Genomic DNA, 57,671 nt, shown 5'->3' on the forward strand with positions numbered 1-57,671 from the left:
TCTTCCCTAGTATCTTTGTAATGCCCTGTCGCAAGCAATAATAATAGCTGATCAGCAAGCGTATAGTTTTTTTGATCTGTAGCCGTTTCAGGAGGCTGACATAGTGGCTCATTTTTCAAGGGGTGGTTTAAATTTTTTAACAGTATGTCAAACAAATCGACACCTGATAATTTTTTAGCATTATTGTCCGAGTAAATATCTTGCTCAGTGGCATAAACTGATCTAAACGTATTTTTAAAATATTCTCTCAACAATACTGAAAGGACATAGTTCGGAAATATTTTTACCGTGTGATTCGGAAAGTTCAGTGGGTATTCTAGACATAATAAATCCTTTTATGCTTTGTAGGTTATGATCATGATTTTTACAGCCATTAAGACTGACCAGATCAACATTAATATTGTTCAGATTATTTTTATAGTCGATAAGATATGCATTATTGATAACCATCAACGATGATTTTAAATTACTGAGTTATTGTAAAACTGGGTAGACAGTGTTTCAAAATTGAGATATCAATCTTTAAGATCGACTAAATAACATAACAGAATTGATGTATTCTACTCTTGCTTTATTAAAGATTTCTTTACAGTGACTCACAGTCGTCAGGTACGCTATTGAGCTATGTTCAATTTCAAATGCTTCTCTAACGCAACTTGCATCACGAAAAGCTTCCCATAAAGACTGCTCTATGTCAAAGAGCTCTATTAGCTCCATCCCTAATTCGTGGTCAGGCTGGTACGATAGAAGGGTTTCATTTTTCCACACTTCAATTACTTCAGCAAGAAGCTCATTAGACTCCTTTAAATTATTTTGAGTACATTTATCTACCTGAGCGCTTGTGATAATGCTCTTACAATGTAAATAACCATTACCAGTATGGCTCTTGACTTCAGCGATGCTGAATGAAAAAACATCACTTAAAAAAAACATCAACAGCAACAAAAATAATACTTTTTCCTTGAATTTTAAAAATAAAATACTCATACCTCCACCCTACTGCCTTTTTCGCTGTCTCAAATAATTAGCACGTCTGCGTCCAGCTTCATACCGCCTGATAGCAGGCGTATTTTCAATATAATAGATTAGCTCGTCAAAACTATTATTCATACCTGCTCGCATTGGGTTTGGACCTCGAGTGAATCCTTGGTAAACAAAGTCAACTAACACATCTCTAATAGCTGGATGTAAACCGCACCAATCAACTCTATTTTGTTGTAGGGAAGTCCATTTTCTGTAATTTCTTTTTGCACGAACTTCATAAGTTGGATATATGTTATCAAACAACTTAACTTGTTGTTGGTGCGTTATTGCTCCGATACTATCTTTATTGTTTTCAACAAAAATTCTAGCAGCCTCACCTATGAGCCCTGCCCCCTCTGCAATGGCCTGTGATTTATGAGCGCTAATCCCAGCATCCACCATATCATTCAAAACGTCTAAACGGAAGCGTTGCCCTAAATCATATCCTCGCCCAATAGTGATACCAGAAGCTGCATTGCCAGGCCAATGTATGACACGACTAAAATATGCAGAGTTTTCAATATCATTACCTTCTGCATCAAAAGTTAACTGTCCTTTCTTTACGATCATACCCATCTAATCAAAACCTAGACTTTTCATATAATATTAATTCATTAAGAATACTGAAATTCACATATACTTTTATGATCGCTACACTTCATGATTTCAGGCTTTAATCCAACATAAATTATGTCCGGATTAATATGCAAAAGCTCCTATCGCTTCCGGCTTAGAGCTGTTCTATTATGAAGATTTTCGACAATATCAGTCATATATAAATAACTACATCTTTAATAAAAGGCTTTGAAACCTAAGTTCCAAAACCTTTTTTTTATTCTATTGTGCATCTATCTATGTCACGTCAATAGACGCACGCTAGAGTCAATTGATTAAAGCTTGATGCCCAACGCGATATCGTAACCCGCTGGTACGCTGCCTTCTGGACGATGTGCTTCATTCCATGGAGTGTACTTCATCTCAATCTTAGTGAAGTTAAGCGTAATAGACTCCTGAGGACGATTATCTTCATCCGCTGAAACACTGTACCCACTTACAAGTGTATTTGTGAGTGTGTATTCCATGTAGGTTTCTACACCATTTGGACTTGTTTGCACCAAATGGATCAGCGCTGTTTTCCCTTGACCGACACAGGCTTCAGAGAAGAAAACAGGAGATGTTTTATCCATTTTGGTGGTCAGAGTAATTTCACTGATGTGAGGAGAGGTAGACTCACGATCTTTACCTTGACCTGTTTTTGTGGACAGGGTACGACTCACATTCCAGTTCATTGAATCACACTCAACCCAGTTTTTATGAGTTGATTCAGTCACATCACCTTCTAAGCCATCAATCTTTAAATATATAGCCATGTAAACATCCTTATAGTTTCACATTTTAAATGGTGTTACGTGTACTCATGTATGAGTCAGTAACGTCATTGATAATAGATACACGACTACTCACAACATGTATCCCTCCTAAAACCCACCCTGTAGTGCGACTTGCATTACAACGCAGAGTTATTTTTCACCTATAGATCCATCTCTTGCTAAGGGTTTCCCTAGCAATGGGATTAAATATGTTGAATCTTTACGATTGATCGGATTTAAACTTGATGGCCTCTTGGAAGTATCCTTCGTGCCCACAATCCATCTGGTGATGACAAAAATCCGAGTTAAAAGAGAACTTTGCAAACCAGTTCCGATCCACTTCTGGAATCTGATTAATCTTACGCGTACTGTAACCAAACTGACTTAATCCAAATACACCCAGTTCGGATATAAATAAACGCCCCTGTTCAACTCGGTAATCTTCGCCTCTTTCGCCATTAACACAAACCTGACGCCAGTCAAATGCGACACCCTGCTTAACTTGAACTTGAGCCGTGAGGTGTATGGAGTTTGAAGCACATCCAGACTCGATGTTCTGTAAAACGGATTGTGCATAAGCACGTAATCCTTGAACACTCGAGTCATAACCTTGGCTTGCCGCTGAATCTGTCAGGACAAGCAAACGCAGTTGTCTGAATTGGTTCAATTGCAAACTGGACTCTACAGGAGCCCATACCAACACATTACCGTGATAACGAGGATGCGATTGCATGTCCTTCGGTTGATAGTTCTCAGGTAACGCAAACCTGAAATTATGTTTAATATCCTTTGCCGAAATCAACGTCGTGTCTGCAACTGCAATGCCGGATAACGCTATCGATGTCCATACTAGACTGAGTAAACGCGTTTTCATTCGCCCCCTCCATTCACGGCAACACCCAACTGCCCCTGATCATCAACCGTGATCTCCAACGAAATTAACTCAACACCACTGCTAAGATGATTCAGTAGGGTCAGTGAGAGTCGGGGCAGCAGTTGTTTCTTAATAATGTGGATAGCATTTCGTGCCCCTGTATCCACTTCTTGGCAACGGGAGACAATCGCTTTTACCACCTCCACACCGTAAAGTAATTCAATACCGTGTTCCATGCGCATGCGTTGGACGACTCGATCTAACTGCAATGCCACAATTCCTTGCAGTGCCTCATCCTGCAAGGGTAAATACGGGATAATGCTCAGACGCCCTAAGAATGCAGGCTTGAAGTAATGCAACAATTCGGGTTTGATCAGGCCATCAATTTTGTCAAAATCTTGGTCCGCCTCAGAGTCATGATGCCATGCCGTAAGCGTCTCGGTACCCGCATTAGAGGTCATGATAATCAGTGTATTGCGAAAATCGATATCACGCCCCTCCCCATCTTTTAACATTCCTTTATCAAAGACTTGATAAAATATATCTTGGATCCCAGGGTGGGCCTTTTCAATTTCATCCAACAAAATTACGCTGTAGGGTTTGCGTCTAACAGCTTCGGTTAACACGCCACCTTCCCCATAACCGACATATCCCGGCGGAGCACCCATCAACAAGGATACTTTATGCTCCTCTTTATATTCTGAGAGGTTAATGACCGTTAGGTTTTGCTCGCCGCCATACATCAAATCCGCCAACGCCAGCGCCGTTTCAGTTTTACCCACACCACTTGTTCCACAAAACATAAACACCGCTAGAGGCTGATTCGGGTCTGCCAACCCAGCTCTGGAAACACGAATACTCTCGCTAACACGATCCAGTGCATGGTCTTGTCCAACAATCCGCTTTCCTAACTCCTGGCGCAAAGACATCACTCGCATGAGCTCATCCGATAGCATTTTACCTGCAGGAATACCCGTCCAAGCTGAAACGACCTCTGAAATAACGTGCTTATCAACATGAGGGCGAATCAGTGGAGCTTCACCCTGAATCTCGTTCAACTCGTTTTGCAGGAGGCTTAACTCCTCCAAAAGAGAAGCTTTTTCGAGTTCTTCACCCAACAACGCGTTACGAATCGAAATCATACGATCAACACGCGTTCGCTCATCATGCCAACGCTGAAGGATTTCGGTTTCACGTATTTCGAAGCTCGCGAGCCTTTCATTTAAACCAGCGAGCGTTTGCTGCTCAGTACCATACAAAGCTTGTTCGCGCTCAAGACGCTGCACCTGAACTCGCAAGGCCTCCATTTCGCCCTGTAAGTCTTCAAGTATGGAGGGATGGCGTTGATACTGCATACTGACTCGCGAACACGCCGTATCCAACAATGAAATACCGACATCAGGAAGCTGGCGACCGCTAATATAGCGTTTGCTAAGGGTAACCGCTGCCTCTATCGCCTCGGCTAACACAATCACCCCATGGTGTGTTTCAAATCGACTGGCAACGGCTCGCAACATTGCACAAGCAACCTCAATCGATGGCTCTTCAACTTTAACCACCTGAAAGCGTCGAGTGAGTGCCGCATCTTTTTCAAAAAAGCGCTTATACTCTGCCCAAGTAGTTGCGGCCAGGGTTCGTAACTCACCTCGTGCTAATGCGGGCTTTAAAATATTGGCCGCATCCCCCTGCCCGTTCGATCCACCCGCTCCCACCAACGTATGTGCTTCATCAATGAATAAGATCACGGGTACCGATGATTGTTTAACCTCGTCCACCACAGACTTCAAACGCTGCTCAAACTCTCCTCGAACACCCGCTCCCGCTTGCAATAGGGTTAAATCGAGTACTCTGATCGCCACTTGTTTTAAAGAATCAGGCACTTGTCCAGCTACAATACGCAATGCCAAGCCTTCCACTATGGCCGTTTTACCCACACCAGCCTCACCCGCCAGTAATGGATTGTTTTGTCGGCGACGGCATAAAATATCAATAACCTGTCGCACTTCAGATTCTCGCCCTATGACAGGATCTATGTCACCAGCACGTGCACGCTCAGTTAGATCGAGTGTATATCGCTCGAGCGCGGACACTTTTTTCGGCATTTCTGGCATTTGACTTGAGTGATTATCAACGGAAAGCTCTGCTTGATCGACTGAAGAGCCTTGTTCAAACTCTTGTCGTGCAAGCCAATGCCCTTCTCTCACAATACGATCTAAATCAACCCTGTCTAAAAAACGACAGCGGGAAATGATTAATAAACGTAAAGACTCTTCTCGAAATAAGACCACAAGGCAAGCCGCAGATGAAATAGCAGGCAGACCATATTCCAGACTGGACAGCATCCAAGCTTTTTTAAAAATATCAATAACTTGTGAAGAGAATGATGGCGCATGGTGATTGCCTTGATCAAAGTGAGCAATGGAGTGTTCCATCGCTTCAATCATTAACGTGGCATTCAATTGATAAGGGGCTAACAAGACAGCTAAGGAATTGGTTTCGGTCCGCAGCAAACCAATGACTAAATGCTCAAGCTCAACAGAGTAATGTCGATGTCCGACCGCAACAGATGCCGCCATTTCAACACCTTGACGAGCGGTATCCGAGAGTTTGCCAATCAATGCCCTTGCATCCATATTTAATTCCCTTTATCGAGGTTGATAATCACAGTTTTATCTACGTCTATGTCGGACTCTGCTTCAGCAGAAACCGTTTGAAAATCTTCATTCACCGTTGACGAGCGATCTGATATTTCAAAGTTCAGACTATTCTCAAAGAAGTTTTCTAACTGCTCGGCAAGATCATTAAACTGCATATTCAACACGCCCACTTCATCCGTCGAATCAACAGGTAAGCGCGTGTAAAAATTGCCTGCATAGAGATTTTGTAGGGCGGAACTCACAGACTGAACTTTATTGAAAAAGTTTTTATAGACCAAATACAACACTGAGGTTACCAACAAGCAAATTAATACAACAAAACCAATCAGGTAGGATAAGGTTTTATTCGCTATGTGCTTGATTTGACTGGGCTGCATACCGACCTGAAGACGTCCTAACACCCTTTGTGCGTAGCTAATTTGAGTTGAAAACAAATATAAATCAGCCTTGGACTCACCTAATGAGTAATGATAAACATCATTTTTTGAGGGCGAAGCAGCCTAACCACTCCTTCAGGAAAAGATCTTGGATTGCCGACAAGATTTGAATCCGTGGATGCTATAACAATCCCTTCGTTATCAAGTAAATGTAAGTAAACTATCTCGTCTGCACTTGAAAAACGACTGATAATCGCATTCATAGAGTCTCGGTCATCTAACAATACAGGTTCGGAAAGGTGATCATGCATCTGTGAAATGTACATATCACCATACGAAATCAGAGTGCTTTGCAAACTATTCGTTAATTGACTCAAGGTAAAATAGAGCAACACTGCGCATAAAAGCCCGATAGAGCTGGTAATTAGACAGGTATGACGCCAGGTTGTGCTCATTTTTATATTAAATAAAGAGTGGGCTTGCGTTCGGGTCTCAGCTCGAAGCGCCTCCACCTGTTTTAATAATTCTGTCGCAGATCGATACCGAAAAGCCGGATTCTTATGAAGCAGTTTTCGAATTATTTTTTTAAGTGTGGGTGGTATTCGTTTAGAACTAAGGTCAACATCTGATTCTTGAATCAGTGTATCTAAATCCTTTAGTGTACTGGCCTGGAAGGGCAATTTTCCAAAAACCAAATAGTATATTAAAACACCTGTTGAATATAAGTCACTCTGAACGGTAGGGGTATCGCCCTTAAGCTGTTCGGGTGCCATATATAAGGGTGTGCCTATGACAAAGGCATCTTCTATTGCATTTGATTCATTAAAATATGCCACACCAAAATCGGTTAACTGGACATACCCCTCTTCATTGATCAATATATTACTTGGCTTTATATCTCGATGATAAATACCCTTTGAGTGGGCATGCTCAATCGCTTTAAGAAGTTGTGACACGATATCAAGTATTTTTTCCATCGGTGGATCCGGATTATCCACCAACCAAGACTCTAGATTCTGAGAAGCAAAGTATTGCATTAAAATAAAATGCAGCTGATCAATTTGCCCCAGATCAAAGATGGAAACAATATTGGGATGATGAAGTCGACCCGACAACTGTATCTCGTTAAGAAACAAGTCAACTCTATGATTTTCTTTAGAAAACTCAGGCTTTAAGAGTTTAATGGCCAACTCTCGTTGGAGCTTAGGGTCATACGCCAGATACACCTGGGACATGGCACCTTCACCTAACATCCTTATAAGCTGGTATCGTCCCAATGACTCCATTTCTAAACTCGTTCCCTAAAGTTAATTTGCTAACATAAAGACTATGTTCGCAGCATCCGATGCATTCGCTGTGTTTTTGAGCCACGAATTATAACCTAACCTGATTGGATTGGTAACCCCTTTATTTGTTAAATTTAAAGGGGGTATTTCCTTCGCCTTGAGAACGGGTTGTAATGAGACATCATAACCGATACCTAAATACTGCAGGCATACATTAAGCACACGCTTATATAAAGTAGCATCGGGCTGCAAGGACTTAAACTCTTCATAATCAAGTGGGTCAGTCGTAATCAATAGGCTTCGATTACCATCTACAATTTCTGTACCTAAAACACAATCCTCTCCTAATCGGACAGAATTCTGACCTAACCTATTACGCTCAGATTTAGACAAAGAATAATGTTGGGCATAGAACTGTGTTATCTTTACGTTAACCCCAATAACTTTAGTTAATATCGCGTTTAAGCCAACAAGTGTTTTTCGTTGGTGCGAAAAGTAACCACAAAAATAGTTTGATATTTGATGTAGAACGGGCTCAGTTTCAAACAGATGAGCATGAGATCCGGCAAAGCCTGCAATAATATCCTGTCCACGAAAAGATGAACTTTGAGCAAGTCGCTGCCGTCTCTCATGAATAAAAGGGTATCGATTGCGATTCCACGCTGCTAGAAGAAAGCTTAGTGTACGACTGTTCACGGCATCTAGAAACGACTTTAAAGCAGAGTCCCCTTGCCGCAGTCGCTGCTGAATGAGTTCGGTATAAAATGGGGGTAACACTCCATTCGCGCCATAAAATCCAAAAGCACTCACCAATAGATGAAGTTGCTTTGGCTGCTCTGGCTCTACTTTGACATCGAGTACACTCTGCGTTCGAAAGCACAATTCTGGGGCCTGAGAAAAACGAATGAATTCATGATCCAATGGCTGATCGGAGGGTGAAAAGCCAGGGTTAGGGCCAGTCGTCTCAGCATACACACATTCAGCAAGCCGAATAAATTGATAAAAATCATACTCTACCGGGCGATAGCGCAAATAAAAGTTTAAATCAAACATTGATCACCCGTTCTTGGTGGCCAAGAGTAAACGCACTCCTCATGCTGATTGAAACTGACATCTAATTGAGTAAAAGAATTAATTTGGGTATACAACGCCAAAAACCGTTCAAGCACCGAGCAAAAGAGAAATGCGCTCGCGCCCGGAAAGTCATGGGCATTGAGCTTGATATGAAAACGGTGTCCACGACTGAAAAAAAAGACTCCTGATGCTGACACAACCCGTTTCATTTCCATATCGACAGATGCGACCGAAAGGCTATCGATCATTTTTCGCGTTTCCGGACTGTTCTTAAAATCATAAAGCGATAAAATTTCTTTTAGCACCCGCCCTGCAGTTCCCTCTTTGCCCAAACTCAAATAATTCAAGTTAAGATGAGATATTAACTTCCAATGCTGCCCTTTTTGATGGTCAAAGCTCGCAGGTTTAAAGGCCAAAAGTGTTCTTGCCTTTTCGATTCCAGGTTTTGTTTCCGCTAAGGTTAATGATTTAAGCTTTCCAGACTTCCAAAGCTGATGAGGGCAGTTCCCATTGGTCACTAGGCAATCTAGAAACAATAGAGCCGTATCATCTGAAAGAATATCGAGAGGAAGGTTATGCAGTGAAATCGACAACTCACCACCTTGCAATTCACTTGTTGACGTTTCTTGGTGCAAATGCCAAAAAGGGCGGCTTAAGTCATCAACATCAGCACTACCATCAAAGTCAAAAAAGCGCTTTAATTTAAGAGGTAGGTTTTGTTTATTGGAAAGAGTGACCGTTTTCACAGTATAGACCTGAGTCGCCTCTGGATCTCTCGAATCAGCGACCACTGGATAGGATGTGCGCGTATGGGTAAGACGAACACTCTCTGCTAGCTGGGAATACAGGTTTATAATTGGCGTCGCATACAGTTGAAAATGCGAGGCCTTTACGTGCGGCGCGATTTCGTCGTAGGCATTTTTCAGATAAAAGAATAGACTAAAGCGTGTCGTTTTAAGCTGCATACGCCGCAGTGCAGAGAGATCAAGCTCGAAAAACAGAAATTTTTCAGGAAAAACGAAAAACTCCGACAATAAGCGATAGCCGGGTGAAGACTGCTCCGAATATGCCCATGCCGCTTCCTCATCCTTGAAACCCACCGCCTGTATGCCTGATAAATCAAGCCTCATCGGATGAACGTCAACTTCTGATTCGGCCATCACCCATGAATGAACCTGGTTAAACAACAACTCATAGAGTGGGTATGCAATGTGCTTAGGAGCATTCAAATAGATCCGCACGCGTTCAAGTGGCATGGAGTCTATTGATTGCGTATCCAGTCCCGCTATATCAAACTCAAGATGCAGCAAGCCAGAGATCTGTTGAAGCTGAGCTATTTGAGGGGCAGCAAAAGGCGCTGACTGCAAAGACGCTTGACAGAGTCTAAGTGGTAAAACATCAACATCATAGAGTGTTGTAAAACGACAGGTCTTCGTTTCTGAAACTCTGCCATCTAACGCACTTCCCCTTGGAATATTCACAGGTGCTGACATATCAGACTCAGACTCAAAGCAAATAACCGAATGACTGGGGATAGGCTTCAGATAATGCGGATAAATCAAATCAAAGACTGACTGCGTTAACTCAGGATAGTCATCTTCTAACTTGGCACGTATACGCGCATTCAGTAATGCGGTTGCTTGAATCAAGCGTTCAACATGCGGATCACGCCCTCCTTGATCCGTCATCTGCAACCTGTGCGATATTTTGGGGTATTTTTGAGAGAAAGCCTGCCCAACTCGCTCAAGGTAATGCAATTCTTTTTGATAATAATCAATAAGTTCTTTTTTCATCATGATCGACTCAACCTAAACCGCTTCACGACAGGGACAAATGCTGCATTGAACATGATCAGTTCCGCACCATCACTGAGCAGCAGCATCGCATCAATTTGAAAGGCTATTTGTGCCTGACTAAAGGCCGACTCTTTAATGGTCACTTTTACACCCGTTAAGCGAGGCTCGTTTGTCGCCAGTGTTTTGATCAGTACTTGACGCAAATGCTCTAAGCTTTCTTTTGAAGCAATATTGATGGTTGAGAAATCAACAACACCAAAGCTAAGCAATTGATCAAACGCAACGGATTCGTAGAACTCAACGTTCATTTTTGAGTTCAGCAGTCTATCCACATCGGACAACACAGAATCGATATACGTTTGAGTTTGCTGCCTCGGAGAAAGAGGCTGCTCGACAAGCTGTTCAGGCTCATCATCAAAAAAACTGGTTAGAAACGTCTGCGACATGAACATCCTCTGTTGTTGAATTCGATAAGACATTAAATAGGTTTCGAAATATCGGTTGAGAAAAATACCTCTGTCTCAACACACTCCAGTTGATAATGCGGTGATAGTTTTACAGCACATTTAAACACCCCGGCTTGCCCCGCAAGCTCAAACACCTGAACATCGACCTCTCGCAGCGGATATTTAGCCAGTAAATGCTCAGAGGCATCACTTGTTGACATGGTGTAATTAAGCAACCATCCCTTAAGGTACGACTGACACTCGTCTGCTGACGTAAAACTACCTACTTTGTTTCGCATCAAAATCTTCAAGTAGTGTGAAAAACGTGACACGCACAAAACATACTGAAGCTGAGCGGCGTACTTGGCACTTTCATTTGGAGCTTTAGCCTCTAAACTGGGGGGGCTATGGAGACTTGGCGCGGAATAAACAATCGATTGATCACTGTTTGTTGTCGAGGTTAAGCTAATAAAGCCTATATCTGCCAACATTAATGACAACTCATCGTGAACCAGTGTTTCTGTTTGTAAATAAGGATAATCATCAACCAAACTACTTAATCCACTGACATGCGGATGCAAAGCAGCCTTGTGAAACCGCATTCCGCAGATCTCGGCCAACCATCCTGTTGACTCAAAGCATTTGGCGAGGACCTTCCCTATCGGATACACCGCACTCATCCAAGTGATATTCTCAACCTGACGAGAGCTCAGCGTTTCATTCAGCATAAACCCATTTTTTGACTGCCAATGAATGGGGGTATCAATGACCATCCTTGGCAAAGCCATTGCGATAAATCGTGCATCGGGATGCGCTCTAAACTCATTCCATTTAACAAATTTATGCTGCTGATAGGTACTATGTGCGTTAATTCTCCCTGAAAGATTTTTGAAAGAATCAAGATCTAACAGCTCAGGGTTGGCGCCAAGGATAAAGGGGCAAAAGGCAGCCGCAGCTATTTGTGATAAGGAATACAAATACCCAATGTATGTGTTTAGAGCTGATTGGGTCGGGAGGTCAATTGGATGGTCACAAAGCATAACACCAAAGGGCATTCCGCCTGCACTACCAAACTCTTGACTGTAAACCTTGTCAAAGATCTGACTTTGATCGAACTCCATAGAGCACTCAAAGTCTTTTAGCAACTCGGCATAGGATATGTCTAGCATTCTGACAATCACTGAGGTAGTTGCCGTTTCATCTAACAAATACGCAAGCCCATACCACCCGGACTTTAATGCCTTAAAGTCCGGGTGCGAGACGATTTCATGGAGCAACTGGTTTATCCGATCGTCAATGGCAGCAATTAAAGTACTTAACTCAATCTGCTTCGATGTTAAAAAGTCGACCTGACGCATCCCTGTATACTCCATGTTGACATTCGCTTAAATCAGTCTTGTCCTAACTGAGGAATTTTAGCCACCATACGCATGGAGACCGTCAACTCTTCTAACTGCAACCATGGACGTAGCCAAGCCACAACATTATAGGCACCGGGCTGCCCTGGCACCTCTGTCACTTGAACACGCGCTTCTTTTAGTGGATAACGGGCTTTCATTTCTGGCCCTGAGTTGGGGTTGTCATTAACATACTGGATGAGCCAGCGATTCAACCAAGCTTCAACATCATCGGCATCCATAAAGCTACCAATCTTATCGCGTGCCATCACTTTCAAATAATGCGTAAAACGTGACGTGGCCATCAGATACGGCAAACGTGCTGAAATAGCGGCATTAGCAGCGGCTTCTGGTCGGTCAAATTTTTGAGGCTTTTGAGCCGACTGACCACCAAAAAACACAGCAAAATCCGTATTTTTATAATGACAGAGTGGTAAGAAGCCAAGCTTAGATAATTCAGCCTCGCGACGATCTGTAATACCCACCTCCGTCGGACACTTTAGATCTAAGTCACCATCATCACTGGTGAAAATGTGCGCTGGGAGGTTTTCGACTTTTCCGCCGCCTTCCGCTCCACGAATCGATGTGCACCAGCCAGTCGATGCAAATGAATGAGTTAAGCGACTCCCCATAACGTATGCCGCATTCATCCAACAATAATCATCATGCGCCAATGCACCTGCTTTACCTTCTGGGGTCGTCACACCTTCTTCATAATTAAACTCTTCAACAATGCGTGTGTCGGAACCGTAAGGAAGTCGAGCCAGTGTGCGAGGCAAGGTTAGGTTAATGAAACGCGCATCTTCTGACTCACGAAAACTGCGCCATTTACTGTATTCTTTTGAGTCAAAGACTTTTTCAAGATCTCTTGGACGAGACAACTCATGCCAGCTTTCAAGGCCAAATAAACTATGGTCAGCAGCTGAAATAAACGGACAAAAAGCGGCAGCGGCCACATTCGACATTTTTGATAAGAGTTCGATGTCTTCAGGATGATTGGTAAACTCGAAATCCCCGATGAGCGCTCCATAAGGCTCACCACCGGGTGTACCAAACTCATTTTCGTAGACTTTTTTAAAGGTTTCACTTTGGTCAAACTCAACGGCTCGGTCTAAGTCCTTATACACCTCGCGTTTCGTGACATTCAGAACACGAATTTTCAGGTTGCTACTCGTTTCTGAGTTGTTCACCAAATAGTGTAAACCTCGCCAGCTTCCTTCCAGTTTTTTGAAGGACTCATCGTGAATAATTTCAGATAATTGCGATGAAATTCGGCTATCAATCAGGGCAATCGCTTGGTTAATAGTTTTCGCAATATTACGATCCCAAACAACGGTTCCTTCTTGAACTTCTTCTAATAAATTGCGAATTAAATCTTTAGTGTCATCTGCGCTGGTCTGCTTTGTTGCAGAAATCACACGATCCAGTATATCGCCTTGGTCATCTAACCAACCCTGTTGCGTTGATACGGCTTGTGAATGTGTACTACTCATCATTACCTTCCTTGTTGTCTTCATTTAAACGTGACGCGAGATGCCCAACTTTGTCAGTACTTTGCAGAACGCTTTCTAAGATAGACTCTAACTCTTCCGAACGATCCGACTTGGTTAACAAATCACGCAGTTTATTTCGAGTGTCCAGTAGTTTTTTTAAGGGTTCAACTTGCTCGACTAAACTTCCCGGCTCAAAGTCCTGCATAGAAGTGAACTTCAGATCAACGGACATCAGACTATCATCATCGGTTAAGGTATTTTTTACCTTTAAATTCAAACCTGGTTCCATTTTTTTCATTACATCATTCATGTTGTAACGATCTATCTGAACAAATTTGCGTTCTGATAGAGGCTTTTTAGGCTGAGACGGATTTCCAACAAAATCGCCCATCACTCCAACAACAAAAGGCAATTCTTTTTCAACGGTTTTGCCCTCTGTTTCAATATCATATTTGATATGAACTCTGGGCTTACGCACTTTTTCGAGTTTGTTGTGAATACTATCGCTCATATTTCTATTCCCTTATTAGTTGATGTCTTCAACGCCAGTGATTTTTTTAAAGTTCAAACGTGCACTTTCATCTGTGATCAGCTCGCTAATCAGTTCAGGTAAGCTCAACTCCCCCCATCGATTAATACGCTCTAAGTTATAAGCAATCGGCGAGTGAGGCTCTGTCTCTTTAAAAAAGACAATCAGTTTTCGAATCAGAATAAAGGCATCTTGTCGATTTCGAATATTGACATGATTTGCCTTTATCGCCGTGATAGGGCTCGCTACCTCTAGATTTTCCTGTTTAGATTCAATGAGATCATTCGGTAGTTCCAGGGTTTCTAAAGGGTCAGATAAGGCAGCAAGATGCACAGCACGATCAAGAGCTTGCTGCAAAATGCCTTTTATTTGTGAGGAAGGTGGAGATTCATGACCACAATGATCGTACAAAAACTGTTCAATCCTGGAAAATGTGTCGACACATTGCTCTATAAAAGACAAGGATCCTTGTCGACGTTCATAACTAAGCTCGGCAATCTGAGCTTGCACAGACTCATAATCCAGCATTCCCTTTTGTTTAAGTGCTTCCTTCTTCTGAGGATCTTTGGTTTCTGAGACCTCAAAAGCCTTCACGCAATCCAACAATGAAACCGCAGGGCTGCCCATAAACAAAGGCGCCATTCTCAAGGGCATGATCAAAGCCCCCTCTGAAGACAAACCATTCAGACCTGTTAATGGAAATAGAGTTGATTCAAATCCATCTTCATCTTTAGGGTATAGATTCGGCCAATGTAAAGTCAGCAGAGCCTCTAATTGAGTAAGGCTTTCAGCAAGGCCCTTAAATCCATCAAGTCGCAAAGCGGATTCAATCACCCAGGCCATCACCTCTAAATCTTTGCTAACGTTTTCTAACAGAAAAACGGATCGTTCGAATAAGGGCTGCCAAGCTGGATAACCTGCATAAATATCCTCAACACTCAGGGCTTGACGCTCTTTATTTCGTAACAGGTTTCTTAGATCTTTTAACGCATACACCTCTTCACGCCAGTGGCCAGAGCGCAGATCCTCACCTTGTGGAAACTCATCAGAAATAGGTTTATGCAACCCTTTTATATCCATATCCAACTCCATTCAAAAAATCCTAATTTAACAAAATAGGATTTGTATCCTTTCACCTGTATTCACCCCTAACGCATTTTTAGGGGTGAGTTAAACGTTCACTCAACTTTAGCGCTCGCTCTAAATAATCTTGAGCACGTTGATGGCTGGGTTCTAAGCGCAACACCTGTTTGAACCGCACAACGGCTTTCTCGACCTCCTGATCGTGAAAGTAACTAACACCCTCTCGGTAAGGCTGATCAACCAGCTCTTCGCGTAGCTGTTCATATAACGGCGTATTACGCTCGGCTTCACTCTGCGCCCGTAATCGTTGATAGGCTAAAGATGATTGACCCTGCTGATGCAACTGCTCAGGTGTGACAGGTGGTACAACAATTTCGACACGCGCACTCTCAGATGCCTCATCGGGTACAACCGCCACGGGTTCAGTCGGCACTCTAGACGGGGGAACGGGTTGAGATCGGACTACGTCAGATCTTGGCCTTTCCCCCTGGTGACTTGACGAACGGGTCGAGCCTTTTGAAAATGCTCACCAATAACCGGAAGCAATGCCAACTCAGGCGCAAGCACAATCTCTATTTGAGGGTAATGTTCATTAAAGGCTTGGTTGTAACGTTGCAGCAATACAGCGTAGTGCTCAGTGCCATATATTCGCTTTGATAATTCGAGAAAGTTTGCCTGTCCGTTGACAAGGTGTGTCTTGACGTCGGTTCGCCCTTGACTGCCTTGCTCAATAAGCCAAATAAGTTCTGAGACTCAACCTGCGCGGCAACCACACGGCTGTTTTCATTAAACGGGTCTGCGAACAATGACATCCCTAAGTATTCTATAGCTGACTCAATTTCATCATTGAAATAAAGCGCATAAAACTGATTTAAATTCGCTCTCCCGCCCGCTCCGGCATTTTCGCTTAACAAACGGACACCCACCTGATGAAACCCTTTATAGAACCTCATCAAGTCCTCATCGGTAATGGTAACTTCATCAACCTCATGCAACTCCTTTTCAGGCATCGTATTGCACGCCGCCAGTACACAGATACAACTTAGCCACCAGAGGTTACGCATCACGATCTCCAACTATGACAGCACTCAGATTATCAGATGTCTCACGTACAACGCCTGTGTGAATGAGTGTTTTCAATGCCGAGGCGTAGTCATCGGCGTAATACAATAATTTACCCAGCTCCATTTGATCCATAACGTTGTAAAGTCCATCCGTACACAGTAGAAATACATCATTTTGTTTGACATCCAGAGCTTGGATATCGATTTCAATCTGCTCACTCACACCCATAGCACGTGTCAAAATGTGGCTTGCAGGATGCGTTGTTGTACTCTGCCCATTCACCTCATCCAGTAAACGCTGAGATTTCAGTGCTTCGTATTGCGTGTGATCAATCGTGATTTGCTCAAAATAGACATCCCGCATACGATACAGGCGACTGTCGCCGGCCCATAACACATACCCCTTATCCTTCGATAGAAGCAAAAGGACAAAGGTCGAGCCCATGATCTGCTTGGACTCGAACATCTCAGAGGCAAGGGAGTAAATAATTTGATTGGTCGTCTTTAAAAGATCGATGACTTTATTGAGTAAATCATCAATATTATCGATCTCATCTGCGTGTAAATCCTCTAAGGATTGAGTAATCAAACTACTGGCGACCCCCCTTCAGAATGACCGCCCATCCCATCGGCAACACACCACAAGCCCAAGGCATCGTCTGCGTAAATTCGGTCCTCGTTACATGCCCTTACTGGACCTGCCAGGCTGTCTCCGACACTAATCCATCTAGACACAGAGGTTTTGATCTCGGGTAGCGGGTTGGGGAACAATTGTTTATCCGTCATGAATTGCCGACTCCAAGGCTAAAAGGGATTGATAAAAATCAGCCGACGGTAGTCCCATGCACATGATCTCTAGGCTGGGCTGATCCAACGCCCACCAATAGGACTGAACGCCCTCAAGTAGCGGGATGGAGTCGTTTGACTGAGCGGACATTGGCAAGTGAGCAAGCGAGCTATCCTGCCACGGCGTAAGTAAATCCTTTGATAATAAAGCGACTACGGACTGATAATGTACTTCTATGGATTGCCGCTGATGCAGTGCATTCACCTGTTGATCGACAAGCGCATTGAGGACATTTTGCATCGCTCTGGGATTAAAATTCACCAAGGCGTTTTCACCCGTCAGCTGGACACCGCTCAGCAGAGGAAAATAGCGCCCCACAGCATCAACACTGGAGGTCATAACTCCGATATACATCATCGGCTCAGGTCGCTGAAATGCGATAGCATAGCCGCAAGGACTGGCATTTAAATATGCACTCAACCATGCCTCATACCCAAGCGTTGCTTGTGCCTCGGACAAAAGAGGTCCTAACCAGTCATATAAAGTGGCCTCAACAGACTCAGGTAAATTGAGTAACACATAATCTCGATGAGCGGGCAACTTGCCATAGATACCAATAGATTTCATGATCAATGACACCTGATGGATTTAAATAGATTTGCATCAAACGGGTTGTAGACGCTTCCCGCAATCAACTCGAAAGACAAGGGAACACCTTTACGCGTTTTGAACTCCAGTAAATAACGTTCACTGTCCAATGATGTGATCTGCCCTTTATCCAGCAGTCTAAACAATGACCACTCCCCCCGTTCTGTCAACGACTCCGCATTTTCATGCGTTTCAATAACCAAACGTGCAAATGACTGAGTGCTAAGATTTGCGGAAGGCCACGTAAAGCGACGGCCTAATTTGGGACCGTGTGAATAGCTTAATTCTTCGTTATCAACCACCAAAGTGACCTTTAGAATGCTAGGATCAACATCCCTTGGCACCAACTCAAAACTCAGAGACGGCGTTTGCCCACCCGGGCCAAAAAACATATTTTGAATTCGATGACTTAATTCGATTTGCCGAAGGACTCTATTCACCTCCATGGACTCGAAACCCGTAATTTTTTGCCAACGCCATGGCGTGCGTGATCGATCAACATATGGTGCTAAAAACTCTTGAAAATAACGGTCAACGATTCCACCAGATGCAAAATAGGTGGTTAAGTCTCTTAGGGTCATTTCGCGAGAAGCATGTGCTGAAAAGGGATATCGATCTTCGATCATATCGCGGCACGCGGGCACTACGTTGCTTGACCATTGATTTTGGATATAACTGCGCGCTTGCGCTCCGGTTTGAGCTTTCGCAGAGTTAATCAATTGAGCCACCCACCCCGATATAGGCTCGGGTAGACGTGACATCTCATTTTCCAAACGCGTCACCACGTCACTCATTCCCTGATGCTGACTGGCTTGCATCCATGCGGCTCGCTCTAAATTGATGCTACCTTGTAAGCCCTTTAAAAAGACGCTCAACTCATTTAGCTGCACATAGAGTTGCGACAAGCGTTCAAACTGCCCAGCCTCATTGGGGTGGACTAACTGATGGAGATGAAGCAAAACAGGCATTGCCTCTAAGGATAAAACATCGAAATTGGCTTGGCTTAACAAGGCCAGCTCGTCAAGTGAATTAAAATCAAGCCCTTGCTCAACCAGTGTTGCTGGGGATACAAAGAGTGCCGAGAACTCAGTATTTTTTCGAACCACGCTTAGCAACTGAGTGAGCGGAGAGCCTGCTTGAGTCAAGGTTTCTATCGTGCGGATTTTTGCTTGTGAGTCGGACGTATCCGTTAGCTCAATCGATTGCAACGTCTGCAACCACGCCTCTTGATACTGCTGCAAATACTGCCTGAATACATCCGCTCTATAACGTTCCTCCAATATTGAGTCATAACCTAACACCTGCGCATCTTTTGCGATAATTCGAGCAAGTGGATCTGTTTGTTCAGCAAAAAAAAGCTGAGCAGCTTGATGTGTAAAATGGCTATCGATTAACGTATCTTGAATCCCTTTACCCTGAACAGAAAAAATCATCGCCCCCTGAGTACCGACTAAATCCAATAAATGATACGGTCGTAGCTGCAATCGCTTTGCTTCGTGCTGTACTTGATCCAACAAGCGGGATGCCGCGGGTTGCTGCAAAACTCTTCGTTGTGCATGTTCCAGCAACTCCTGATTCAATGTGGGTGCATAGTGATTCGGTAAAATAGACAGCAAATGAAAGATATGCAGACCTAGACTGTCACCGAGTATTTGACCGTCTTTAGATACAACCAAGCGCAAGTAACGTCGAATAAAATCATCGTCCTTTTCAACAGTTCCTCCCAAGATTTGATACATTGTCAAATCATCGTAGGTCGTCTCAGATGCATGAAGCAATCGATTTTCAATAAAAAACATAAAGCGGGGAAGTAAGATATTCAGCAAAGAGCGCTCGTACAATGCGATGGCTTCATTCTGCATTTTGCCCGTCTGATTTAACCCAGCGCCTTTGAACCAAGGCCCCCTGTCATTTAAGCTTGCATAACCAAAGGGCAAATGACGTGTTTTATGTAGCACTGGCAGTATGCGTTCTAAACTATGATCGCTTTCCGGTAGGCTTTGGCTTAACTGATCAATCTCAACAATCGCTTCGTCAAACTGATGTAAATACTCCATATTCTTTAAATAACTTTGATACCACAAAGCCGACATACCGACGGTTGCCAATAACATGAATGTACACGTCATGACATAGAGTGCTGATTGTATTTTTTCAAATCGTCTGTTCTGCCCAGCTAACCCCCCTTCCTTGAATACAACCTCTTGAAGCAAATGCTTTATAAAAAAGCTTTTACCTTGACGTTTATCCGCTGATCTTGCTCGCCCTAAATGCGCAGATAAACCACTGATCACTCGATCCAACATACTGCCGTCTTGAGTACCACTGGTAAAATACGCCCCCCGTAACATAATAGGCTGTTCAAATCGAGTCGCTGTAAAACTGCTATCAATCAATAACGCTATTCGATCCTGCAGGGACGCCATCATTCGCGGAAAAATATACGCCGCATCTCGTTTAGACTGGTCAGACTCTTGTTTAAGCACATCCAATACTTTGACCTGCAAACGCTCAACTAATAAGCGATGCTCAATCAAATAACCGCTGACTGGGTCAACGTCCTGCTCGGTTAGCTTGAAGGTCGTCCCAAACACTTGCTCTCGACCTTCAGTGTCTAAGGTCGCAAAATATTCATCAAAACCCGGTAATAAATCGAGTTTGGTGAGAACCAAGTAGACTGGAAACTTAATCTTAAGCGTGTCGTAAAGCTCATACACCCTACGCTTAATCATCTTTGCATCCGCAATCAGATCAGCTTCATCCTTGCTAACTAAATCACCAACACTGTATGCCACGATAATGCCATTAATGGGTCTACGCTTTCGATACTTCACAAGAAGCGATAGGAAGGTATTCCAGTCTTTTTTATCTCGATCAACTTGGTTATCTTGAGTTGTAAAACGACCGGCTGTGTCAATCAAAATCGCTTGATCGGTAAACCACCAATCACAACTTTTAGTTCCTGCCGTGCCTCGAACTGAAGCACCAAAACGATCCATTAAAGGAAAGTGTAATCCGGAATTAATCAATGCCGTTGTTTTACCTGCTCCAGGAGGGCCGATGAGCATATACCATGGCAAGTTATAGAGATAATGCCCCTTAGTAGCAGGGTTTTTTAGTTTTTTTAATACATGAATGGCCTCTTCAAACTTCGTCTTAAACTCAGTCGGATCCGTCGACTCACTTTCTGGCCGTGAGGGGTCTTCTACGACCGCCTTTTCTAATTTTTGATTACGATTACGATCTGCAATCCATCCCCTCAACTTGTAAGCAAAGCTCATCACAAATAAAGATGCGATCATGCTCGCACGTGCCCACATCGATTGAAAAGGCTCAGCGCCTCCCATCGTTAACGCAGGTAAAACAAACCAAATCATTAGGCTTATCAGCCCAAGTGCAACTAAACTCAATAAGCTCCCGACACTGAGAAAAGTGCCAAAAAACATTTTCATTCAGATATCCCTTTCATTATCGCCAATCCGTTTCTGGTAAAAGTACAAGCTCAACCCGCCGATTTTGTGCACGCCCTTCCGGTGTTGCATTACTTGCGAGCGGCTGAGTATCGGCTCTCGCTTCGATTTGATAACGTCCATACTCTTGACCCGCCTGTTCCAGTAGGCGCTTGACCTGCTCCGCGCGTGCTTGGGATAAGTGCCAGTTGGATGGAAATCTGATGGTGTTAATTGGAATGCTATCGGTATGCCCCTCAACTAAAACTCGTCCTTGCTCGCTCATCAACTCCCTACCCATGTAGGAAATCAGCGCTGCATATTCAGGCTCAAGCTCCGCACTGCCCGAACGGAAAAGCAAATCTGAATTAATAACAATGCGGATCTGCTGCGAACGATCGGATAAACGAATTTGATTCTTCTCAATCTCAGGAGCAAATAAACGACTGACCCGAATAAATACAGACTCATTTACCTGTGGCAGTTGCACTCTAAACTGACTGTGCTGCTCGGTGAGTACTCTGGATGCACTGCGTAATGCAGTACTCGATTGATCGTTAACATGAATCAACAAGTAAAAATACACCATGCACGCCATGGCGACTAAAAAGACAGCGGCGACCCAAAGTGGTAGAAAATTGCGCAAGGCTTTAGCAAGCGTATCCTCCCCTTTCCAATGTGGGGACAGTGTTTTGGGCATCGTTCCTCTAATCTGAGTCAACGTGTGATAGAGGCTTTTCTTAAGCTCATACAATTGGCTGAGACGATCGGCTTCTACGCCATACTTTCCTTCAAAACCCAGTGCCAAACAAATGTAAATCAACTCCAATAAATCGATATTCTTGTGCGGGTTCTTATTTAAGTTGCTAAGAATGACAAATACGTTTTCACCCCCCCAGGTTTCTCCATGATAATGACTTAGAAGGCAATGTCGGCTCCATTGAGCCTCTTCACCTAGAGGTGTGTTCATGACAAGTTCATCAACAGTTGCGCACAAAATATACCGCGCAATTTCCACATCCTTCGAGTCTAAATTGGCGTCATACGCTGATCTTTCGAAGGACTCGACCATGGCGATCAACTTGCTTCTGAGCTGATCCGCAGTGAGCTCAGTCGTTTGGGTACGAATGGATGGCAACAGAGATAAAATTTCGAACGCACTGTTCTCCAGCACATTCAATCCACTTGATAGCTGTGAAACCTCCTCGGCCGAGAGGATAGACGACGAGACTTCCTTTTGAACCTCTGGGCTCGTGTCAAACCGTCCACGCCCTCCCGGGGTAGGAATCATAACTGTTCTATCTTTGATAAAGGCCATTGATCATCCCTGAATTAATATTTTATCGCCCACAAATCCATTTCCAGATTTGGAAACTGCTCACCAATATGAAGTGCGATTGACCGATTCGCACTAATGCTGTCCCAGTGCTTACCTTGAGCTTGCAATTCGAAATATACGGCACCTCCATAATAGGGAATTTGTCGTGGAGCTACGGGCATAGGTTCAACTTTTATGCCTGGCAGGTGACGATTAACAAGTTGTGTAATCAATTCCACTGGACCTATTTTTAAATGTGTCGGTAGCTTATTTCTCAAGACTTCTTTTGGCATATCCGAGGTAACAACCAAGATGTATGCGCGATCAGACAACTCATTGCTCGGAATCTGACCAACACGAACGCCATACCCTTTCATCTCAAGTTCAATGCGATGGGCATTTTGCTCCAATAGGGTACTCAACGATCGATTCAGCTCCCGAATCAACTCAACAAAGCAAGCCTTGAGTTGCTTATGATCATAGCCCCTAAGGTCTTTTGGCAGCCGAGTATCGGATGTAAATGTTGCGAGCTCCGCAGCAAGACTCAGACCTTGCTCATACACAACCATAGGATGAATGTGTTCTAATTGACTGTAGTGATCAAACAAAACCTTATAGCGATTTGAAATCTGTAACAGCATAAGATCCGAAATATCCGCGGCCCCTTCGGTTCCTGCATTCAGGATTCGCTGAGCGTACAGCTGACTTCGCAGCGACAAAAGCCCTGCAATTTCGTGTACATAAGAAGTTAACGTTGTGTTTCCCCTAGTATGAAGCGTAGGCGGTACAAACTCCCTCTCTAATTCTATTGTGTTGCCTGATACGGATCGGACTTGAGCAATCCTAAGCGTTGTCATGTGTTGATGCACCAGCCGCTCCGGTAATAACCGCAGTTTTTTGTGCGCGACATCAATATCTGCTACCTGGCTGCGCCCAGCAACTGAATCTACAATGCTATGCGTTTCAATACGATACCGAGCATGGCTGACCTCCTGCTGTGATCGATCCATCTCCACTGCCCCCTTCTTCCATAAGGGTAAACAGAGATTAATCAAATCCCCTTCTTTCAATTCACTAATATCCAACGCATCAGGGAGCGGATCAGTGCCAGGCATTTCAAAGGGCGTTCCGTCTTCAAAAATGCCAACACATTCACTTATCATAATCTTGCCAATCTTCAACGCGCCCTGATCAAGAGCCAAATGCATAACGCCCCATGCACAACCACCCAGAGAGGTTGTTTTTAAGTTCACAAACTTTTCAAAATAACGATCTTGCTGCTGAAAATGCTGTGGACGCATGAACATCCCTTCGGTCCATGCAACCTTTTTATACCAATTCATTTAAATACTTCTCTTTATGTTTCAAAAGAAACGACTGTTCCATCAAGATGAACACGCAGCTGAACACGATTATTAAAACTCAAATACTTAGCAAGAAAACCGCGATTATCACCAATCTGTATTACGTCGCGCCAAACTGCGCGATCAATATCCTGAAAAGCGGCCACAACACCAACGTAGCGAATAACTTCATTAATCTCGAAATGAACAGGCATAATCTCACCCGGCCTCAACACAACAGATTTTTCTAAATCTGCAGTGCTTCGCATGTTTGCATGATGAAATTCAAAATAATCGGCTCGCTTAAATTCTCGATCATTCGTCATCAGAAAAACCTGAACTTCAACAGGAAAAAACAAACCTGCATCATTAGGGTTAAGCCCATCTGAAGCAATGAGCTCAATATCCACAAAAAACTTTCCTTCCTGCGAACTCACCACGCGCAGCACTTCCATTGGACTGCAGCCCAATAGAGTCATAACCATTACGAAACCAATAAGAAAATGCTTAGTTTTCAGCGCTGATTCTTTTAAGCTGCTGCTCATAGGCTACACCAAACTCCTTGATGAAAAATCCTTGAATATCATCACGCATACTTGCCTGCAAATCCCCGTAGAAATCTTTGTACTCTTGCCAGTGATTTACTTTTTTTAATCCAGGAACACCTGATAAATGTCTAGGCTTTTTATTAAAGCGCGCTTCCAGTTTTTCGGGATTAATACGCTCCATCAGTTTTATTAAAGCCTCTTGAACTCCAGACATCATGGCTAATTGATGTGCTTGTATGTCTCTAAAACTATCCGAAACTGCCTGATCACTCGTTAAATAGGCTGAAGAGGAGGAAAATAAAGCAATATTGAGCGCCTCTCGACCTGTAGGCGAAAATTTAAATGGATTATTATCGGTTGGCTGTATCATTGTTTGTTGTAAACGAAACTCTCGCTTTACCATCGAGCGAGTTGCCAGGGTCTGGATCATTCCATTTGAAAAATACTTTATAAGAACGCCTAATCGATCCGCAACATCTTGAGGATTCGTCACTAAGGCAGGATCAATCCCCGCTGTCGATAATATTTGGCTCAATAGTGTCTGATCGTTTTCATTTAAAGCATGAGCGCTGCGCTCTTGAATACGCATCACCCTTCCGAGTGATTGGCACCCATATCTTCAATCGTTTCATCCGACTGTTCGCTTTCCCACTCTTCTATTAATGGCTGCTGTATCGGTGACATATCTACAACGGGATTTTCTTGTTCTGGCGTTTGCAACCTCTGATGCACGAACTCCTGTGGCTGCTCCACTGGCGCTTCGAGCACAGGCTGCTCTACAGATAACTTTTCTAAATCAATCTCTTGTTCAACAGGAGTCTCGTCGAAAGAATCCTCTACACTTGGCTCTTCAAGCCAATTCTCAGGCAGGAGTACTGGGGACTCAATAGCACTATAAGACGTGGAACGCGTCAAACTCACATGTTCTGGACTGATATGATCAGCCGCAAATGAAGATGATGTTTTCATGGCACCTTCCACTGGTGTTTGATCTACCAACATTTCGCTTAGCGCACTACCCGGAGCTGAGTCACATAACGGATTTGTCAAAGAGTCGGCTTTTCTGACCGTCGACTCATCAATCGAAGCTCGAATCGTATAATCGCCAATCCGTATTAGAGTTCCATTATTTAATACCGCGCAACGGCCTCGACCAATCGGCTTTTCACTATGGTTCAAATACACACCATTGGTACTTAAATCTGAAATAATAAAGCGATTATTTTTACGATTTATAATACAGTGCTTACCGGATAAATATAAATTTTCATCCGGCAAGACCCAGTGGTTATCGATAGCACGACCGATAGACAAAGGCTCTGCCTCTATAAAAACAGAACTTTTGCTTTGTAACTCCGCTTGCTGTTTGCTGACGACACTCAGCTCCATCCGCATCTTGAACTCCTTTCAAGCTCCATTAAAGAGGGTGTATTAATCCAAAGGATATTGGGGCTTGTTTAAACTGATCCCAATTAAAATGACACCATCAATTCAACTCGGCGATTCGCCGCACGTCCTTTTGCCGTTCGGTTATCCGCAATCGGATGGGCAGGGCCATAACCGGCTGTCGTCAAAAACATTGGATTAAATCCTTGCTGACGTAAAAAGTCTGCAACCTGCTTAGCACGATTTTCAGACAAGACTTGATTATATTCAGCATTACCAAGATTATCGGTATGCCCTATCACATTTACTCTTAGATTTGGTATGTGCATTAAAGCTTGACTGACATCAACCAATGCCGCCTGAAGCTCATGACTTAAACGTGAACCATCAAAACTAAATGCTTGAATGCTTGGAAACTCTATTAATAAAGTTTCATCATCTGTTTGTTTAAGCTCTAAATGGGGAGATGTCATCAGTGCATCAACAACCGAATCTAACACATCCGTTGTTTGTACTTGCTCTGTTTCAACATTTTGAGGGGTTTGCTGAGATGGGTTTGAAGAACAGCCAGCCAATACATAGCAGGCCAAGCCAATAAATATGGCTTTTTTCAGATTTAATTCCATGTTCTTTCCTAATAACGTTTAAACTTCAGTCCTGAGCGCAATCATTGCTGGAAGCTATGGTAAATAAATTTTCCACATAAATCTAGCGTTAAGTTGTTTAAAATCCCTATCGATAAATCAAAGATGTTGGTAATAACAAAATCATCAGTTGCTAAAACAGAAACTCCATATAAAACGTCAACTCCTATTCCAAGGCGGGGAGGCTATTCTTGAACTGCTCTAGGTGGTGGGGGCACTGCGGGAGTGTCGATTTGCAAGGTATATGAGAGGTTAATTGCTCGCAGGTTAACTCAATATCCACTCCCGGATGTCGGCCAGCAAAGCTTCGCAGCACAGGCGTCAGATACATTGCATAGCCGTCCGGAACACCTATACAAATCATGCCGGATAGCTTTGGGCCGAACAGAGGCTCTCGTGCTTCTAGCTGCAGCTCCAGCATTCGTCGCGAATCAACGAGTAATTCCATACCTTTTGAGGTTACTTCCAGATGGCGAGGACCTCTCGTTGACACCCTCCCCTCCCTTCCGCGTTCAACACGCTTTCACTAGGCGTTGGCCAGTCGTTAGGCAGCCCGCGCCCCTGCCCCAGTCGCTCCAGAGGCTAACACGACAAGCCCTGCCGCCTTGATATTGATCGCTGCTGCCATATCCCGGTCATGGGGTGTTCCGCTAGATGGGGATGTCCATGACCAGACAGTTAACGACAGTTTGTCGTTGATATACCCGAAACCCTTGGTTGGGCAGCGTTTCGAGCTGGGAAACCAACGGTCAATCTGAACCACAGATCGATCAACCCACTCACCTTTGTACTACAAGCTCACCCCAGTTGGCATCGGCTATCGACTTTGCCAGTGCGGGGTGTTGAATCATGTTTTTCACAGCGAGGGATTCAACGCAAACAACTCGCTCTTCTTTTTCGTCATTGATTCGCTGAAAGTACATCTAGCTTGAAAAACGATGCCCTAGTTTCAAGGACTCAAATCCTAGCAGAACCACAAATACTTCCAATTAAACTTCTGTTTAGCACGTTATACATGAGCCACTTCCACGAGTGACTGGACCGATGCAAAGCGACTGTTATCAGAATGTTCTGCCTCCCATACATCATATCGAGACTGCATCGTGAGCCAACTGGCGACTGAAGTACCGGACGCTTTCGCGATTCGCAGTGCCAAATCTTTACTACAAGACGCATGGCCATTCACGAACAAAGACAGGTGCTTGCGTGATACGCCCATCGCTTTAGCAGCTGCTGTTACACTCAATCCCAATGGATCAAGCACATCAGCCTTAAACACAACGCCTGGATGGGCCGGCTTGCGGGTACGAATACGTGTCATGATTCACCTCTCAGTGGTATTGTTCATAGTCCACGACAATGGCATCACCATTATCAAATTCAAAGGTAAGACGCCAAGAGCCCGATACATCAATCGCGTACCGCCCCTGCATTTTCCCTTTCAAGGAATGCAGACGATATCCAGGCAAATTCATATCATCCGGTGAAATCGCGGCATCCAGACGATCAAGACGGGTTTCTAGTTTGGTGGCATGCTTAGGATTAATCCCCTTGGTTGTACCGTCATAGAAAAAATCCTCTAATCCTTTATGTCTAAAAGTCTTTATCGCCATCCAATATGCCTTAAAGTGTTACCTGTTAGGTAACATTATAGTCAAATATCTTAACTAAATACTAGCCAGTCGTCGACTGAAAAACACACCGCAAAAAACCATCTAAACATATCAAAGGCATTATTCAACTCATTCATAACTCTTTATGGTTTAAACCCCATATAAAACGTCAACTCCCGCTCCAAAACCTGTTGCTGATGCAAAGCCAATCGAAATCCATGTGCTTCATCGGCAAAGTAAATGGCCTCTACAGTCTTACCCGCTGCTTTCAAAGCCGCCACCATGGCATGGGTTTGCTCTGGCACCACGACGGGGTCTTGTAATCCTTGAAAGAAAATAACCCCCTCCGCTTGTAAGGCATGTGCAAGGTGGGCAGGTGAACGCTCCGGTTGACTCATTTCCGACTCATCTCCCACCAACCAACTTAAGTAATGAGACTCGAATTTATGGGTATGCGCATGCAGGGGCAGCAAATCACTGACACCGTAGAGACTAGCACCCGCCTTAAAACGCGCAGAGTGAATCAGGGCCATCAGGGTGGTATAGCCGCCTGCACTTTGACCACGAATAAACAACGCATCAGTATGAGCCAGACCCTTGGCCACGAGCTGATCAACCAAGTGCTCAACATCTTCAACCTCAGCCCGCCCCCAGCAGCCCGCCAAGGTGCATCGAAATTCGCGTCCATAACCGCAGGATCCACGGTAATTAATATCGGCCACGGCAAAACCCGCCGATGTCCAGTATTGGACACGGGGGTTTAGCACGGGATAGGTTGCCGATGTCGGGCCACCATGTGTGAGCAGAATTAAAGGCGGTGCGCTCGGCTCCTGTGTCAGTTGTGAAGGCGGTGTGAGGGGCGGATAGTAAAAACTTTGCACGTCACAAGCGTTTGTGGTTTTGATCCAATAGGGCTGAGGTAAGCTCACTGGATGATCGGGCGTGTCCGCACCCACGATGATCTTCCAAGTCAATTCGACAAGATCCAAAGCGACGACACCTGGATAACGATCTTCACTCTCTGCAACACAATACGCATGGGTTGAGCTTAGGCTCAGACTGCTGAGACGTGAAAAGGGCAAGGTGACCGAATGCTTAGCCTTGGTTTGTGCATCAAAACGCCAATAGCGACTGTAGCCTTGCTCCTGCACCAGCGCATGGAGATGCCCTTGCTCATCCCACGCGAAGGTGCTCAAACCCAGTGCCCAAGGGGCGGTTGTAAACTCGACGGGCAGGATCTCATCCAGCAAAGGCGAAGCTTGGGGATAGCCCTGCTCTGTTTGCTTAAATACATACGGATTCCACCAATTGTCGGGATCACCCAGCGCCACCAAGTCACCGTTGGGCAAAAAGCGAGGCTGTAACCAACTGGCATTATTGGCTAGCTGAGTCTGTGTGGAAATGACAGGATGACCATCCTCCAATTGAATTAACTTGAATTGCGTGAACAGCCAGGGTTGATGCGGATGTTGCCATTCGATCCAAACCAGCGTCTTGCCATCCGGACTCAAACGCGGGTAAGCATAGAAGTCGGCACCCTGCAGAATATCCAAAACGGCTCCAGTCGTGCAGTCAATCGAGACAATACTTTGTTGCGGCTCGGACGCTTCATCCACCGCTATCTCACAAACTGCCAGCAGACGTTGGTGTTGTCCATCATAGACAAGGTCAGCAAAGCGCCGCTGTGGCGTCGAGGTTAAAGGGACACTCACCTCAGGGCACGAAAGGATAGGATCGTCTGCGGGATAAGGGCTGATCCAAATTTGCTGATCCGCGGCATTGACCCAAGCAAAGGCATTATCCACCCGTGTCCAAGCCACGCCGCCATACTCATTCACACGGCTGCGTACACTCGACTCTTCAGGTGTAATGGCCGTGACGCTGCCTAGTTGACTAAAATAAAGACGGTTACGGCCTGTAACAGGGTTTGATTCAACCCAAGCCACCCCCTGAGGCGTGGCTGCCAGCGAATGATATTCTTTAAAGCCCTTAACGACCTTCTCGGCTGAGGGCACGGCCATCATGCCTTATCCTTTAAAAAACACGCGAGAATTTCGTTCATTGCGGAAGGTCATCGCCGTCGATACATCGCCCTCCGCCGCCAAACGCGCCTCTACAATAAGCGAATGATGCTCTGATTTCGCACAGACGGGATCGGCATTGTGCATATCCCCTGTCAGCATATACGCCTGACAACGGCAGCCGCCAAGGTCGTCATCCTGTTCATCACAACTGCGACAGGGCTCCTTCATCCAGCCTTTGCCACGGAAATAGTTAAAGCCTTCAGAGTCATTCCAAATATGAGACAGGCTATGATCCTTCACATTCGGGAAGGTCAAAGGCAGCATACGCGCACTGTGGCAGGGCAAAGCTGTACCATCCGGCGTCACCGTTAAAAAGAGTTCACCCCAGCCGTTCATGCATTTTTTCGGGCGCTCCTCATAATAATCCGGCGTCACAAAAATAAGTTTGATCGGATGTCCTTGCGCAGCCAAACGCTCACGGTACTCGTTGGTGATCCGTTCAGCACGTTCCAATTGTGCGCGCGTCGGCAACAAGGCTTCACGGTTTTCAAAGGCCCAGCCATAATACTGGCAGGTCGCCAGCTCAACATAATCGGCCTCTAGCTCTACGCACAGCTCAATAATGCGGTCAATTTGATCGATATTATGACGGTGTGTCACGAAATTCAGCACCATGGGATACCCCTGCGCTTTGACTTCGCGTGCCATTTTCAACTTTTGCGCAAAAGCTTTGGCCGAACCAGACAACATCTGGTTCACCTCTTCATCCGATGCCTGAAAGCTCACTTGAATATGGTCCAAGCCTGCATCATGAAAATGCGCAATCCGCTGTGCATTCAAACCAATACCCGACGTAATTAAGTTGGTGTAATAGCCCAAGCGTCGTGCTTCTGCAATGAGGATTTCGAGGTCTTGACGCACCAAAGGCTCGCCACCGGAAAACCCCAATTGCGCCGCGCCCATCTTGCGCGCTTGTCTAAACACATCAATCCATTGTTCAGTCGTCAACTCCTGTCCGGCCGACGCAAAATCCAGAGGATTACTGCAGTAGGGACATTGCAAAGGGCATTTGTACGTGAGCTCAGCTAACAACCATAGGGGTTGGCGACGCTTGGCAGTTTCAAACATAGCGAATCCAGTTAAGCGTTTGTGCATGGGCAAAGAAATCGTTTACGTCTTGCTCCAACCCCTCAGCCTCTGGGTATTTCGTTAGCAATTCGCGTTGTATTTCCTCAATCGTTTTTTGGCCATCGACCCGCGTTAGAATTTCAGCCGCGCTGGCATTCAGTTGCACCATCCCTTCAGGGTAGAGCAACACCCAAGCCTCTTGTGCTTCTTCCCACTGCAGGCGAAACATGCGATTGATGACAGGAACGGCAGCGTTCATTTAAAAAGCCCTCGATGGTACACCCTTTGATCGGTGACAGTATGATAGGGTGGACGGTCCAGTTCGTAGGCCATGGTCATGGCATCCAACATCGTCCAGAGCACATCCAGCTTAAACTGTAAAATTTCCAGCATGCGGGACTGCTGTTCAGCCGTTTGATAATAATCCAGTGTGATTTTTAAGCCTTGCTCAACATCCCGGCGCGCTTCCGTCAGGCGGTTACGGAAATAGGTGTAGCCTTCCGCATTAATCCAAGGATAATGAGTGGGCCAAGCATCGAGCCGAGATTGATGAATGTGCGGCGCAAACAACTCGGTTAAGGATGAGCTGGCTGCTTCTTCCCAAGTGGCTCGGCGCGCAAAGTTAACATAAGCATCCACCGCAAAACGCACACCCGGTAAGACATGTTCTTCCGAAAGTATTTCCTCACGTGACAACCCTACTGCTTCACCAAGGCGCAACCAGGCCTCAATCCCGCCTTCGGCACCGTCATAACCGTCGTGATCCAGAATTCGCTGTATCCAATGACGGCGCACGTCACGATCAGGGCAGTTGGCCATAATGGCCGCATCTTTAATCGGAATGCTGATTTGATAGTAAAAACGATTGGCCACCCAACCGCGGATTTGCTCGGGGGTCGCCCGCCCTTCATACATCGCTTTATGATAGGGATGCTGTATATGGTAATAGGCGCCTTTGTCACGGAGGGCCTGTTCAAATTCAGATCGACTCAAGGCTTTTTCTAAGGGTTTCATTAAGATCACCACCTCATCCGGTTGCATTCTGTTTTATCACTATCGGGACTCTCAATACCTGTTCTATCCCGTCCCGCTCTATAACTGCACTTGCATACCATCAAACGCAACTTCGATACCTTTGGCATCTAACACGGCTCGCTCGGGTGAGTCTTCAATTAAGATAGGGTTGGTGTTGTTGATATGAATCAGAATCTTGCGCGGTTTTGTCAGCGGCTCTAGAAACTGAATCATGCCGCCATCACCGGACTGAGGTAAATGCCCCATATGAACACCCAGCTTATCGCCGACACCCATAAACGCCATTTCATCTTCACGCCAAAGCGTACCGTCGACCAGCAGACAATCGGCCTCGGCCATCACCTGCGTCAGCGCGGCATCGATATCACGTAAACCCGGGGCGTAGAAAAGCGATTTACCCGTGCGTGTATCCCGAATCAAAACGGCGATATTGTCACCCGGATGAGGATCTAAACGGTGAGGTGAGTAAGGTGGTGCGCTCGATAGAATCGGAAGCGCAATAAATTCAAGATCGTCAATACCCGCGATTTCAAACGGATTCAAAAATTGGTCAACGGCGATAGGGTGATGCGTTAACCCGCCATTCCAATGACTGAGCATTGTAAAAATTGGAAAACTTTGGCTTAGATCTTTATGCACACGAGCAGTGCAATACACCTGATGTGGGCAGCCTTCACGCAACATTAATAACCCGGTGGTATGATCGATTTGGCTATCCATCAACACGATGGCATGAATGCCCGTATCGCGTACGGCTCGCGCGGGTTGCATGGGGGCAAACGCAGCAAGTTGAGCGCGAATATCCGGTGAGGCATTAAACAAAACCCACCGTTCACCATCGGCACTTACAGCGATTGAGGATTGGGTTCGGGCCTGCGCGTTTAGTGTTCCTTTACGGAATCCATCGCAGTTCGCACAATTACAGTTCCACTGCGGGAAGCCACCGCCAGCCGCTGAACCTAGAATCTGGATATGCATTGTTATTATTATCTCATACTGAAGTGGTGCAAAAGCGACCCTCAAAGAGGGCCGCCCCTAGCGCTTAGCGGTTTGCGAAGTACATAGTGACTTCAAAACCTATGCGCAGATCGGTATATGCAGGTTTAGTCCACATAATCGACTCCTTTTTGTTGTTATGGATGTCTTAATTGGCACCCTTTTGATAGTAGGATGATGCGGGTACTGACAACATGGTACTTTGGAACTAATTTTATTGGATGTTTGTCGGGACATCGGGGCTTTTTAAACGCCAGAACGAAATCCACGATACAATTGAAATAGCAACTGAACAAACGATGTTAATCATAACGATTAACATTCAGCTTTGACTTTAAAAACAATGACTTAGATCAATTTTTTTGCATTTTATTGCAATTAGCTCTACACTATTCTCGATGATTAATTCAAAAGACGGAACGCCAATATGAAAGGTGAAAAAGCGGTCATTCAACAGCTCAATAAAGTATTGACCTGCGAACTGACCTCAATCAATCAGTTCTTTTTACACGCACGTATTTTTGGGAATTGGGGCTTCGAACAGCTGAACGAAAAAGCCTACAAAAAATCCATCAAAGATATGAAGCAAGCCGATAAGCTCATTGAGCGTATCCTGTTGCTGGAGGGCTTACCCAACTTACAACATCTTGATCGTTTGCGTATCGGCGAAAACCCTAAAGAAATGTTGGAAGCCGATCTAGGTTTTGTGACCGACGAACTCACGCTGCTAAAAGATGCCATTCTCGTGTGCGAAACTGCGGCGGACTATGTGAGCCGAGAACTTCTCGAAGATCTCCTCGAACACGAAGAAGAGTATCTTGATTGGCTCGAGACCCAACTCCAGTTGATCGATTCACTGGGCACTGAAAACTATTTACAGTCGATGATGTAAGCGGAGGCATAGGATGAAAGGCAACGAAAAAGTAATCACTACACTGAACACCCTGCTCGGCAGCGAATTAGCCGCAATGGATCAGTACTTTGTGCACTCCAAAATGTACCAAGACTGGGGATTGAATAAGCTGTATGAGCGCATCGCTCATGAATTCGACGATGAAAAAGAGCATGCGAGCTTACTGATCGATCGTATCCTGCTGCTCGGTGGCGCACCGGATTTATCCACACGTGGACCCGTTCACATCGGCAAAGAAGTGCCAGAAATGCTTCAATACGATCTGAACCTGGAGTATGAAGTCGGTGCACAGCTGAAAACCGCCATCAGCCTTTGCGAAAGTGTTCAGGATTACCAAACACGCGATATGTTGATGGTGCTCTTAAAGGACACTGAGGAAGACCATGCTCATTGGTTAGAGCAGCAACTTGGTCTGATCACAAAAATTGGTTTACCTAATTATTTGCAATCTCAGATGTAATTATTTGATAAAAGTGTTGCAAATGATAATGATTAGCACTACTATGAAACCTCATTGACAGGTTGAACACGTGCTTAGGTACAAGTTCACGTGCGAAAGCACATTAGACCGTAGAGACGAACTCCACTCCGCCTCTACGGTTTTTTTTCGTCTAGCGCAAATACACACTTTCAACCACTGAGCCTTCACCCGTTGGCCCTAAATCCCTTTATTCGCGTTAGCTCCAACGACTCAAATGATTATCCCAATGCATACTCATAGCATCCTCTGACTGAATCAACTCACGACGAAGATGAATGGCATCCACGCGATAGAGCCCCCCAGCACCACTGCTGACGATAAATTGCCCTGCCTGATTATCTGCAGCCAAGCCACAGGCATCCGCAATTGAAACACTGCCTTGAAACTGTCCTTCAGGCATCTTCCAAAAAGTCACTAAGTTCCCCTTGGGTGCAGACACCGCCGCAAAACGGCCAGACACATCAAAACACGCACTTCCACCATATTGCTTTAACTGACTGTGAATGGCGGGGGGGATATCGAAGACCTGAATAGCCTGAGAGACCTGATGACTGGCAATCAAGGGCATCTGATCCGCAGGATGTCCTTCATATTGCATGGCGATAATCACCTGCCCAGATGGCGATACATCAATATGACGAATTCCACTTTGATGAAACGTCTCATCCAACACCAAGGTTTCAATCAATTCACCGCTGGCAAGGTCGATGTAACTCAGGGAGGGCTGCATATCATCGACATTCACGTTGACTCGCCCCTCAGTCAAAATGCCACCATTGGCCACCACCAACCGTTTTTGATCCGGGGCGATCTTGAGTTCATGAGGCCCAATCCCCCCCGATGACCAGTGTTGATGAACACTGAAGTCATTTTCAATATCACGAACCACAATACTGCCCATCGACTGTTGATCCGATTGCTCGGTGGTAAGCAACCAACGACCGTCTTGCGTGATTTGTGCATGACCGCAGAATTGGTGATGCGCTTCAGCCTCGATTCGTGCGACCTGTTGCCCCGTTTCATAGTTCATCACCTCCAACCAGGTTCCCGGACGTCGCGCCACTGCAAATAACCAAGGCTTAAACGGGTGAGCGATGATTTGATGGGCTCTGTCAGGCAACAAGTAGGTCAACAACGACTCGCCTTGATCTGAAAAGAGCGTTAAGCCCATGTGGCCTTCAGCTGTTTTGACGGCCGATAGCAGCCGCATCGATGCTCGCATCTGATGGCTGGCCGCTTTTGACCTACTCGCCCTCCCTAACAGGGGAGAAGCAAGCACCCAACCTAAAAATTGTCGACGCTTAATCTCCATCACGGCTATTAAACCCCAAACGTATGCCCAATACCTGCATCGCCTTGCCCTGCAACTCTTGCAGAGCGGCGAGCTCATCAGCAATTTTCGACAGTGCCTCGAACTGCTCAAGGCTGACATGGGTTTCTTGTACCTCTGGCAAGGCATCAAGATTCATCACTATCGACTCAAATGCATCGTCAATGCCCTCTGCCAATGCCTTTTGATCTTGTTGAATCAGTAAATCTTTTACGCTAGAAGGTCCAGTCAAACTGAAGAAATGATGCAAGGCTTTCATATTGACCCGCAAATTCTCTATCGATTGTTGACTGCGCCAAGACTCACTTCTCTGCCAACGAGCTTTATCGAACGAGTCCCCCAAAGGCGCCAAAATTTTCTGCTCAAGAATAACCTGCACAGGCTCGACCCAAGACTTCATAAACAACGTGGCGACTTCATCCGCCGTGCGATAATGAGTGCCTTCGCCTGGCTGCAAGAGAACTTGTGAAAACGCCTCCCACTCGGATGAAATCTCATCTGCAGTGTTCGCAACCAATAGAGAAACGCCCTGAATGAAACGACACTCTGGACGAGGCTCTTGGAACGCCGACACCCCCTCCTCAGTGAACAACACGCGCTCGATCACCGGGAATCCCTTCAGGCTAATACCTACACGGCTAAAGAACGCATCATCAAAGACAGTCTCAGGATCCGCCAATGCGGAGCGTAGGTGATTCGGCGTGGTGTTGCGCTTATCTGGCCAGTATTGCAAGGCATAGTTGCGCATATAGAGCGTCACTGGCCCAAAGCTATATGCTGAACCGCTTGCCAATCCGACATGGCTTGACGATAGGCCGTTTGCGCCAAGACCAAATTCGGCTCTGTCGGCACTTGGCAAAATGCCTCTAGACTCTGTTGCAAGTGAGCCGATGACTCCGCCATCGCGGCATAGCGTGGCATGACATGTTGATGCACAAGCGTTGTATTCACTGCACTCCAATCAGCCTCTTGCGCCATCACAGGTAAGGAGCACACAATGCCGACATACCCGAGGGCACAAACCGAACGCCGAATCGCAGACTTGTATCGATTCATGATAACACTCTCATCGTTATAACGATTCTATAAACAGTAATAATGCCTCTCTTGAGGCCTTGTCCAAGGCTAAAAATCTGTCTCGAACCATCTGTGCTTCGCCACCGTGCCACAGAATCGCTTCAAGCACGTTTCGAGCCCGACCATCATGCAACAAATGTTGACTGCCATTGATTTCAGGCGCTAAACCTACCCCCCAAAGAGGAGGTGTTTTCCACGCTCGTCCCTTGGCATCAAACTCATCGTGATCATCTGCCAAGCCATCCCCCATATCATGCAACAGCAAATCCGTGTAGGGCCAGATTGTCAGATTGGCCAAGCCTTCAGGGGCACTAGAAGCGGTCTGATACGAAGGGCGGTGGCAAGCATGACAACCGACTTCATAAAAAAGCTGGCGTCCCTCTTGATGCCTCTCATCGCTTTCAGGTCGGTCAACGACGGCAAGGTGACGTGTATAAGCGGTGAGAAGATCAACCACTGCATTTGAGGCTTCGACCCCATCAAGATGCGGGCTATTGCCATCCGGCATACCCAGACATTGGATTTGTGCGGGGGTGCAGGCGCCAAAACCTTCAGGGAAAAAAGTCGACGAGATCCCTATATCTTCAAACAAAGCCGCTGCATTTTGCTGATGCAAACTTGGGTGCAACGCTTTCCACCCGAAACGTCCAATCCGGTTTTTTTGATGTTCCCGATCCCATACCCGATTCAAATGACCATTGATTCCCAACTCCAACCAAGCTTCTGAGGCTTCGTTCGCCAGCAAATCGTCTTCAGATATTGCCTCTAACAAGCCTAGGCCATGCATGGGTGGAGCAATGCGAGCGGACATGCGAACATGTGGAGACAAGTCGCCATAGCTTAATGACTCGATTGAATAGATCGGCTTTTGCAGAATAACCTCTTCTCCATCCGCAAAGAACACTGACAAAGGCTCATAGGACACCGTCAATTGTCCTTCGGCAGGCAATCCTTGTACGGAAAAGTTTTGCAGTTGAGCACCGTAGACGGGCTCAGGAATAAGCCCCAATACTGTATACTGTTCCGCCTGTGCAGACGTCATATTCTCAGGTTTCGGAATACTTAACCTCAGCAAGACAGAAACCGCTTTATCTTCATTTCGCTGAGGGTCGGGCGTACGCCCTCGCCCATTTTGTAAATGGCATCCCGCACAGGAGCGAGCATTAAATAGTGGACCTAAACCATCGCTGGCCGTAGTCGATGACGGTGAAGACACCCATAACTTATTGAAGATACTGCGACCTAAGGTCACGCCCATGCGTGTATCGAGCGGGAGCGTGGCCGAGAATTGTTGTAAAACACCTCGGCTCACAGCTCTAGATTGGGTGGCCTCACCCCCTGGGCGTTGTTCTTCCAGCGAGGGGACTGGGATATCTTGAGCGTACAGATCAAGACATTGAATGAACAACACTAGGCAGCCAAGCCAACCCCATCTAGATTTCATATTGATTGAACATTAAATAATAGAATCTGGATCATCCAAGCTGTCCGATCCTTCAAGCTCAATAGCATCCAGCCCAAGCACGTCGATCGCTGACTCAATTGAGCGCGTCTGTGTCACGAGCGTATCCACCAAATTCTGTACAATCGCATTGCCGTCTGTGTTGCCCGCACCAATTAGGACATCAAAGGGTTGTCCAGCATACGCCTTATCAACAATCGCTTGCGCAGCGGCCTGAGTTTGTGCCAACTCTAGTGTCAGTTGATTTGCCAATGCAGGTGATTTTGCAGTCAGTAAGTCAGCCAATGAAGGACCTTCAACCACGGTACCATCGATACGCGTGTACTGCCCGTGGTAGACATTGTTAATACCCACCACATTGTAGAAATGGGAGTAATGTGTATTGTCAGAGAAGCAATCATGCTCTTCTTCAGGGTCATGTAGCATTAAGCCCAGCTTGGTTCTTTCGCCAGCCAACTCACCGTAGGATAAGCTCCCCATCCCCGTCAGAATGGTGGCTAATCCGCCTTGTTCACCTTTTTCCAAGAGTGCTTGGCGGGCATCGCCCTCAGGCGTCCAGTGCTCTGCCATTTCTTCTAAATCACTGATCAACAAATCAGTAACAACGGATAGATATTGACGACGACGATCACAGTTTCCGCCCGTACACTCGTCTAAGCTGAAATCTGTCGCTGGGCGTTCGCCTGAGCCCGGCTCAGTACCATAAAGATCCTGACCCCAAAGTAAAAACTCAATGGCGTGGTACCCAATGGCAACGTTTGCTTCAATATCATCAATCTCATGCAGAGTATCGCTTAATAACTCGGCGGTGATTTCAGACACGTCTATTGTTTGGTTACCAAGCACCAAGGTTTGATTGGCAATAACGTTGGCCGCATAGAAGGGGTTTTCGTCAGATTCTTCTCCGTAATGTTCAACACTGACATAGTCGATTAAACCTTCATCCAGTGGCCAGGCATTCACGCGCCCTTCCCACTCATCGACGATTTCATTGCCAAAACGATATACTTCCGTTTGCATGTAAGGGACACGCGCATCACGCCAGGCTTGGCGAGCTGCTTCGAGATTGGCTTCCGTTGGGTCATTCAAAAAGGCATCAATTTTAGATTTCAGCTGAAGAGCACCAGCAACTGAATCACTGTAAGCTGCTTCAGCGATGTTGGCATAGGTCGTAATGACTTGGGCAGGTGTGGCAGCAAATACGCTTGAAGCGCCTAAGCCCAGTGCCATTCCGACCAAAACTCCTGATAACCGCTTGTTCATTGCAAACTCCCTCTGATGAATTAAGATGCAGAATAATATAATTGATAGTCATTATCATTACAATTATTTATTATATGTAGATTATTTGATCCTGATCAATGGTATTGACTTCGATTAGTCGCTAGGCTTCATTTTTCTCATGGCATTGGAGACGGATTCCGTCATGAAATACACCCTCATACGAATGCTGAAAATGGCCTTTATAGGTTTGTTATTGAGCATGCCCTTTCAAGTAAATGCACAATCCTTTGACGCTGAAAAAGCAGAACTCGGCCAACGATTATTTTTTGATCCCAATTTATCGCGCAATCGCACCCAATCGTGTGCAACCTGCCATGCACCTTCCACGGCTTTTTCAGACTCTAGACCCAACCTTACCGACTCAGCGGCCTCCCTTGGTGACGATAATCAGTCTTTCGGTGACCGAAATGCCCCCATGGTCACCTATGCTGCTCAGACCCCTGATTTCCACCGAAATGCACAAGGGATTTATGTGGGTGGTTTTTTCTGGGATGGGCGTGCGGCGAACTTAGCCGAGCAGGCAAAGGGCCCCCCGCTCAACCCAATTGAGATGGGAATGCCTGATGAAGAGTCGGTCATTGAACGAATATTGGAAAATCCGATTTATCCTCCACTGTTTAAAGCTCTATATGGTGAGCCAATCTTTGAGAACACCCAAGCCGCCTATAACGCCATGGCAGATGCGCTTGCTCATTTTGAGAAAACCGAGTTATTCAACCCTTTTGATTCAAAATATGATCGCTATCTTCAAGGAAAGGCACAGTTAACGCCTGAAGAAGAGCTGGGCATGACGCTGTTTTTCTCGCAACAGTTCACCAATTGCAATCTGTGCCATCAACTCAACCCTTTGCCTGGTCGAGAAAAGGAAGTGTTTAGCAATTTTGAATATCACAATATTGGCGTGCCTGTGAACGCTAAACTCAGAGAGATTAATGGTGTCACCGATAACGACGTTGGACTCTTTGCTCATCCTGAGGTCGACGATCCATCCAGTATCGGAAAATTCAAAACACCCAGTCTGCGTAATGTAGCCGTGACTGGGCCCTATATGCATAACGGCGTGTTTCAGGACTTACGCACGGTTATCCTTTTCTATAATCAATACAATTCACGAAGCGCCAAAATGCGCATCAATCCAGAAACAGGTTTAGAATGGGAAGCACCCGAAATCCCCGAAAACATTTCACTCACCGAACTGCAAACAGGTCCGGCTCTTGACGACAAACGCGTAGATGCATTAGTTGCATTTCTCAAGACCTTAACCGATGCTCGCTTTGAGCATTTACTTAACGCCAGCACTGACTAATCAAGCAAATGCCTCCACCCTACCCAGCCTTTACCATCACGAGCAAGGCTGGGTCATCAACCACTTAGTTCACCTTTCCTACTTAAAAAACCTTCATCTCAATAATTCTTGAGTCTTTTACACAGTTTTTTGCGATTAATGTTGCAGTGCAACATAGATGAGCTATAATAGATACAACTTAAGTCTACTTTACAGGGCTATGACTATGCTAAATTCCAGTGAAATGGCCATTCTTGTGGCCCTAAAGCGTCTCGGCAAGCGTGATGGTATTTTCCCCCCCATCATGCTGACCCTTAAAAATCAGTTTGAAGACATGGAATACAATGTTTTCTTCCAACACGTGATGAGTCTTCAAGACAAAGGCTACCTCAAAGTGGCTAGCGGTAAGGCACGTGGCCTTTTCATCTCGAAAGAAGGCTTCGCATTGGCTGAAGCGCTTGAACAAGAACACATTCCGATGGCTCGTCTTGTTACACTTGTTTAAGTGAAACGCCATTGAACGATGTTTAGACAAATCGCACTTCTAGAATCTAGAGGTGCTTTTTTTTGAGCGAGTTTAAAGGCACAAAGAGCTTACAATCTGCAAAAAAATACCCCCTGCTTCACAGCAGGGGGATCTAAGGGATGCTTGGCAAAGCAAAGCAAACGCGGCCGCCAGTGCAAAACGACCAAGGGGTGGGCGTATCTCTACGCCCGGTTCAACAGACAGAGCAGATTCAACAATTAAATCAGAAGAAGCCCAATGGATTGATATCGTAGCTCACCAACATATTCTTGGTTTGCTGATAATGATCCAACATCATCTTGTGAGTTTCACGTCCAACACCTGACTTCTTGTAACCACCGAATGCCGCATGAGCTGGGTAATGGTGGTAGCAGTTCGTCCAGACACGACCGGCTTCAATACCACGTCCCATCCGATACGCCAGGTTCATATCACGTGTCCAAACACCCGCACCCAAGCCAAACTCTGAATCATTGGCAATGGCGAGCGCTTCAGCTTCATCTTTGAAGGTCGTGACCGACACCACTGGACCAAAGATTTCTTCTTGGAACACGCGCATTTTGTTGTGACCTTTAATCAAGGTCGGTTGGATGTAGTAACCATTATTCAAGCCAGTATCCAGCTGCTCTTTATCGCCACCGATAAGGATTTCTGCACCCTCATCACGGCCGATATCAAAGTAGCCCATGATCTTCGTAAACTGTTCTTCAGACGCTTGAGCACCGACCATGACTTCAGTATCCAGCGGGTTGCCACGCTTGATTTGCTTGGTACGCTCGATGACCAGATTAATAAAGTCATCGTAGATATCTTCTTGGATCAACAAACGTGATGGGCAAGTGCAGACTTCACCTTGGTTGAAGAACGCTAACACAACACCCTCGACACACTTGCTGAGGAAGTTATCTTCAAAATTCATGACGTCTTTGAAGAAAATATTCGGTGACTTACCGCCCAGCTCAACGGTAGATGGAATAATGTTTTCAGCGGCACATTTCATAATGTGCGCACCGACTGGCGTAGAACCAGTAAATGCAATTTTAGCGATGCGCTTGCTGGTGGCTAAGGCCTGACCCGCTTCAGCACCAAAGCCATTCACGACGTTCAAAACACCCGCTGGCAACAAATCCTCAATTAACTCAACAAATTTGAGGATAGACCAAGGTGTCTGCTCAGCAGGCTTAAGAATGACACAGTTACCTGCTGCCAATGCTGGAGCCAGTTTCCAAGCCGCCATTAACAGCGGAAAGTTCCAAGGAATAATTTGTCCGACAACCCCTAAAGGCTCGTGAAAATGGTACGCCACGGTGTTATTGTCAATTTCGCCAATGCTGCCTTCTTGTGCACGAACGCAGCCTGCAAAATAACGGAAGTGGTCAACGGCAAGTGGCACGTCGGCATTCAAGGTTTCACGAACGGCCTTACCATTATCCCAAGTCTCAGCAACGGCAATTGACTCAAGGTTTTGCTCTAAACGATCGGCAATTTTCAACAAAAGATTTGAGCGATAGGTAACGGATGTTTTACCCCAAGCTTCTTTAGCTGCGTGAGCCGCATCTAAGGCTAAATCAATGTCTTCAGCACTAGAGCGTGGAATTTCGCAGAAGGCTTCACCGGTCACAGGGGAGATGTTTTTGAAATACTGACCTTTAACGGGAGCTGTCCATTGTCCACCAATGAAGTTTTCGTAACGTGGTTTTACAGTAGTGACTGAGCCTTCAAGCCCTGGCTGTGTATAGATCATGATAGAAGCCTCTTGTTTTTATTGAATTGACTGACAAGGAGTGAGTCCGCTTTGGAATCACATTAGGGTATTTCCAGATCAGTCGTTTACGTTCAGGCTTCATAATAGACGTTAATTCGCCACCCCACGTATTATGCAAAGGCAGCGATTTTTTACGCCTTTAGTACTGGTTTACATTGAGCCATCATTAGACGACTTGTGTCTCAATTTGAATCAGATTTGATAAGCTCACTTGCAGTCGATCACCCGATGCCAGACGTCCGACACCTGCAGGCGTTCCCGTTAAAACAATATCACCCGGCATTAAGGTAAACCACTCGCTAATATGCGACAACAAGGCTGGCACGGACATCAGCATCTGTGATGTATTACCCTGTTGACGTACTTCATCATTAATAACCAACTTTAACTCTAAATTAGCAAGATCCACATCCGCGGTCATTGGCACCCACTCAGACGCAGGGCAACTGGCATCAAAGGCTTTTGCTTTTTCCCAAGGCAAGCCTTTCTCTTTTAACTTTGACTGGAGATCCCGTAAGGTTAAATCCAACGCCACGCCTACACCTGCAATCGCATCAAACGCATCTTCTGGTGTTGCCTGAGTTAAGGGCGCACCAATCAGAACCATTAACTCCGTTTCATAATGCACATCCCCTTTGTCACCCGCGAGCTGAACAGGTGCACGCAGATTTGCCAACGACGTGGAGGGCTTGATGAAAAGCAGTGGTTCAGTCGGCACGGGATTATTCAATTCTTTTGCATGCTCAGCATAGTTACGCCCAACACACACGACTTTTCCAACGGGTAAATCTGACGCTTGAGTACCCACAAAATGATGTTTGTATTGCATGCAAAACTCCTCAAATATAAGGGTTAGTGAGAAAAAGTCTCTTTTCGTTGCCAATATAACAGGATTAATGAACAGATAAGAGTCAAGGTAAATACAATCATCGAGCCCAGCACAACACCAGACCATCCCTGAGCTTGCCAGAAAGGATACAAGTAATACCCGCCCGCACTGGCACCCACGTAATAGAAAACCAAATACAGGGCTGAAGCACTGGCTCTGGCCGTGTGCGCATGGCGGCTGACCCAACTGCTGGCCACAGAGTGAGTGAAGAAAAAACCAAAGCTATTAATGAAAAACCCCAGAACAATGGCCCACAAAGAGTCATTTAGCGTCAACGCAGTTCCTAGCATTAGAATCAGGATGCCAACGCTCATGCAAAGAGGTGACGAAAATCTTTGAGCAATGCGCCCCGAGACCATAGAACCCGCAGTACCCGTTAAATAGGTTAAAAACAACAACCCCAAAATGCTGGCAGGTAAGGCATAGGGAGGCTCCGCTAAGACGAAGGTAATGTAAGTGTACTGATTCAAAAATATAAAGAAATTCAAGCCTCCGATAATATAGGCCATCAGTAACTTTGGATTAGACACATGAAGCGCCAAGTCTTTAAGCATACCCAGCAAACTAAACGCCTTGGGTTTAAAATGTTGCGAGGGCGGTAATAACCACGCCACCAATGCAATGCAGCAACAACTTAAGCCAGTCAGCATGAGAAAAACAGCAGGCCAACCCAACCAGTCGCCAACAATCCCGCCAAGAATACGACCACTGACGCCGCCTAATGAATTTCCGGCAATATACAACCCTACTGCCGTCATCATGGCCTTCGGCGTAAACTCATCGCCCATATACGCGATGGCAACCGCAGGTACTCCGGCCAGAAAAAACCCCTGTACCGCTCTTAACCAAAACAGTGACGAGTAATCCCTTGCGAAGAACAAGAGTACCGACACCAACATTACACCGATCAGCGTAAATACAATAATGCCACGGCGTCCCACTACATCGGACAGTGGACCGTAAAACAGTAAGGAAAAGCCCAATACCAAGGTTGCAATCGTATAGGTACGAGACACCGCCAGTTCAGACAACTCTAAACTGGTTGCAACCAAAGGCAATAAAGGCTGCATCCCATGAAGATTTGCAAACACCATGAATGAAGCAATACACAATGCCAAGGTGCTCGCCAAAATTGTGGACTGGTGGTTTCGATCATCTGCGTATCCAAAAGGGATGAATTGAGATTTGAATTCTAACAGCGAATAATGCATCATAAAAATATATACATTTTATGAAAACCATAATATAAACTTATATGAACTTAAAACACTTACGCTACTTCGTCACCGTTGCCGAACTTGGAAGCTTTACGGCTGCAGCCGAACAGCTTCATCTGGCACAACCTGCTGTCAGTATGGCGATTCAAAAACTGGAGCGCAGCTTATCCGTTCAGCTCTTTCATCGTCATGAACGCCAAATCAGCCTGACGGATGAAGGCAATGAGCTGCTGATATTGGCAAAGCGTATTCTGATGAGTGCGGATGAAGCCACTCTAGCAATGAAAGAACTCAGTGGATTACAACGTGGCGAGGTTCGAATTGGGATACCCGGTATGCTGGGCTCCTATTACTTCCCTCCCATTTTAATGGCCTTTCGGCATCAACACCCCGCCCTACAGCTCTCGGTGATTGAAGCAGGCACTCGCAAACTACAACAAATGTTGATTAATGGTGAAATTGATATCGGCGTCATTGTAGAAGACACCCCTTCAATTGAGTTAGACACTCTGCCCTTCTTGCGCGAGCAAATGATGGTCGTTATGGCGTCAGATCATCCCTTAGCAACAAAAACCTCAATTGACATTGATGACCTTTCTGAAGAAGAGTTGGTACTGTTTAAAGAGGGGTATTTCCATCGAGAAGTGATCGACAAGCTTCTACTTCAACATGGAATCAAACCTCATATTGGCTTTGAGACGAACTTAATTCCATTAATTAAGCAGATCGTTAAACAAGGCTTTGGCATTTCTACCTTACTTGAAATGGTGATTAAGGACGAGCCCGCATTGATTGCCCGTCCCTTCAGCGAACCCGTACTTCTCGATTTATGCATCGCATGGCGTAAAAACGGTTACCTTTCCAAAGCCAACCGTTGTTTTATTGATTTTGTTGCCGCTCAAAAAACTCAGCCATGACGTTGGCGCTTTGACAAAAGAGGACTATGATAGTCCCCTATTTTTTATATCCGGTCACTGGAGCCAAGCATGTTAAGTGTAAATCAATATTTTGATGGTAATGTAATGTCCATTGGGTTTAGTTCTAACGAAGGCCCAGTCACATCAGGCGTGATGGCACCAGGTGAATACACCTTTGGCACCAGCCAAGATGAATTAATGAAAGTGGTACACGGTGAACTCGTGGTTAAACTCCCTGGAAGTGATACTTGGCAGGCATTCCCGGCGGGCACAGAGTTTTCCGTTGCAGCCAACCAATCCTTTGATTTGAAAGTTGCAACTGCAACGGCCTATCTTTGCTACTACAGCTAAAGCACCAGAAGGGGTTGGCCGTGTTAACGCACAGCCAACCCCACAGAGATCTCGCGCAGTACCACTCGATTTCGTCCTTCGGCCTTGGCTTGATACAGCGCCTTATCCGCTTCTTTAATCACGCCGTCAACCTTTACCCCCTCTCCTGACTCACGACAACTGATCCCGATACTAACGGTAATATGCTGTGCAATTTGACTTGTTTTATGCTCAATATTAAGTGCTTCTATGGCCTGCAAAATTCGCTGCGCCACCTGTTTTGCGGCGTTTCTATCCGTATTTTGCAAAATACAAATAAACTCTTCACCACCATACCTCGCCACAAAGTCTTGTTTGCGTGTTACCGTATACTGTAAAACCCTTGCAATTTTTCGTAAACACTCATCGCCCGCTTGGTGGCCATAAAAGTCGTTGTAGTTTTTAAAATAATCCACATCAATCATGAGTATGCATATGGGAGTATCCAAAGCTACTGACAGTTCTATATCATGTTTCAATGCTTCATCAAACGCACGGCGATTGCCAATACCCGTTAAGGCATCCGTTAAAGACAATTTTTCGACTTTTTCATTATGCTCTTTGGCTTTTAATGCATAATAGTTAAAGGCACCTGCAAGGTCAGCTATTTCATCATTGCCGTTTATTTGTATTACATTAGGCTGCCCCCCCACTTGCGCCAACACCTTATCTTTTAAATACGCCAAACGATTCAGTACGCGAACTTTTAAGAAAACAATGCTGCCAACAATAAAGCAAAAGGCTATACAAAATACTAATAAAAAAACACGAGCATCCTTCTCGGCAACTTGCGTGTTTGCAGCAATATGGCCACGTAAACTCTGTTGCAAGGTCAACATCTCATAATCTGTCTCTTTTATAAACTCAGAGACTAGGCTTCTGATAAAGTTGCTTCTCCCTGCCACACGACCGGCGACACGTAACTGCTCCGTTCGCAACGCGATCACACCATTATCTGCCATTAACAAATGATTGAGTGTTAACGTATAGGTTTCCGCAAACTTACGCACACTCGGGTCCAAACTTTGAATAAGCAGATGTTGCTCATCAAGCATTCCTAAAAGCTGGGCTCTCATGTTTCGCAAATCTTGCAGTCCCGTTAGGCCTAAGCTTCTGTTCGCTTGTGTGACAACCGAAGAAAAATGCATCAACCAAATAGATAAGTCGGGCGAACCATTGGCCAACGTCAATGCTTCGGAATGGTAACGGTAGAGCTCAGTTTCATACTGTTGAATAATGACGGCTAAATTAAGCTTATGTTGTACCAACGCATTTAAATTGGCTAACTCATCAACAATAAGTTGAAACTTGACATCTAGGTTACCCTGTTTGTTATCCAATAAATGTTGTTCGATACGAGCCGATACATTCAGAATTTCTTGATGTACGATTCGGCGCATTGCCTGGCTGTTTGCTTGTGCTAACTGCTCATTCAAATAAGGGATCTCTAGAATACCCATATTCAATGTCATCGCATTATGCATGTTTGGCAAGGCTGTTTGACTAATGTCAGACAAAAGAGTCGTTGTTTTCAGTGTGCGATCATAAGACATCCAAGCGAGCACACTAAATAAAAGCAAGAAGCTCGATAATGCACCTAGGATAATGATCGAAATTGGTTGTCTCATAAGCCGTTGTCACTCATGGTCTCTCAACTTGAGCCACATCTTGCAAACGACCTTCGATCTTGGGAGCAATTGACTTCGCCACCTGTATTGCATCGATGACTAGATCAGACACCAAGCGCGTCATTTGGCCCTCGTACACTATTGGCTTCACGCCAATAAACATGTCAAACCCATCACCACCATTCGCAATAAACTGACGTGTTGCTAAACGATAGATCTGATTGTCTTGCACAGCTTGCCCTCTTACGTTAAGTGCAATGACTCTCTTTCCTGGATCTTGCGAGCTATCATAGACCACCTCCATTCCAGACACCTGCAAATAACGTCCTTTCATATCCTCAATCTGGCTTAGACTATTCTCCATTGCCGCTAAGAGCTGTGCTCCGGTCACTTCAAGCAGCACCACGTGGTCCCGAAACGGCAACTCGGCCAAAATATCACGGCGCGTAAGCTCAAGAGGAGCGACATAATTACGTTCAGCTCGAATAAATCCAGAGTTAAAGAAGGCAATATCGGCGTTTGCATGGTTACGCAATACATCAGCGATAAAATTACCAAATGGGTTTTCTTGAGTCCGAGTGTTTGGTAAAAGAGTACTGAAATCTGTGTTTAACCTTCCCAGTGGCTCACTCAATAACGAATCCAAGCGGCGATTATAATCGTCGACCTGATCTAAAACCGTGGCGTCCGCTTCATAACTATTCATACTATCCATCGAAACGATGAACGAAAAACGATTATGGTCATCCTTATGAATACGAACGATGGCAACCTCATCCCCTTTGGCAATCCAAATATGATTAGGATGCTTCATCATTTCCGGATTATCTGTCAACAGTAAATGCTCATCCTTACCCAATGCCAGATCCAGCACTCCCGATGCCAGCAACTCATCAAATTCAGCATAACGGTTTAAATAATCACGGTAACAGCACGAATACGCCATAATGATCAGATCAACACCAGATGCCCTAAGCGCTTCAGCTTTTTGTCGGATGAGCTCGACAGGGTTCTCAGCTAGAACCATACGTTTTACATTATACTCTTCCAATGTATTGGGCGGTAAAATGCCCAAAATACCGAGCTGCAAATCCCCCAACTCAACCACAATCTGATCTACCGTGCCATCAAGATTTCCCTGAGTCAGCGTATCGATTGAGTTAGACGTAACAAACGGAAAAGCGGCCTCATAAGCTCTCAATGACAATTGATCTTCATAGAAGCTAAATTCACGTTTACCGACCACCATCGCCGCAGGTTCCAGCGAGTTCAACAGATCGATGATATGGGACCCCATATCAAGAGACGACAAGGTGCTAGGTGCCAGATTTCCACCTCCAGATACAAAGGCCACAGGAGACTGACTTCTGTATTGGTTAAGTAAACTGGCAAGTTTTGGATAGCTCCCTTTTGTATCACTGTCCATTTCCGTCATTTCACTTACATAAACGATGAAATACTCAGACTGTCCAAACGCAATAGGTGATAGCAAAAGAGCGGTAGTTAGCGAAAGCACTTGTAATCTGCGAACTGATTTAAACACTTTACCAAACATAATAGGCTCCGAGTCTCATCTTCTATGAAGGTACTTATTGAATAGCGTTATACCACAGTTTAGGTGTTTTTATGATGATGAACAGTTCAATAAAGGCCTATTTCATTTCCTACTTAAAGATTTTTTCATGATCAGTTGAGTAAATACCATTTAGATCGATCGCTGTGACGCAGCAACTGCGTCGTTATTGTGATAAGATTTGTCGCCTTAAACACAATAGCGCCTGTCGCACAAACCTTACGAGCTGTCGAAGATGAGCAAAGTCACCTCACTAGATAAGAGCAAGATTAAAATTCTATTGCTGGAAGGTATACATCAATCAGCAATCGACACCCTTCACGCCCATGGCTATCTTAACATTGAGACACTCAGTGGATCATTGCCAGAAGATGAGCTCATTGAGCGGATTAAAGAAGTGCACTTTGTTGGGATACGTTCTCGTACTCAATTGACTGCACGCGTATTCGAGGCCGCTGAAAAATTAGTCGCTGTGGGTTGTTTCTGCATTGGCACAAACCAAGTGGATCTTGATGCCGCCACCCAGGCAGGTATCGCGGTGTTCAACGCACCCTATTCCAACACTCGCTCGGTTGCTGAGCTCGTTTTGGCAGAAGCCATCATTTTGATGCGTGGTGTCGCTGAAAAAAGCGCGAAAGCGCATCGGGGTATCTGGCAAAAAACGGCTAAGAACTCCTATGAGATCCGTGGGAAAAAACTCGGCATCGTCGGCTATGGTAGCATTGGAACTCAACTAAGCATTTTAGCGGAAGGTTTAGGCATGGATGTCTACTTCTATGATGTTGTCACCAAGCTCCCATTGGGCAATGCAAAGCCAGTTGGCTCAATGACTGAGCTATTGTCGATCAGTGATGTCGTAACGCTTCACGTTCCAGAACTCCCATCTACAAAAAACATGATGGGGACACCTCAGTTTGAACAAATGAAGCACGGCTCCATTTTTATTAATGCTGCACGTGGAACGGTGGTTGACATTGATGCACTCTGTGATGCGTTGAAGTCAGGGAAACTTTTAGGCGCTGCAATCGATGTATTCCCCGTAGAGCCTCGCACGAATGACGATGAGTTTATCAGTCCACTCCGGGAATTTGACAATGTCATTCTGACTCCACATGTGGGCGGCTCCACAATGGAAGCCCAAGAAAACATCGGCTTTGAGGTGTCTGAGAAGCTGATCAAATACAGTGATAATGGTTCATCCATTACATCGGTTAATTTCCCAGAAGTCGCACTTCCAGGACATCCGAACTGCCACCGTTTGTTGCACGTTCACAACAACATCCCAGGTGTTTTGTCGCAGATCAACAGTGTTTTCTCTGAAAACAATATCAACATCACGGGCCAATACCTACAAACCAATGACAAAGTAGGCTATGTTGTGATTGATGTTGAGGCCGATTACTCTGCCATCGCACTGGACAAGCTCAACGCAATTAACGGAACTATCCGCTGCAGACGCCTCTTTTAATAGAGTGCTTTATTCGCCTCATCTCATCAACTTTATCGGTCAATGAGATGAGGCTAACTCAGCTTTGACAAAGCCTCCTGTATTTTAACAAATACCTTCTTACGAATTTTTACCGCATCGTTCACCAGATGATGCCTTCCACCCTGAATCAGAAAGATTTCAGCGTTCGTATAGATGCGTTCAAATAAAGGCAAATTATGTTGCCAGTCCACTGTCATATCCTCATCTCCTTGAATAATTAATGGAGCCCCCTCCACTCCTCTTTGAGCCTCCATGACAGGAACCCACTTTAACATGGCACGAATCCAGTTCATCGAAAAGTGCGTGTACTGCAGGGGATCACGCTGACGTACAAACGCCAGAAACTCAGGATCACCTGAGTTATCTGTAAAATCACGTTTATAGCGCCGACGAAACCATCCTAAAAGCGCATACAGCTTCTTAATTCGTTCAAAACGTGCTGGACGCAGCAAAGGCGCTAAGAGAATACGCTGATCAATATCAAGAGGCTGCATCAGATGCATAGCGGGCATAATCTGCTGGCTCATGATAATGGCCGCACCCGTGCTCTGCCCAAGCAATACCAAACGCTTACCCATGATGGCGCGGTAGGTTTGTAAGACATGATTCAACTGTGTCACGTAGGTCTTGAAGTCATCAATGCCTAACGGGTCACCGAGTGACAGACCATGGCCTGGCAAATCATAAATCAGCACATTCCATTTCAGCCGAAGAAGATAATCAATGAGGCTGCGGTATAAGCCCGCATGATCGGTATACCCATGTACAATCACGACTGTGCCCAGAGCTGCGCGTGATTGAAAATACTGCACAACCAGTTGTGCCTGCTGAATCGACTCAATGCCAATAGAATAGTCTGTATCATCGGGCAATGTGTCGAAACCATAGTGATGCCGATAGGCGCGCACTTGGCGATCGCACAACGTCGGTTGCGAGGGATCAAAAGGTTCAAGCTCAGAGCGTACACTGGAGGCCGTAAACTCTGGCATCTGGTCGCTGTATGCCGAACTAAAGGGGTCTGATAGGGGCGATTCGGTGAAAATGGTCATAGGCTCATCCTTCGTATCCTATTATTATAGACCTATGATTATGAACTAATATGACAGTTGTATCTTCGACGGAGCATTCATGTCAATCAAGGTTCATCTTTTATAACGAAAAATGCGTACAGCAGGATGACAGACTTTTCACAAGATAGATATTAAGGAAAGCATCAATGGCCTTTCAACCCCATGTTACCGTCGCTGCATTAATTCGCCGAAATGATCGTTATCTAATGGTCGAAGAAGGCAACCCCAACAACAGCGTATTCAATCAACCCGCAGGCCACATTGAAGCAGGTGAGACACCTGAAGCCGCCTGCATACGAGAAGTCCAAGAAGAAACCGCTTGGCGCGTAAAACCCAAACATCTAATCGGCATCTACCTTTTAACCCTTCATCCTGAAAAGGTCTATTACCGCTTTGGTTTTAGAGCAGATGCTTTAGAAGACCTATCCACCCCTTTGGATCCAGACATCATCGCCTGCCACTGGCTAACGCTTTCTGAAATTAAAGCACTGCAATTAGCGGGTCGTTTACGCAGCGATCTGGTCATGAAGTTGATCGAAGATGATCTTGCTGGCAATGCGTTTCCACTTGAAATCATACAGTCATAAAAACACGTGACCCAACATCGACTTCAGTGTATAAATCGCGCTCTGTCACTCTATGTTCGGTCACACTTTCATGAATCAACACACTGCCTTTTTCGATACTCTGGCCGACGAACTCGTCGATCGTGGCTATGCCATTTTGCACCAAGGCGTCCCGGCTGAACTCTGTTGTCAGTTACGCTCCCGTATTCAAGAACTTGATGATGAGGATTTTAAACGAGCCGGCATTGGTCGAGAACAAGATCATCAAATCAACACCCAAATACGACGAGATCAAATTCGTTGGCTGAGTCAAAACAACCCTACCGAAAACACCTATCTCAACTGGATGGATACCCTTCGCTCAGCCCTCAATCAACGTCTTTTTATGGGATTGTTTGATTATGAAGCGCATTTTGCGCATTATCCTGTTGGCGCCTTCTACAAACGCCATGTTGATGCGTTCAAAGGACGCACCAACCGGGTGCTGACCACCGTGGTCTATTTGAATAAAGATTGGCAAAAAGATGAAGGTGGTGAACTGATCCTTTACCCTGAAACAGGTGACACACCCATTGAATGCGTTCTCCCTGAATCTGGAACCTTGGTGTGTTTTTTAAGCGACCGTTTTCCACATGAAGTGCTCACAGCCTATCGAGACAGATACAGTATTGCCGGATGGTATCGCGTCAACAATACGCTCGGTGACCAGATCGATCCTCCGCGTTAATCTGCACAAGCCACCCACTCTCACCTTGGTCAAATCGAGAGTGGGGGCATGTTGAGCGTCATCAGCCCTGAATGACCATCAGCCTATATATTCGAGCGTACTAGAGAATCAGAGACACCAATAGCGATACTCCCATCAATACGAAAACACCTGCAGCAATTCGACGAAACACTGTGAAATTTAGACGTTCCAGTAGCCATTGCCCTGCAAACACAACCGGCACATTCGCTAACATCATGCCAAGTGTTGTTCCGAGCGTCACCGCTACAATCGCTTCATACTTAATGGCCAGCATAACGGTGGCGATCTGTGTTTTATCGCCTATTTCCGCTAGGAAAAATAAGACAAAACTCGCTCCAAATGCCCCCCAACGCGCATACTGTTGGCCCACATCTTCCTCTTCATCGGGAATCAATATCCAGGCGGCCATGGCAAAGAAGCCTATCGCTAACAGCAAAATTGCCCAATTGCCCGACAAAAGATTCGACAGCCAATCGCCAAATAGAGCCGATGCACCATGGTTAATCAGAGTTGCAACTAAGATTGCACAACAAATGGTCCAAGGTTTACGGAATTTAGCCACTAATAACAAGGAAAGAAGCTGGGTTTTATCGCCCACTTCGGCTAAAGCAACGGCAAGGGTTGAGAACAAAAACGCTTCCATGATGACACCAGGGGCCAGACGATTAACCATAAGGTATGAATACACGTCCGGCCCCGGTAGGTGTATTAATACCTTAGGTCTCATCAATCTCACTGCATGAATCACTGAGCGCGGCAACCATAAGCATGTGGCTCAAGTATGTTGGCTGACGCCTTGGCAACGAAATACCAAGAGATTACTCCCCTAAGAGTGAGGTTATGCTAATGAGCTTTGATCTAAATGTCAAACGCCTAACCGCCCTTCAGATGTCGTCAATCTGTGGAGGAAGAAATCAGAAGGTTCATGTTCGATGATCATAGCCTTCACGCACAGCACTCAGCGCATGCTATAATTCCCACTCAAATTTAAAATGTGGACATCCTGTGAAACCTGAAGATTTTGCCCAACTCCCGCTACCCCCTAAAGCCTTAGAGAATCTCGCTCAAATGGGCTACACCGCCATGACGCCCATTCAGCAGCAAAGCTTACCCGTCATACTCCAAGGTCGAGACATCATCGCTCAAGCCCAAACAGGTAGCGGTAAAACAGCCGCATTTGGTATCGGTCTATTGGAAAAAATCAATCCTCGCTTTTTCGGAGTACAGGGTCTAATTTTATGTCCAACTCGTGAATTAGCGACGCAGGTCGCCACAGAGCTTCGAAAACTTGCACGCTACCTTGATAATATTAAAATTGTTTCCATTTGTGGCGGACAACCCATTGGCCCTCAAATTGGCTCACTGGAACACGGGGCTCATATCGTCATTGGTACGCCTGGACGTTTACGCGATCATTTACGCAAACAAACGCTTAACCTTGAGTCCTTGCACACCCTGATTCTCGATGAAGCTGACCGCATGCTCGACATGGGGTTTGAAGACGATATTCGTTTTATCATTGGCGCGACACCCGAGAAACGCCAAACACTTCTTTTTTCGGCTACCTATCCAGACACGATTGAGGCAATGAGTGCGGCTTATCAATTTGACCCTCTGCGTGTCAGTGTCGAAAGCCAACATGATGACAGCACCATCGAACAAGCCTATATCACATACAAAAATCAAGACAAAACAGAGACACTTGCCGCACTGTTGCAACACTTCGCCCCTGAAGCTGCGATTATTTTCTGCAACACCAAGCAAACCTGCAGCGATATGGTGGCCGCACTCCGTAACTATGGACTTAAAAGCCTAGCGTTACATGGTGATTTAGAGCAACGAGATCGTGATCAAGTCCTCATTCGCTTCAGCAATGGCAGCTGCCGCTATTTGTTTGCAACAGATGTAGCCGCTCGTGGCTTAGACATTGACAGTGTCGACCTAGTCATTAATGCTGACTTACCCGCTGACCCTGCCGTCTATACCCATCGCATTGGCCGCACAGGACGAGCCGGACGTCAAGGGATGGCCATTAGCCTGTGTTCAGACCGTGAAACCTATCGTTTAAAGCGCATCGAAGAGTTGCAAACGCAAGCAATCAAAGCGCTTAAACCTCTGGCTTCCCCCTCTCCCGATAAGGTGCCCGAACCCGCTAAAATGACCACTTTATGCATTGCAGGAGGACGGAAAGACAAACTCCGACCTGGCGATATTTTAGGCGCTCTAACCGCCTCTGGTGAGCTCACAGGCGATGCGATTGGAAAAATCAATGTCACTGATTTCTCGGCCTATGTGGCCATAGAGCGTGCAGTCTCACCACGTGCTCTTGAGCTTTTAAAACAGGGCAAAATCAAGGGCCGTAGTTTTAAAGTTCGTCGTCTTTAATAAACTCAAAAGTGGTCCTTATCTACTAAACCTTTGTTTTATGGCACAACTCCTGCAGTAGTTAAGATACTGGTCAAGTAATAGCATCTTAACTCCCTGTTTGAAGTACCTCTGTTTTTCTCAGCGCACTCATTTAGGGCAGGACAAAAAACGGGGGCCGATTTGTGATAGATAAGAGTGCACTCGACGCGTTATGGATTATGATTGGCGCCGTCTTGGTCTTAATGATGCAAGGCGGTTTTCTGTGCCTAGAATCAGGTCTTACGCGCAGTAAAAACGCCATCAATGTAGCGTTAAAAAATGCATTCGATTTAATTGTTGCAGCACTTCTCTTCTGGCTACTAGGTTTTACCATTATGTTTGGCCAACACGATGCCTGGTCACTTGATCTGCGCTGGTTAGCGGCTGACTTTACTGATGATAGTTTATGGCATGCCAGCTTTTTTCTGTTTCAGCTGACCTTTTGCGCCACCGCAGCAACGATTGTCTCGGGCGCCATTGCTGAGCGCAGCCGTTTTCAAGTCTACGTTCTCATTACCGCCCTCATTAGCTTGATTCTTTACCCCACGTTTGGACACTGGGCGTGGAGTGGTGCCATTAACCCGACATCTGGCTGGCTGGAGGCACTGGGGTTTACGGATTTTGCGGGCAGCACCGTTGTCCACAGTTTAGGAGGATGGGTGGCACTGGCAGCCGTCATCGTGATTGGGCCACGCACGGGACGCTTTGTTCAGGGTAAACCTCAGGAGATACCCGGCAGCAATCTCCCTTTGGCCATTCTGGGTATGTTATTTTTCATGATTGGTTGGATTGGCTTTAATGGTGGCAGCACCTTAGAGTTCAACGAAAAAATTGCAGGCATTATTGTCAACACCATCATCTCGGCTTGTGCGGGTGGAATGATGGCCATGATTTTATCAAATGCCGAAAAAGAGAAGGTTCGCAGTACAAGCCTCACCATTAATGGCACGTTAGCCGGACTGGTCGCCATCACCGCTGGTTGCCACTTAGTTTCGACACCTCATGCTGCACTGATTGGTGCCATTGGTGCCTTCGTCATGTTCATGACCGACCGATTAATGCTGCGTTACCAACTTGATGATGCCATTTCAGCCGTCCCTGTTCATCTTGCAGCCGGTATTTGGGGAACTCTGGCGGTGGCGCTTTTCGGCCACTTAGATGCGTTAGGCGAGCCCTTCAGTCGGTTTGAATGGATAGGCATCCAGCTTATTGGCATTGCGGCGTGCGCACTCTTTGTTTTTCCAACGTCTTATTTAGTATTGCAGCTACTTAAGCGCCTCACACCTTT

57 protein-coding genes and 1 pseudogene (1 of these 58 running past the window's edge) are annotated in these 57,671 nt (G+C 45.5%); 11 read left to right on the top strand and 47 right to left on the bottom strand.

From position 1 onward, the window contains the following. Positions 1–522 precede the first annotated feature (522 nt). The 36 genes from D791_RS09240 to pqqA form a co-directional block, all read right to left on the bottom strand. The gene (locus tag D791_RS09240; RefSeq protein WP_036510673.1) at positions 523–987 is read right to left on the bottom strand and encodes a lysozyme inhibitor LprI family protein; all 465 of its coding nucleotides are present in this window, start codon (positions 985–987) and stop codon (positions 523–525) included. Between the two features lie 9 nt (positions 988–996). Beyond that, positions 997–1,599: a lysozyme family protein gene (locus tag D791_RS09245; RefSeq protein ID WP_202806845.1), complete on the bottom strand. Its 603-nt coding sequence runs from the start codon at positions 1,597–1,599 to the stop codon at positions 997–999. Between the two features lie 314 nt (positions 1,600–1,913). Next, positions 1,914–2,393, bottom strand: a complete 480-nt coding sequence (locus D791_RS09250; protein ID WP_036510676.1) for an Hcp family type VI secretion system effector — start codon at positions 2,391–2,393, stop codon at positions 1,914–1,916. 220 nt (positions 2,394–2,613) lie between these two features. After that, the gene (locus D791_RS09255; RefSeq protein WP_036510680.1) at positions 2,614–3,267 is read right to left on the bottom strand and encodes a hypothetical protein; all 654 of its coding nucleotides are present in this window, start codon (positions 3,265–3,267) and stop codon (positions 2,614–2,616) included. Beyond that, positions 3,264–5,900 (bottom strand): type VI secretion system ATPase TssH, encoded by a 2,637-nt coding sequence (tssH, locus tag D791_RS09260; protein ID WP_036510683.1) that lies wholly within the window; start codon positions 5,898–5,900, stop codon positions 3,264–3,266. Before tssH ends, D791_RS09255 begins: the two co-directional genes overlap by 4 nt. 2 nt (positions 5,901–5,902) lie before the next feature. Then, positions 5,903–6,301: a HAMP domain-containing protein gene (locus tag D791_RS09265; RefSeq protein ID WP_036510686.1), complete on the bottom strand. Its 399-nt coding sequence runs from the start codon at positions 6,299–6,301 to the stop codon at positions 5,903–5,905. A gap of 80 nt (positions 6,302–6,381) precedes the next feature. After that, positions 6,382–7,587, bottom strand: coding sequence for a serine/threonine protein kinase (locus D791_RS09270; RefSeq protein ID WP_081763804.1), 1,206 nt, complete (start codon positions 7,585–7,587; stop codon positions 6,382–6,384). Positions 7,588–7,608: 21 nt separating this feature from the next. Next, positions 7,609–8,640 carry a type VI secretion system baseplate subunit TssG gene (tssG, locus tag D791_RS09275; protein WP_036510690.1) on the bottom strand — a complete coding sequence of 344 codons (1,032 nt, stop codon included), beginning with the start codon at positions 8,638–8,640 and terminating at the stop codon, positions 7,609–7,611. Then, a complete protein-coding gene (tssF, locus tag D791_RS09280; RefSeq protein WP_036510693.1) occupies positions 8,628–10,457 on the bottom strand; it encodes a type VI secretion system baseplate subunit TssF in 1,830 nt (609 codons plus the stop codon). The genes tssG and tssF overlap by 13 nt, the downstream gene beginning before the upstream one ends. Then, positions 10,454–10,903 (bottom strand): type VI secretion system baseplate subunit TssE, encoded by a 450-nt coding sequence (gene tssE, locus D791_RS09285; protein ID WP_036510696.1) that lies wholly within the window; start codon positions 10,901–10,903, stop codon positions 10,454–10,456. Before tssE ends, tssF begins: the two co-directional genes overlap by 4 nt. 32 nt (positions 10,904–10,935) lie before the next feature. Then, on the bottom strand, positions 10,936–12,261 hold the full coding sequence (tssC, locus tag D791_RS09290) for a type VI secretion system contractile sheath large subunit (protein ID WP_036510699.1): 1,326 nt from the start codon (positions 12,259–12,261) through the stop codon (positions 10,936–10,938). A gap of 32 nt (positions 12,262–12,293) precedes the next feature. Next, positions 12,294–13,793 carry a type VI secretion system contractile sheath large subunit gene (gene tssC / locus D791_RS09295; RefSeq protein ID WP_036510702.1) on the bottom strand — a complete coding sequence of 500 codons (1,500 nt, stop codon included), beginning with the start codon at positions 13,791–13,793 and terminating at the stop codon, positions 12,294–12,296. Then, a complete protein-coding gene (gene tssB, locus D791_RS09300) occupies positions 13,786–14,304 on the bottom strand; it encodes a type VI secretion system contractile sheath small subunit (RefSeq protein WP_036510705.1) in 519 nt (172 codons plus the stop codon). Before tssB ends, tssC (D791_RS09295) begins: the two co-directional genes overlap by 8 nt. Before the next feature lie 15 nt (positions 14,305–14,319). Continuing rightward, positions 14,320–15,414, bottom strand: coding sequence for a type VI secretion system protein TssA (gene tssA / locus D791_RS09305; protein ID WP_036510708.1), 1,095 nt, complete (start codon positions 15,412–15,414; stop codon positions 14,320–14,322). Positions 15,415–15,481: 67 nt separating this feature from the next. Beyond that, positions 15,482–15,823 (bottom strand): hypothetical protein, encoded by a 342-nt coding sequence (locus D791_RS09310; RefSeq protein ID WP_036510711.1) that lies wholly within the window; start codon positions 15,821–15,823, stop codon positions 15,482–15,484. A 154-nt stretch (positions 15,824–15,977) separates the two neighbouring features. Next, positions 15,978–16,469 (bottom strand): hypothetical protein, encoded by a 492-nt coding sequence (locus D791_RS09315; RefSeq protein WP_036510714.1) that lies wholly within the window; start codon positions 16,467–16,469, stop codon positions 15,978–15,980. After that, positions 16,462–17,058: a PP2C family protein-serine/threonine phosphatase gene (locus D791_RS09320; protein ID WP_051514379.1), complete on the bottom strand. Its 597-nt coding sequence runs from the start codon at positions 17,056–17,058 to the stop codon at positions 16,462–16,464. The genes D791_RS09315 and D791_RS09320 overlap by 8 nt, the downstream gene beginning before the upstream one ends. Then, positions 17,055–17,255, bottom strand: coding sequence for a hypothetical protein (locus D791_RS09325; RefSeq protein ID WP_036510716.1), 201 nt, complete (start codon positions 17,253–17,255; stop codon positions 17,055–17,057). Before D791_RS09325 ends, D791_RS09320 begins: the two co-directional genes overlap by 4 nt. Further along, entirely contained in the window at positions 17,245–17,883 is a 639-nt protein-coding gene (gene tagF / locus D791_RS09330; protein ID WP_036510720.1) for a type VI secretion system-associated protein TagF, read from the bottom strand. Before tagF ends, D791_RS09325 begins: the two co-directional genes overlap by 11 nt. A 2-nt stretch (positions 17,884–17,885) precedes the next feature. Continuing rightward, positions 17,886–21,356 (bottom strand): type VI secretion system membrane subunit TssM, encoded by a 3,471-nt coding sequence (gene tssM / locus D791_RS09335; protein WP_036510723.1) that lies wholly within the window; start codon positions 21,354–21,356, stop codon positions 17,886–17,888. A 16-nt stretch (positions 21,357–21,372) separates the two neighbouring features. Then, complete coding sequence (gene tssL, locus D791_RS09340; protein ID WP_162149941.1) at positions 21,373–22,644, bottom strand: type VI secretion system protein TssL, long form; 1,272 nt, start codon at positions 22,642–22,644, stop codon at positions 21,373–21,375. 41 nt (positions 22,645–22,685) lie between these two features. After that, positions 22,686–24,014, bottom strand: a complete 1,329-nt coding sequence (gene tssK / locus D791_RS09345; protein ID WP_036510731.1) for a type VI secretion system baseplate subunit TssK — start codon at positions 24,012–24,014, stop codon at positions 22,686–22,688. A gap of 14 nt (positions 24,015–24,028) precedes the next feature. Next, on the bottom strand, positions 24,029–24,559 hold the full coding sequence (gene tssJ / locus D791_RS09350; RefSeq protein WP_036510733.1) for a type VI secretion system lipoprotein TssJ: 531 nt from the start codon (positions 24,557–24,559) through the stop codon (positions 24,029–24,031). Further along, on the bottom strand, positions 24,522–25,151 hold the full coding sequence (gene tagH / locus D791_RS09355; protein WP_051514380.1) for a type VI secretion system-associated FHA domain protein TagH: 630 nt from the start codon (positions 25,149–25,151) through the stop codon (positions 24,522–24,524). The genes tssJ and tagH overlap by 38 nt, the downstream gene beginning before the upstream one ends. Further along, positions 25,151–25,957 carry a type VI secretion system-associated FHA domain protein gene (locus tag D791_RS09360; protein WP_036510737.1) on the bottom strand — a complete coding sequence of 269 codons (807 nt, stop codon included), beginning with the start codon at positions 25,955–25,957 and terminating at the stop codon, positions 25,151–25,153. The genes tagH and D791_RS09360 overlap by 1 nt, the downstream gene beginning before the upstream one ends. A gap of 77 nt (positions 25,958–26,034) precedes the next feature. Then, the gene (locus tag D791_RS09365; protein WP_051514381.1) at positions 26,035–26,574 is read right to left on the bottom strand and encodes an OmpA family protein; all 540 of its coding nucleotides are present in this window, start codon (positions 26,572–26,574) and stop codon (positions 26,035–26,037) included. 184 nt (positions 26,575–26,758) lie between these two features. After that, entirely contained in the window at positions 26,759–27,085 is a 327-nt protein-coding gene (locus D791_RS09370; RefSeq protein ID WP_036510740.1) for a LysR family transcriptional regulator, read from the bottom strand. A gap of 51 nt (positions 27,086–27,136) precedes the next feature. Further along, on the bottom strand, positions 27,137–27,355 hold the full coding sequence (locus D791_RS20350; RefSeq protein ID WP_202806846.1) for a zinc ribbon domain-containing protein: 219 nt from the start codon (positions 27,353–27,355) through the stop codon (positions 27,137–27,139). A 246-nt stretch (positions 27,356–27,601) separates the two neighbouring features. Beyond that, complete coding sequence (locus D791_RS09375) at positions 27,602–27,913, bottom strand: HigA family addiction module antitoxin (RefSeq protein WP_036510743.1); 312 nt, start codon at positions 27,911–27,913, stop codon at positions 27,602–27,604. Positions 27,914–27,923: 10 nt separating this feature from the next. Further along, positions 27,924–28,205, bottom strand: a complete 282-nt coding sequence (locus D791_RS09380) for a type II toxin-antitoxin system RelE/ParE family toxin (protein WP_036510746.1) — start codon at positions 28,203–28,205, stop codon at positions 27,924–27,926. Positions 28,206–28,348: 143 nt separating this feature from the next. Continuing rightward, positions 28,349–30,229, bottom strand: coding sequence for a prolyl oligopeptidase family serine peptidase (locus D791_RS09385; RefSeq protein WP_051514382.1), 1,881 nt, complete (start codon positions 30,227–30,229; stop codon positions 28,349–28,351). Positions 30,230–30,232: 3 nt separating this feature from the next. Further along, entirely contained in the window at positions 30,233–31,357 is a 1,125-nt protein-coding gene (pqqE, locus tag D791_RS09390) for a pyrroloquinoline quinone biosynthesis protein PqqE (protein ID WP_036510750.1), read from the bottom strand. After that, entirely contained in the window at positions 31,350–31,616 is a 267-nt protein-coding gene (gene pqqD, locus D791_RS09395; RefSeq protein WP_036510753.1) for a pyrroloquinoline quinone biosynthesis peptide chaperone PqqD, read from the bottom strand. The genes pqqE and pqqD overlap by 8 nt, the downstream gene beginning before the upstream one ends. Beyond that, positions 31,613–32,371 (bottom strand): pyrroloquinoline-quinone synthase PqqC, encoded by a 759-nt coding sequence (pqqC, locus tag D791_RS09400; protein ID WP_036510945.1) that lies wholly within the window; start codon positions 32,369–32,371, stop codon positions 31,613–31,615. Before pqqC ends, pqqD begins: the two co-directional genes overlap by 4 nt. A 78-nt stretch (positions 32,372–32,449) precedes the next feature. Next, the gene (pqqB, locus tag D791_RS09405) at positions 32,450–33,370 is read right to left on the bottom strand and encodes a pyrroloquinoline quinone biosynthesis protein PqqB (protein ID WP_036510756.1); all 921 of its coding nucleotides are present in this window, start codon (positions 33,368–33,370) and stop codon (positions 32,450–32,452) included. Positions 33,371–33,434: 64 nt separating this feature from the next. Beyond that, entirely contained in the window at positions 33,435–33,506 is a 72-nt protein-coding gene (gene pqqA, locus D791_RS19630) for a pyrroloquinoline quinone precursor peptide PqqA (RefSeq protein WP_003243383.1), read from the bottom strand. A 309-nt stretch (positions 33,507–33,815) separates the two neighbouring features. Between pqqA and bfr (D791_RS09410) the strand changes: the two genes are divergently transcribed. Together bfr (D791_RS09410) and bfr (D791_RS09415) are read left to right on the top strand one after the other, a co-directional pair. Next, positions 33,816–34,280: a bacterioferritin gene (gene bfr, locus D791_RS09410; RefSeq protein WP_036510759.1), complete on the top strand. Its 465-nt coding sequence runs from the start codon at positions 33,816–33,818 to the stop codon at positions 34,278–34,280. Positions 34,281–34,293: 13 nt separating this feature from the next. After that, a complete protein-coding gene (gene bfr, locus D791_RS09415; protein ID WP_036510762.1) occupies positions 34,294–34,761 on the top strand; it encodes a bacterioferritin in 468 nt (155 codons plus the stop codon). Between the two features lie 217 nt (positions 34,762–34,978). On the opposite strand, the gene D791_RS09420 is transcribed toward bfr (D791_RS09415), so the two are convergent. The 4 genes and pseudogenes from D791_RS09420 to D791_RS09440 all read right to left on the bottom strand — a co-directional run bounded on the left by D791_RS09420 (position 34,979) and on the right by D791_RS09440 (position 39,914). Further along, a complete protein-coding gene (locus D791_RS09420) occupies positions 34,979–36,094 on the bottom strand; it encodes a DUF1513 domain-containing protein (protein WP_036510765.1) in 1,116 nt (371 codons plus the stop codon). Next, positions 36,084–37,168, bottom strand: a pseudogene (locus D791_RS09425) (imelysin family protein). The gene D791_RS09420 and the pseudogene D791_RS09425 overlap by 11 nt, the downstream one beginning before the upstream one ends. Before the next feature lie 16 nt (positions 37,169–37,184). Beyond that, positions 37,185–38,633 (bottom strand): di-heme oxidoreductase family protein, encoded by a 1,449-nt coding sequence (locus D791_RS09435; protein WP_051514383.1) that lies wholly within the window; start codon positions 38,631–38,633, stop codon positions 37,185–37,187. 12 nt (positions 38,634–38,645) lie between these two features. Next, positions 38,646–39,914 carry an imelysin family protein gene (locus D791_RS09440; protein ID WP_036510774.1) on the bottom strand — a complete coding sequence of 423 codons (1,269 nt, stop codon included), beginning with the start codon at positions 39,912–39,914 and terminating at the stop codon, positions 38,646–38,648. Positions 39,915–40,077: 163 nt separating this feature from the next. Here D791_RS09440 and D791_RS09445 point away from each other — a divergent pair, with 163 nt between their 5' ends. Both D791_RS09445 and D791_RS09450 read left to right on the top strand, forming a co-directional pair. Beyond that, positions 40,078–41,241: a cytochrome-c peroxidase gene (locus D791_RS09445; RefSeq protein ID WP_089503622.1), complete on the top strand. Its 1,164-nt coding sequence runs from the start codon at positions 40,078–40,080 to the stop codon at positions 41,239–41,241. A 205-nt stretch (positions 41,242–41,446) separates the two neighbouring features. Then, entirely contained in the window at positions 41,447–41,725 is a 279-nt protein-coding gene (locus D791_RS09450) for a hypothetical protein (RefSeq protein WP_036510779.1), read from the top strand. A 244-nt stretch (positions 41,726–41,969) separates the two neighbouring features. Here D791_RS09450 and exaC read toward each other — a convergent pair whose 3' ends face one another. The 3 genes from exaC to D791_RS09465 all read right to left on the bottom strand — a co-directional run bounded on the left by exaC (position 41,970) and on the right by D791_RS09465 (position 45,614). Then, positions 41,970–43,490 (bottom strand): acetaldehyde dehydrogenase ExaC, encoded by a 1,521-nt coding sequence (gene exaC / locus D791_RS09455; protein ID WP_036510783.1) that lies wholly within the window; start codon positions 43,488–43,490, stop codon positions 41,970–41,972. 187 nt (positions 43,491–43,677) lie between these two features. Further along, entirely contained in the window at positions 43,678–44,340 is a 663-nt protein-coding gene (locus D791_RS09460; protein ID WP_051514384.1) for a fumarylacetoacetate hydrolase family protein, read from the bottom strand. A gap of 23 nt (positions 44,341–44,363) precedes the next feature. Continuing rightward, the gene (locus tag D791_RS09465) at positions 44,364–45,614 is read right to left on the bottom strand and encodes an MFS transporter (RefSeq protein ID WP_337588622.1); all 1,251 of its coding nucleotides are present in this window, start codon (positions 45,612–45,614) and stop codon (positions 44,364–44,366) included. Positions 45,615–45,655: 41 nt separating this feature from the next. Here D791_RS09465 and D791_RS09470 point away from each other — a divergent pair, with 41 nt between their 5' ends. Then, a complete protein-coding gene (locus tag D791_RS09470) occupies positions 45,656–46,534 on the top strand; it encodes a LysR family transcriptional regulator (protein WP_036510785.1) in 879 nt (292 codons plus the stop codon). A gap of 69 nt (positions 46,535–46,603) precedes the next feature. Further along, a complete protein-coding gene (gene ppnP / locus D791_RS09475; RefSeq protein WP_036510788.1) occupies positions 46,604–46,885 on the top strand; it encodes a pyrimidine/purine nucleoside phosphorylase in 282 nt (93 codons plus the stop codon). Between the two features lie 23 nt (positions 46,886–46,908). On the opposite strand, the gene D791_RS18910 is transcribed toward ppnP, so the two are convergent. After that, positions 46,909–48,531 (bottom strand): GGDEF domain-containing protein, encoded by a 1,623-nt coding sequence (locus tag D791_RS18910; RefSeq protein WP_051514385.1) that lies wholly within the window; start codon positions 48,529–48,531, stop codon positions 46,909–46,911. Positions 48,532–48,544: 13 nt separating this feature from the next. After that, positions 48,545–50,086 carry a bifunctional metallophosphatase/5'-nucleotidase gene (locus D791_RS09485; protein ID WP_051514386.1) on the bottom strand — a complete coding sequence of 514 codons (1,542 nt, stop codon included), beginning with the start codon at positions 50,084–50,086 and terminating at the stop codon, positions 48,545–48,547. Between the two features lie 253 nt (positions 50,087–50,339). Here D791_RS09485 and serA point away from each other — a divergent pair, with 253 nt between their 5' ends. After that, positions 50,340–51,572: a phosphoglycerate dehydrogenase gene (gene serA / locus D791_RS09490; RefSeq protein WP_036510791.1), complete on the top strand. Its 1,233-nt coding sequence runs from the start codon at positions 50,340–50,342 to the stop codon at positions 51,570–51,572. A 53-nt stretch (positions 51,573–51,625) separates the two neighbouring features. Here the strand turns inward: serA and D791_RS09495 are convergent, their stop codons facing one another. Then, on the bottom strand, positions 51,626–52,642 hold the full coding sequence (locus tag D791_RS09495; protein ID WP_051514387.1) for an alpha/beta hydrolase: 1,017 nt from the start codon (positions 52,640–52,642) through the stop codon (positions 51,626–51,628). A gap of 167 nt (positions 52,643–52,809) precedes the next feature. On the opposite strand from D791_RS09495, the gene D791_RS09500 reads away from it, so the two are divergent. Both D791_RS09500 and D791_RS09505 read left to right on the top strand, forming a co-directional pair. Further along, the gene (locus D791_RS09500; RefSeq protein WP_036510794.1) at positions 52,810–53,250 is read left to right on the top strand and encodes an NUDIX hydrolase; all 441 of its coding nucleotides are present in this window, start codon (positions 52,810–52,812) and stop codon (positions 53,248–53,250) included. A gap of 70 nt (positions 53,251–53,320) precedes the next feature. Continuing rightward, entirely contained in the window at positions 53,321–53,956 is a 636-nt protein-coding gene (locus D791_RS09505; RefSeq protein ID WP_036510796.1) for a 2OG-Fe(II) oxygenase, read from the top strand. Positions 53,957–54,056: 100 nt separating this feature from the next. Here the strand turns inward: D791_RS09505 and D791_RS09510 are convergent, their stop codons facing one another. Next, positions 54,057–54,620, bottom strand: a complete 564-nt coding sequence (locus tag D791_RS09510; RefSeq protein WP_036510964.1) for a TMEM165/GDT1 family protein — start codon at positions 54,618–54,620, stop codon at positions 54,057–54,059. A gap of 362 nt (positions 54,621–54,982) precedes the next feature. Between D791_RS09510 and dbpA the strand changes: the two genes are divergently transcribed. Then, positions 54,983–56,362: an ATP-dependent RNA helicase DbpA gene (gene dbpA / locus D791_RS09515; protein WP_036510799.1), complete on the top strand. Its 1,380-nt coding sequence runs from the start codon at positions 54,983–54,985 to the stop codon at positions 56,360–56,362. Positions 56,363–56,526: 164 nt separating this feature from the next. Beyond that, positions 56,527–57,671 carry the 5' portion of an ammonium transporter gene (amt, locus tag D791_RS20355; RefSeq protein ID WP_202806847.1) on the top strand. It continues 637 nt past the right edge of the window, so only the first 1,145 of its 1,782 coding nucleotides appear in the window; it begins with the start codon at positions 56,527–56,529; the stop codon falls past the right edge of the window.

It is taken from the genome of Nitrincola nitratireducens, assembly GCF_000585235.1.
Classification (GTDB): Bacteria; Pseudomonadota; Gammaproteobacteria; order Pseudomonadales; family Balneatricaceae; genus Nitrincola; species Nitrincola alkalisediminis.

Bases quoted from the DNA above. Each gene is read 5' to 3' on its own strand.
- D791_RS09240 (WP_036510673.1), bottom strand. From the start codon at position 987: ATGAGTATTTTATTTTTAAAATTCAAGGAAAAAGTATTATTTTTGTTG.
- D791_RS09245 (WP_202806845.1), bottom strand. From the start codon at position 1,599: ATGGGTATGATCGTAAAGAAAGGACAGTTAACTTTTGATGCAGAAGGT.
- D791_RS09250 (WP_036510676.1), bottom strand. From the start codon at position 2,393: ATGGCTATATATTTAAAGATTGATGGCTTAGAAGGTGATGTGACTGAA.
- D791_RS09255 (WP_036510680.1), bottom strand. From the start codon at position 3,267: ATGAAAACGCGTTTACTCAGTCTAGTATGGACATCGATAGCGTTATCC.
- tssH (WP_036510683.1), bottom strand. From the start codon at position 5,900: ATGGATGCAAGGGCATTGATTGGCAAACTCTCGGATACCGCTCGTCAA.
- D791_RS09265 (WP_036510686.1), bottom strand. From the start codon at position 6,301: ATGCAGCCCAGTCAAATCAAGCACATAGCGAATAAAACCTTATCCTAC.
- D791_RS09270 (WP_081763804.1), bottom strand. From the start codon at position 7,587: ATGGAGTCATTGGGACGATACCAGCTTATAAGGATGTTAGGTGAAGGT.
- tssG (WP_036510690.1), bottom strand. From the start codon at position 8,640: ATGTTTGATTTAAACTTTTATTTGCGCTATCGCCCGGTAGAGTATGAT.
- tssF (WP_036510693.1), bottom strand. From the start codon at position 10,457: ATGATGAAAAAAGAACTTATTGATTATTATCAAAAAGAATTGCATTAC.
- tssE (WP_036510696.1), bottom strand. From the start codon at position 10,903: ATGTCGCAGACGTTTCTAACCAGTTTTTTTGATGATGAGCCTGAACAG.
- tssC (WP_036510699.1), bottom strand. From the start codon at position 12,261: ATGCGTCAGGTCGACTTTTTAACATCGAAGCAGATTGAGTTAAGTACT.
- tssC (WP_036510702.1), bottom strand. From the start codon at position 13,793: ATGAGTAGTACACATTCACAAGCCGTATCAACGCAACAGGGTTGGTTA.
- tssB (WP_036510705.1), bottom strand. From the start codon at position 14,304: ATGAGCGATAGTATTCACAACAAACTCGAAAAAGTGCGTAAGCCCAGA.
- tssA (WP_036510708.1), bottom strand. From the start codon at position 15,414: ATGGAGTTGGATATGGATATAAAAGGGTTGCATAAACCTATTTCTGAT.
- D791_RS09315 (WP_036510714.1), bottom strand. From the start codon at position 16,469: ATGCGTAACCTCTGGTGGCTAAGTTGTATCTGTGTACTGGCGGCGTGC.
- D791_RS09325 (WP_036510716.1), bottom strand. From the start codon at position 17,255: ATGACGGATAAACAATTGTTCCCCAACCCGCTACCCGAGATCAAAACC.
- tagF (WP_036510720.1), bottom strand. From the start codon at position 17,883: ATGAAATCTATTGGTATCTATGGCAAGTTGCCCGCTCATCGAGATTAT.
- tssM (WP_036510723.1), bottom strand. From the start codon at position 21,356: ATGAAAATGTTTTTTGGCACTTTTCTCAGTGTCGGGAGCTTATTGAGT.
- tssL (WP_162149941.1), bottom strand. From the start codon at position 22,644: ATGATTCCTACCCCGGGAGGGCGTGGACGGTTTGACACGAGCCCAGAG.
- tssK (WP_036510731.1), bottom strand. From the start codon at position 24,014: ATGAATTGGTATAAAAAGGTTGCATGGACCGAAGGGATGTTCATGCGT.
- tssJ (WP_036510733.1), bottom strand. From the start codon at position 24,559: ATGAGCAGCAGCTTAAAAGAATCAGCGCTGAAAACTAAGCATTTTCTT.
- tagH (WP_051514380.1), bottom strand. From the start codon at position 25,151: ATGCGTATTCAAGAGCGCAGCGCTCATGCTTTAAATGAAAACGATCAG.
- D791_RS09360 (WP_036510737.1), bottom strand. From the start codon at position 25,957: ATGCGGATGGAGCTGAGTGTCGTCAGCAAACAGCAAGCGGAGTTACAA.
- D791_RS09365 (WP_051514381.1), bottom strand. From the start codon at position 26,574: ATGGAATTAAATCTGAAAAAAGCCATATTTATTGGCTTGGCCTGCTAT.
- D791_RS09375 (WP_036510743.1), bottom strand. From the start codon at position 27,913: ATGACACGTATTCGTACCCGCAAGCCGGCCCATCCAGGCGTTGTGTTT.
- D791_RS09380 (WP_036510746.1), bottom strand. From the start codon at position 28,205: ATGGCGATAAAGACTTTTAGACATAAAGGATTAGAGGATTTTTTCTAT.
- D791_RS09385 (WP_051514382.1), bottom strand. From the start codon at position 30,229: ATGATGGCCGTGCCCTCAGCCGAGAAGGTCGTTAAGGGCTTTAAAGAA.
- pqqE (WP_036510750.1), bottom strand. From the start codon at position 31,357: ATGTTTGAAACTGCCAAGCGTCGCCAACCCCTATGGTTGTTAGCTGAG.
- pqqD (WP_036510753.1), bottom strand. From the start codon at position 31,616: ATGAACGCTGCCGTTCCTGTCATCAATCGCATGTTTCGCCTGCAGTGG.
- pqqC (WP_036510945.1), bottom strand. From the start codon at position 32,371: ATGAAACCCTTAGAAAAAGCCTTGAGTCGATCTGAATTTGAACAGGCC.
- pqqB (WP_036510756.1), bottom strand. From the start codon at position 33,370: ATGCATATCCAGATTCTAGGTTCAGCGGCTGGCGGTGGCTTCCCGCAG.
- bfr (WP_036510759.1), top strand. From the start codon at position 33,816: ATGAAAGGTGAAAAAGCGGTCATTCAACAGCTCAATAAAGTATTGACC.
- bfr (WP_036510762.1), top strand. From the start codon at position 34,294: ATGAAAGGCAACGAAAAAGTAATCACTACACTGAACACCCTGCTCGGC.
- D791_RS09420 (WP_036510765.1), bottom strand. From the start codon at position 36,094: ATGGAGATTAAGCGTCGACAATTTTTAGGTTGGGTGCTTGCTTCTCCC.
- D791_RS09435 (WP_051514383.1), bottom strand. From the start codon at position 38,633: ATGAAATCTAGATGGGGTTGGCTTGGCTGCCTAGTGTTGTTCATTCAA.
- D791_RS09440 (WP_036510774.1), bottom strand. From the start codon at position 39,914: ATGAACAAGCGGTTATCAGGAGTTTTGGTCGGAATGGCACTGGGCTTA.
- D791_RS09445 (WP_089503622.1), top strand. From the start codon at position 40,078: ATGAAATACACCCTCATACGAATGCTGAAAATGGCCTTTATAGGTTTG.
- D791_RS09450 (WP_036510779.1), top strand. From the start codon at position 41,447: ATGCTAAATTCCAGTGAAATGGCCATTCTTGTGGCCCTAAAGCGTCTC.
- exaC (WP_036510783.1), bottom strand. From the start codon at position 43,490: ATGATCTATACACAGCCAGGGCTTGAAGGCTCAGTCACTACTGTAAAA.
- D791_RS09460 (WP_051514384.1), bottom strand. From the start codon at position 44,340: ATGCAATACAAACATCATTTTGTGGGTACTCAAGCGTCAGATTTACCC.
- D791_RS09465 (WP_337588622.1), bottom strand. From the start codon at position 45,614: ATGATGCATTATTCGCTGTTAGAATTCAAATCTCAATTCATCCCTTTT.
- D791_RS09470 (WP_036510785.1), top strand. From the start codon at position 45,656: ATGAACTTAAAACACTTACGCTACTTCGTCACCGTTGCCGAACTTGGA.
- ppnP (WP_036510788.1), top strand. From the start codon at position 46,604: ATGTTAAGTGTAAATCAATATTTTGATGGTAATGTAATGTCCATTGGG.
- D791_RS18910 (WP_051514385.1), bottom strand. From the start codon at position 48,531: ATGAGACAACCAATTTCGATCATTATCCTAGGTGCATTATCGAGCTTC.
- D791_RS09485 (WP_051514386.1), bottom strand. From the start codon at position 50,086: ATGTTTGGTAAAGTGTTTAAATCAGTTCGCAGATTACAAGTGCTTTCG.
- serA (WP_036510791.1), top strand. From the start codon at position 50,340: ATGAGCAAAGTCACCTCACTAGATAAGAGCAAGATTAAAATTCTATTG.
- D791_RS09495 (WP_051514387.1), bottom strand. From the start codon at position 52,642: ATGACCATTTTCACCGAATCGCCCCTATCAGACCCCTTTAGTTCGGCA.
- D791_RS09500 (WP_036510794.1), top strand. From the start codon at position 52,810: ATGGCCTTTCAACCCCATGTTACCGTCGCTGCATTAATTCGCCGAAAT.
- D791_RS09505 (WP_036510796.1), top strand. From the start codon at position 53,321: ATGAATCAACACACTGCCTTTTTCGATACTCTGGCCGACGAACTCGTC.
- D791_RS09510 (WP_036510964.1), bottom strand. From the start codon at position 54,620: ATGGAAGCGTTTTTGTTCTCAACCCTTGCCGTTGCTTTAGCCGAAGTG.